The sequence below is a fragment of the Pseudodesulfovibrio portus genome (assembly GCF_026000375.1).
In the GTDB taxonomy this organism is placed as follows: domain Bacteria; phylum Desulfobacterota; class Desulfovibrionia; order Desulfovibrionales; family Desulfovibrionaceae; genus Pseudodesulfovibrio; species Pseudodesulfovibrio portus.
This window is the reverse complement of the sequence record NZ_AP026708.1, coordinates 570,311-626,158: the sequence shown is the minus strand read 5'-3', so window position 1 is coordinate 626,158 and position 55,848 is coordinate 570,311. Positions and strand designations below refer to the sequence as shown.

The following is a 55,848-nucleotide window of genomic DNA, read 5'->3' as shown; positions in this document are numbered from 1 at the left end:
ACGCCGGAAGAGGAAGCGGCCATGAAGGCCGCCGAGGAAGCAGGGGAAAAGGTCAAGAAGCCCAAGGCCCCCAAGAATCCGGCCAAGTTCAAGTACGACTACACCTTGTGTTCGCTGTGCGGCACATGCATCGACAACTGCCCGGCAAAGTCGCTCAAGTTCTCTAATAATGTGTATTGGGTCGCGACTTCCCGGAAGGAGATGAAAATCGATCTTCTCGCCCGGCTCAAGGAGCAGGCCAATGAAATGCCTGCGGCTGCTCCGGCGCCCAAACCCGAGGCCCCGGCCGCGGCGGAGAAGGAGGCGTAATATGGAAGTCATGGCAAAAGTGGCATTTGGCGTTTACACCCTCGTCATTCTCGGCGGGGCCATACTCGCCGTATCGAGTTCCAGCCTGGTCCGCGCCCTGGTCGGCCTGATCACGACGCTGGTCGGCGTGGCCGGGATGTACCTGCTGCTGGCAACGCCGTTTATGGCCTTCATGCAGCTGCTCATCTACGTGGGCGCGGTCTCCGTCCTGATCTTCTTCGCGGTCATGCTGACCCGCGCGGAGAAGGGCGGCGACGAATCCGGCAAGGCCCCCATGAAGACCTATGTATACGGTCTGGCGGCGACCCTCGCCCCGGCGGCCCTTCTGGGCTGGCTGGTCATGAAGAAGCCGGTCGACTCCGTGGCCGTTCCCGTCGAGGTGACCATCAAGCAGCTCGGCGACGGCCTTTTGGGATCGTACTTCCTGCCCTTTGAGCTGATCTCGGTCATCCTCATGGTAGCCATGTCCGGAGCCGTGCTCCTGACCTGGGAAAAGAGGGGGAAGAAATAGATGAGTGCTCTGACCCTGTATCAAATCGTATCTTTGCTGCTCCTGTGCGCGGGCCTGTTCGGCCTCACGCAGCGCCGGAGCCTTGTCGGCATGCTGATCTCGGTGGAACTGATGCTCAACGGCGCGGGGCTGTCCATGGTGGCGGCCGCGCAGCTCACGGACTTCAGTGCGGTCCTCGGCCAGCTCGGCACCCTGTTCGTCATGGGGCTCGCCGCAGCCGAGGCCACGCTGGTCCTGGCCATGATCGTCGTCGTCGCACGGCGATTCAAATCCGCCAAAACCAGTGACATCACTACTTTGAAGGAATAGCTATGGAAGGCGTAACTATAAATAGTCAAATTCTTCTGCCGGTGGTGATCACTCTGCTCGTGCCGCTCTTCATCTACCTCGGAAGGGGAGAGGAGAACCGGCGCGAGGCGTTCAGCTTCATCGGCGCGTTTCTGGCATTCGGTTCCGTCGCCGCGATGATCCCGAAAGTCCTCGCCGGCCAGGTCCTGTATTACAAAGTAACCACCATTCTCCCCGGCATCACGATAGCCTTTGCGGCGGACGGGCTGGCCATGGTCTTCGCCCTGATCGCCACGTTCCTCTGGTTCCTCGTGACCAGCTACAACATCGGCTACATGCGGGGACTCAACGAACATGCGCAGACCCGGTACTACATCTGCTTCGCGGTGGCCATTTTCGGCGCCGTGGGTGTGGCCCTGTCCGCCAACGTGTTCACGCTGTACCTCTTCTACGAGGTCATCACCGTGTTCACGTACCCGCTGGTCTATCACCACGAGGACCAGGAAGCCAAGGTGGGGGCACGCAAGTACATCGTCTACCTGATGGGTACTTCCAAGCTCTTCCTCCTTCCGGCCATGGTGTTGACCTACGTGCTGGTCGGCCACCTGGACTTCAATCTCGTGGACATCCAGAACGGCATGTTCCCGCCCGACGTCATCGCCGAACACCCCAGGCTGGTCGCCATGACCTACTGGCTGTTCATCCTCGGCATCGGCAAGGCGGCGCTCATGCCCTTCCACAACTGGCTGCCTTCGGCCATGGTCGCGCCCACTCCGGTCTCGGCCTTGCTGCACGCGGTGGCCGTTGTTAAGGCGGGCGTGTTCTGTGTCAGCCGCATCGTGCTTTCCGCCTTCGGCACCAAGACCGCTGCGGCCCTGACCATGAGCCAGGTCTACATCGGTTCGCCGGGCTCCTGGCTCGGAGACCTGTCCGTCGGCCTGGGCACGGCCTACATAGCGGCCTTCACCCTGACCGTGGCCTCGTTCATCGCCCTGACCAAGGACGACATCAAGGCCCGGCTGGCCTATTCGACCGTGGCCCAGCTCTCATACGTCGTCATCGGCGTGACCATGCTGGTGGATTCGGCGGTACAGGGCGGCATCATGCATATCGCCCACCACGCCTTCTCCAAGATCACACTCTTTATGGCCGCAGGCGCCATTTATGTCGCCTGCCACCTGAAGAAGATCAGCCTCATGGACGGCCTGGGACGGAGGATGCCGCTGACATTCGCTGCCTTCGGTATCGCTTCGCTGTCCATGATCGGCATGCCGCCGGTCTGCGGCTTCGTCTCGAAATGGTATCTGGTCAACGGCACGCTCGACGCGCACCAGTGGCCGCTTCTGGTGGCGCTGCTGCTGTCCACCGCGCTCAACGCCGGCTACTTCGTGCCGATCACCTACCGCGCCTTCTTCAAGAAGCCCGCGCCGGAGGCGAACATCGGCCAGTTCAACGAGCCGTCCCTGACCATGGTCATACCGCTGTGCATCACGGCGTTCATCTCGGTGTTCTTGGGTCTGTATCCGCAGACTTTCCTGAACTTCGTCAACGTCTTCGGCAAGTTCTAGGGGGAATATATGAGTCAAAATGGATTGGGCGAGCTGCTCGCCAAATGGAGAGACAACTGGAAGACATGGCGAATCATCTTTTTCGTCGTGCTCGGAGTGCTCCTGGTGCTCAATGTTCCATTTGTCACGCATCATCCGCACTTCGGTCTCGATAAGTACCCCGGGTTCTTTGCCGGATTCGGTCTTATCGTGGGGCTGGGCATGGTCATCATCATGAAGAAGGTCATCCAGCCGTTCATTGCCCGCAAGGAGGACTACTATGGAGACTAGCGTGTTCTACCATCCCTCCATGGCCTTCCTTGCCTTTGCCCTGCTGGTGCCGTTCGTCCCCACACAGTTGTGGATGAACAAGGCATTCAGGGGCGCGTTGGCCCTCATCGCGCCGCTCGTGGCCCTGTACTCGATCTTCACGGTCGTGCCGGGCAACTACGGGGCCATCGAATACCTCGATCAATCCCTGCTCCTGGGGCGCGTGGACGCTTTGTCCATCGTCTTCGGTCAGGTCTTCGCCATCATCGCCTTCATCGGCGCAATATACGGTATGCATGTCGAGGACAGGGGACACTTCGTCTGCGGATCGCTCTACGTGGCAGGCGGCTTCGGCTGCGTGTTCGCTGGGGATTTGCTGACGGTCTTCCTGTTCTGGGAACTCATGTCCATCGGTTCGACCTTCCTCATCTGGCAGGCGCGGACCAAGGAGTCGGTGGGGGCCGGTTTCCGGTACTTCCTCTACCACACCGTGGGCGGCCTGTTCCTGCTCGGCGGCCTGCTGCTCAAGTACAAGGCCACCGGCAGCTTCGCCTTCAACGCGGTTGACCCTGCCGGCGCGCACCTCTACGACTGGCTGATCCTGGCCGGATTCTGCGTCAACGCCGCCGTGGTGCCCCTGCATGCATGGCTGCCCGACGCATACCCCCGGGCTTCGGTTGCCGGTGCGGTGTACATGTGCGCCTTCACCACCAAGACGGCGGTCTACGTCCTGGCGCGCGGCTTCGCGGGCTGGGAGGTCCTGGCCATCGCCGGTACCTGCATGGCCGTCTTCGGCGTGCTCTACGCGTGCATCGAGAACAACGCCCGGCGCATCCTGTCCTACCACATCGTTTCCCAGGTCGGTTACATGGTCGCGGGCATCGGCATCGGCACAGCCATGACGCTCAACGGCGCCGTGGCCCACGCCTATGCCCATATCCTCTATAAGGGGCTGCTCTTCATGGGCACCGGCGCGATCCTGTACTCGGTGGGCACTGCCAAGCTCGACAAGCTCGGCGGCCTGGCCACCAAACTCCCCTGGGTCATGGTCTGGTACATGGTTGCGGCCCTGTCGATCTCCGGCATGCCGCTGTTCAACGGATTCATCTCCAAGACCATGACCATTGCCGGTGCGGCGGAACATCACCGCACCATCCTGGCCCTGTGCCTGGAAATCGCCGCCGTAGGTACGTTCATCTCGGTGGGCATCAAGCTCCCGTACTTCGCGTTCTGGGGCGGAAAAAAGGAATACACGGGCGAGATCAAGCCCATCCCGGTCAACATGTACGTGGGCATGGCCATCTGCGGCCTGCTCTGCATCGCGCAGGGCGTCTATCCCCACATGCTCTACCAGTACCTGCCGTTCCCGGTCGAGGGACATCACTTCGTTCCCTGGACCGTCGACAAGGTCATCAACTCGGGTCTGTTGCTCGGCTTCTCCGGCCTGGCCTTCTACCTGACCCGCGAGATCATCACCCCGCACGCGAAACTCAACCTGGACTTCGACTGGTTCTACCGCCTCATCGGCAAGGTGACCATGAAGGCGGTCTGCTGGCCGGTGTCCAAGGTGGACGACGTCTGGACCGAGGTCTACCGGACCGTGGGCCTGCGTTCGCTCATCGGCATGGGTGACGGCACTTCCTGGTTCGACAAGAAGGGCATCGACACGGTGGTGGACGGATCCGCCTACACCGTCAGGAACATCGGCAGGCTCGGGGCAAAGGCCCAGACAGCGAACCTGCAGGATTACCTGGCGTGGGCAGCCGTTCTTGGCTTGGGCATCTTCGCCCTGGTATGGTACTTCGGCTAAGCCGGACAATCTAAGGAGAGCAAGTTTTGGACTTCGGATATCCGGTACTCACAATATTGATTGCATTCCCGTTGATTGCGGCGTGCGGACTCTTCTTCCTGCGGGCTCCGCAGGTGGTGAGGTACTACACCATGGCGGCCTCGCTCATCGAGTGCCTGCTGGCCATTCCGCTGATCAACTTCCAGTTAAACGCTGATTTCCAGTTCGTCGAGCAAATCGACTGGGTCCACAAATGGGGACTCCAGTACTACCTCGGCGTGGACGGCATCAGCATACTCATGGTCCTTTTGACCATCGCGGTCCTGCCGCTGTGCGTCATGTGTTCCTGGACCTACATCGGCAAGCGCGAGAAGGAATTCCACTTCTGTCTGCTGTTCATGACCTCGGCAGTGCTCGGCGTGTTCTGCGCACTGGACCTGGTCCTGTTCTACGTGTTCTGGGAAGCCATGCTCATCCCCATGTACCTGCTGATCGCGGTCTGGGGCGGCGACGAGCGCAAGTACGCTTCGCTCAAGTTCTTCCTGTACACCCTGGCGGGCTCGACCCTGCTGCTGGCGGCCATCGTGGCCTTCCGCATCACGGGCGGCACCTTCTCCATTCCGGAACTCATGGAAATGAACTTCAGCTTCCGCTTCCAGTTCTGGGCCTTCCTGGCCATGGCCCTCGCCTTTGCCATCAAGGTCCCCATGTTCCCGTTCCACACCTGGCTGCCCGCAGCGCACGTCCAGGCGCCTTCTGCCGGTTCCGTCATCCTGGCGGCGGTCCTGCTGAAGATGGGAACCTACGGTTTCCTGCGCTTCTGCCTGCCGCTGACCCCGGCGGCCAGCGAGTACTTCGCCCCCATGATGATCGCGATCTCCATCGTGTCCATCCTGTACGGCGGAGCCATTGCGCTCGGCCAATCCGACATCAAGAAGCTGGTCGCCTACTCCTCGGTGGGCCACATGGGCTTCGTGACGCTCGGCATCTTCCTGTTCAACCAGCGCGGCGTCGAAGGCGCGCTCTTCCAGATGCTCAACCACGGCATCGTCACGGGCGCGCTCTTCATGATGATCGGCTGCGTCTACGAGCGGAGCCACAGCCGCGACATCTCCAAGAATATGGGATTGGGCAAATACCTGCCCGCCTTCATGTTCTTCTGGGGCCTGATGGCGCTGGCGTCCTTCGGTTTCCCCGGAACCAACGGGTTCGTGGGTGAAATCCTGGTCTTCGTGGGTGCGTTCCAGCACTCCACCATCATCGGCATGCTCTGCGTGCCCGGTGCGCTCCTGGCGGCAGCATACATGTTCCGCGTTTCCCTGAAGATGGCCTGGGGCAAGCCCAGTACGGCCGCAGGGTGGCGGGATCTCAACGCCCGCGAGTGGGTCTACCTGACCATTCCCGCGGTGTTCGTCTTCTGGATCGGCCTGGCACCCACGCCGTTCTTCAAGGTCATCGATCCCTCCGTGGACAAGCTGCTGAATGACTTTGACAAGCGCAAGGTCGCGGTTGTCGAATCCGAGCAACCGCTGCAAACCGCTGCCGCGGACGTGTTGAACGTCCTGGCAGGAAAGAAATAGGGGGCATCCGTCGTGAACTTCAATCTCACAGCACTTGTCCCGGAACTGTTCTTCCTGACCCTGGTACTGGTTCTCATGATCCAGTCCCTGGGCGACAGGAACTGGCAACCGCCGGTCGAGAAATGGCTTCCGTTCGGAGCGGGACTCGCGTTCTTCGTCTCCATAACGGGGTTCGGCCTGCACGGCACCATGTTCTGGGACGTTTACAAAGTGGACCTGATGTCCCAGTTCTTCAAGATCGTCATGGCGTTCGGCTTCTACGTGGTCGTGCTCAACGCATCGCGCCAGCCGACCCTTGCTGAAGGAAAACGGGCGGACTACTACATGCTGCTCGGCTTCTCCACGCTCGGCCTGATGCTGCTCGCCTCCGCAGTCGAGCTGATCACCATCTACCTGGCATTGGAACTGGCATCCTATTCCATGTACGCCATCATCCCGCTGCGCGCCAAAGACAAGGGCGCTGCCGAAGCGGGCATCAAGTACATCCTGTTCGGCGCGGTGGCAACGGCCCTAGCCCTGTACGGCTTGTCCTACATCATGGCCGCCCAGCACACCACGCACATCGCCGAGCTGATGGACAAGTCCTGGGCGTTCGCCGAGAACCCCATGGCCGTTGTCGGCCTCTCCCTGTTCCTGGCCGGCATGTTCTTCAAGCTGGCCCTGTTCCCGTTCCACTTCTGGTGCCCCGACGTGTACCAGGGAGCGAGCAACGAGACCGCCGCGTTCGTGGCCACCATGCCCAAGCTGGGCGCCATCGTGGTCCTGTGCCGCCTCGCCGTGCTCCTGAAGCCCGGCCTGGAGATCACCACCATCCTGGCGGTGCTCGGTGCATGTTCCATGACCTTCGGCAACCTGTCGGCCCTGGCGCAGACGGACCTGAAACGCCTTCTCGGCTTCTCGTCCGTGGCCCATGCGGGTTACATCATGGTCGGCCTGGTCTCCGGCACCCCCGAGGGCATCGGCGCAGCCGCTTTCTACGGCCTGGCCTACCTGCTCATGAACCTGCTCGTGTTCTGGATCGTCAGCCGCGTGGCCTCGGACGGCCGCAACCTGAAGCTGGCCGACCTGAACGGGCTCTATAAAAAGGCCCCGGTGCTGGCGTTCTCGCTGGCCGCCGGTGCTTTCGCCCTTGTCGGCCTGCCGCCGACCATGGGCTTCATGGGCAAGTTCTTCCTGATCACCTCCGCCTGGGATCACGGATACAACTGGCTGGTCATCACCCTGGTGCTGAACTCGGCCATCGCCATCTACTACTACCTGTCCCTGTTCCGGCACGCCTTCACTGAAGAGAAGGTTCCCGGCAAGGTCGCGGCCCCGGACAACGGCTGGTTCGCTTCCGCAGGCGCGGGCATGCTGGCCGCTGCGGTGCTGCTCATCGGCATCCTCCCGGCCCCCCTGTTCAACTTCGCCATCCGCGCGGGCGAGTCCCTTTACGGCATCGTCCACGCCGTGGGCGGCGCAGGCCACTAGGCCCATCGCGCAACCGATAAACCAGCCCGGTTCGGCCTACGCCGAACCGGGCTTTTCGTTTGTGGCGTCGCGACTTTCCATGCCGTACCGGGGCGAATTGTACCATAAAATCAACACGAAGCATTGTTCAGCCGAAATATTGCCGACACGATACGGTTCTGATTGCCTTTCTCGTTTTGTGCCGATACCGTTGTTATGGAGCAATTTTGACAAGGGTTGGTAGCTGATCATGGGTAAAAGGGAAAAGGCATCGTTGACCAGGGTCACCCTGCGGGGAGTGGGGAGCAAGCTGTGGGGATCCGCAAAGGATCTCCTGCCCATCGTCCTGGTGATAGCGTTCTTTCAGTTGGTGGTCCTCAGGCAGCCGTTGCCCGATCTGGGCGAAGTCCTGTTGGGCACCGTGCTGGTCGTGGTCGGGCTGACCCTTTTCATCCAGGGGCTGGAGATGGGTTTGTTTCCCATCGGCGAGGCCATGGCCCACGCGCTGGCCCGAAAGGGCAGTCTTTTCTGGCTGTTGACCTTCGCCTTTGCCCTCGGTTTTTCGACCACCGTGGCCGAACCGGCGCTTATCGCCGTGTCTGCCGAGGCGGCCAGCATCGCGGCGGACGGGAACCTGATCGCCTCGACCCAGAAGGCCATGGGGCAGTATGCCCTCGGCCTGCGCCTGTCCGTGGCCGTGTCCGTGGGCGTGGCCATCCTGGTGGGCGTGCTCCGCATCCTGCGCGGCTGGCCGGTCCAGTATCTCATCATCGGCGGGTACGTGGTGGTCATGCTTCTGACCCTGATCGCTCCCGAGGAAATAATCGGCATCGCCTACGACGCAGGCGGGGTGACCACGTCCACGGTGACCGTGCCGCTGGTGGCGGCCCTGGGCGTCGGTCTGGCCTCGATCATCAAGGGGCGCAGCCCGCTCCTGGACGGCTTCGGGCTGATCGCATTTGCTTCACTTTTGCCCATGATCTTTGTCATGGGATACGGTCTGGTAGTATTCGGGTAGGCGGAACACGAAATGTCCTTCATCATGCCATTTGTCGACACCTTTCTGATCACGTTGCGAGACATCCTTCCGATTCTCGGATTGATCGTCTGCTTCCAGTTGTTTGTCCTGCGTCAGCCCATCCCGCATCTGCGTCGCCTCATCGTCGGCGGCGTGTACGTGGTGCTGGGGCTGAGCCTGTTCCTCATCGGGCTGGAAAAGGCATTGTTTCCCGTGGGCCGGATCATGGCCGCCCAGTTGTCGAGCCCTTCCTTCGTGGCTCCGGACGGGGACGTGGCCGCCTTGTCCCATTGGTCATCCTACGCCTGGGTATACGTGTTCGCCGCCATGATCGGTTTTTCCACGACCATTGCCGAGCCGTCGCTTCTGGCTGTGGCCCTCAAGGCCAGCGAGGTGTCGGGCGGCGTCATCACCCAATGGGGGCTGCGCATCACCGTGGCCGTGGGCGTGGCCGTCGGCATCGCTCTGGGGACGTTTCGCATCGTTTCCGGGACGCCGCTGTACATCTATATCCTCGTCGGGTACGTCATCGTCGTCATCCAGACCTTTTTCACGCCAAAGACGATCATCCCCCTGGCCTACGATTCCGGGGGCGTGACCACGTCCACGGTGACCGTACCGCTGGTGGCGGCCCTCGGGCTCGGCCTTTCCGAGGCGGTGCCGGGGAGGAATCCCGCCCTGGACGGCTTCGGGCTGATCGCCTTTGCCAGCCTCTTTCCGATCATAACCGTTATGGGGTATGCTCAGTACACGCATTGGGCTGCCCGTCGAAAGAAGAAACAAGACGCCAGGAGAAGCGCATGAGATTCAAACTCATCATCGCATCGGTCAAGCCGCACATCACGGACCCGGTCGTGGATGCCGCCAAGGCGGCCGGAGCCACCGGGGCCACCATTATCACGGGCCGCGGAACCGGCATCCGCGAGGCGCATACGTTTTTCGGCCTGACCCTGGAGGATCAGACCGACCTCATCTACTTCCTGCTTGAGGAACACCTGGTCGCCCCTGTGCTGGAGGCCGTCAGGACCGCCGGGAAGTTCGACCAGCCGGGCACGGGCATTGCCTATGTCCTGCCTGTGGAAAATGCCGTCGGCCTGGAGAGCCAGATCGAGCACTTCAAGGAAGGAATTCGCGATCTGTAACCCAAGTTTTCCGGAGGTGACGTATGTGGGCCTTTTTTTCGGCGCTTCAGGCGGCGTTGGACCTGCTTCGGGAATGCCCGAAGTGCGGCCATCGGCAGAAAGTGCGGCTGGCTGACAAGGGAAAGACGGTCAGCTGCGCCAAGTGCGCGGCCAAGCTGCCGCCGAGCAAGTACAAGGCGTGAGCCCGGTCCTGTCGAGCGGCTACAACATGCTTTGGAAAAACGGACGGAAGACGTCCTTGATGGCCAGTGCGCCATCCACGCTGACGTGATTGGGGTCCCGGTACATGAAAAGATTGTTCCTGATCGGCCTGAGGCGGTTCCCGTCCAGGAGGAGGGGCACGGGGTTAAGGATGTGAATACCCGCCGCCTCGGGATCGGTGAACGTGTCCGCCAGGAAATTCCTTATTTTCTCGGGTGAATATTCCTCAGAATACTGGTCGTCGAGGACCCTGACGATGAGGATGGGGTCCTTGGTGAATTGCGGGACCTGATCCATGATCCAGATTTGCCTGCCTTCCCTGATGAATTCGTTGACCACCGCGCGCAGGTCGTTGCGCAGGTTCTCCTCGGTGACGGGCTTGTTGTCCGTGTAGGCCAGGGTATCCGTTTTGTAGAGGCGATTCCATTTGGCCACCATCAGGATGTGCCTGATGTCGTGCTTTCGCACGTAGTTGAACCATTCCAGGACATAGGGCGGCGCGTCCACGCGATTGTCCCGGCGGAGGCCGGGGAGCGGGTAGGTCGCGCCCCGCGTGGCCCCGATGCCCGCAATACCGTATTCGTCGGCCAGTTCAAGCAGGGCCGGGGCGACTGCGTTGCCGTGGCTGTCGCCCATGAGTATGAACTTCGGCTCCTGATCGGCCGGGCCGAGGCGCGGATAGATGCCGCGTACGGTGTCGTCATAGGACGAGTCCGCATATTTCCCGAAGGTGTTCAGCCGGATGGTGCTGGCGTCGTTGCCCATGAGGGTCAGCCCGATCATGGCCAGGGCGGCCACGGTTCCGGCCATGGGGAGGAGCGGCTTGAGGCAGCCCCGCCAGGAGCGCTTTTTCCTGAAGGGGGTCTCGATGAATTTCCAGGACAGGGTGGCGGCTGCGGCGGCCGCCAGGAGGATGGACAGGTTCAGCGCCGGGGATGGCTGGATTGATCCCTTGAATATCTCGACGTTCCTCCAGACGATGAGCGGCCAATGCCAGAGATAGAGCGAGTAGGATATCTTGCCGATGAACCGGACCGGCGCCAGGCTGAGCAACCGGCCTGCCGTGGTGGTCTCGTTGACCGTGATGATGAAGAACACGGTGGTCAGGCACATGAACAGGGATTTTTCGGCGAAGGTGTAGTGGAATCCGAATTGGTAGAGAAAGAACAGGATCAGTGCCAGGCCGGTGGCGCTGCCGATTTCGTTGACCCATTTATTCGAGCGGATGGCCGGCCAGGACAGGGTGGCAAGGGCCGTGAAGGTGCCCAGCGCCAACTCCCACATGCGGGTGGGCAGCATGTAGAATTTGAAGTCCTGGTCCACCAGCGTGCCGTAGCGGCACAGAAGAAAGGAGGCCACGGTCAGTCCGAAGATGGACAGCCAGACGAGCTTTCGCCTGCTTGAGTCGAGCACGCCCAGGAGCAGGAAGACCATGGGAATGAAAATATAGAATTGTTCTTCCACGCCCAGGGTCCAGGTGTGGAGCAGCGGGACGAATTCGGACCCCACGGCATTGTAGCCGGAATGGAGCCAGAAGAAGATGTTGGCCCCGGAGACCAGGGCGGCCAGCGACGACTGGTTGTATTGGTCGAAGAAGAACGTTCGCGAAAAGAGCATCCCGATGGGAAAGGTGCAGATCAGGCAGGTGAGCAGAGCGGGCATGATCCGCCGGGCGCGGCGCAGGTAGAAGTCGGATATGGAGATGCTGCCTTTGGTCCACAGTTCCTTGAGCAGCAGGGAGGAAATCAGATAGCCCGAGAGGACGAAAAAGACGTCCACGCCCAGCCAGCCGCCCTTGGCCGGTTCCCAGTCAAGGTGAAAGAAGAAGACGCCGAGCACGGCAATGGCCCTTAGGCCGTCTATTTCAGGTCTGTATTTGATCATGTGTTGTTCGAGTTCTGTGTGGGGAAGGCGTCGGCCTCACCGGGGTTTCTCATTTATCAGATGGATCCTCCAGTTGGCAAATGAAACGTCGCTGAGCGGCATCGGTATGGCAGCCGTTGCCCGGGCTCAGCTCCGGCGTTTCGCCTCGGCAAGGACGTGGCGGGCCATGGAGTGGATGACCAGGTGGTGAAAGGGACGGATGACGTTGAAGTAGATTCGGGCCTGCCGGCGCAGGTAGGTGGCCGTGGTGATCAGGTGGAAACGGTTGAAGCCGTCCTTTCCCGGTTCGCAGACGAATCCCAGGCACCCGGCGATCATGTCGTCGCGGGCTTCGCCCAGCCAGAACCGGTCTTCCTCTCCGGCCACGACGGTGAAGAACGATCCGAGGTCGCCGGGTCTGAAGGAGAGCTCGTTCGGGGCGATGGCCTCTTTGCCCGGCATGTCCTCCTGCCTGGTCCCGAGCAGCATGACGAAATACTCCCTGACACGGTAGAGCAGGCGCATCCAGCCCGGCATGTAGGACAGGCTCGTTGCAGCGAATTCACGCAGGGACTGCCGCGACTCCACGGTCTTTACGTGCAGGTAGTTCACGGCGGACAGGTGGTCGGCCAGGGCCGGAATGGCTTCAAGGGGTGCGAAGTCGGACATGATATTCTCCATGAGTTGAATTGTTTTGTGGCGTGGGTTGACCTTAATGTATAATTGCTATACATAAAGAGCAAGAAAAATGATTTTAATAGATAGCAATTGAAGAGGTGGCCATGAAAATCAGCACGAAGCAAAAGATGGAGAACCGGCGGGCCATTCTGGACGCCGCAGTGGATCTGATGATCGAGAAGGGGTTCCGGGCCATGAGCATGCGGGCCGTGGCCCGGAAGGCCGGGATCGGGGATGCGACCATATACAACTACTTCCCCACCAAGGAGTCCCTTATCCACGGCTACTACCTTGAGGCCCTGGAGACGGCGGCAGATTCCCTGGAACGGGTGGAGGACTACGACAGCTTCACCCTGCGCGAGCGGCTGCAGGTCCTGTTCGAGACCATGCTCGAAGGATATCTCGCAGACCGGGAGTTCGTGGACGAGACCTTTTCCTCGGTCTTTTTCCGCCCAGTCCCTGCGGGCAAGGGAATGCGCGCCATCCGCGCCCGTTTCCTCGAAATCGTCAAGGAGCAGTTCGAGGCGGCCGTGGAATCCGGCGAATTGCCCGACATGATGCTCAAGGAGCTGGTCTATCATTGCATCTGGGACTACTTCGTGGCCGTGACCCTCTATTGGCTCAGGGACGACTCCGAGCAGTTCTCCAACACGACCGTCTTCATAGATAAGAGTCTGGATCTGGGGTATGCCATGCTCAAGGCCGGTGTGTTGGACAAGGTCACCGGCCTGGCCTCGTTCCTGTTCAAATCGCACGTTCTGAGCCGCATCGAGGTGCTCATGGACGAGCGGGACACGTTCTCCAAGCTCAAAGAGGAGTTCATGGGTCATGCCGCAGAGCGATAAGACACCTGAAGGGCGGCTGGCCCGGGGGCTCGCCTTCGGCGGCACAGCTGCGCGAATGGGCGGCGCTTACCTGAAGTACGCCGCCCGCAAGCCCTTTGTCCGGGCCGAGGACAGGGAGCGGGAGCGACGGTCCATGAGCGAAAAAAGCGCCGAAGTCCTGTTCGGCGGCCTGTGTCGGCTCAAGGGCACGGCGCTCAAGATCGCCCAGATGTTGAGCCTCGAACTGGATATTTTTCCGCCGGAGATTCGTTGCGAATTGGAAAAGTCCTACACCGACGTACCGCCCATGAACCGGGCCATGGCCCGCAAGGTGCTGGTCAACGCCTACGGGGAACGGCCCGAGGATGTCTTCGCCTCATTCGACTCCCAGGCCTTTGCCGCCGCCAGCCTGGGGCAGGTGCACCGGGCCGTGGGCCATGACGGCGGACAATACGCCTTGAAAATCCAGTATCCGACCATTCGGCGAACCATCACCGACGACATCCGGCTGTTGCGGGGGCTGTTGCGTCCCTTTGCCGAGCGCAAGGCGCTGGAGCCGACCATCGTCGAGATCGAGACCCGGTTCATGGAGGAGACGGACTACCTGGCCGAGGCGGGGAACGCCCGCTTTTTCCGGGACAACCTGAATCTGGACAATGTCCGGACCCCGTTGGTTTACGAGGATTTGTGCACGGACCGCGTTTTGTGCATGTCCTTCATGGAAGGGAAGACCCTGAACCATTGGCTGGAGGATGATCCGTCCCAGGAGGCCCGGGACACGGTGGCCCGACGGCTCGACGATATCTTTTTGAAGAGCTTTTACGGGTTGCACTGCATCCACGCCGACCCGAATCCGGGGAACTACATCGTCGCGGACGACCTCACCGTCGGATTGGTGGACTTCGGTTGCGTGAAGCGTTTTACCCCCGAATTCGTGGCCTGCTACCAGCGTTTGCCGCAGATCATCACCCAGGGCGACAAGGAGGAATACTTCGACGCCCTTCGGAGCATGGACCTGGTGAACAGTGATCTCGATCAGGCGACGAAGGAGTCGATTTACGAGTGCGCCTATGCCTTTGGCGTGTGGCTGGGGCGGCTGTTTGATGACGAGTATTTCGATTTCGGCAGGGAGACCGGATATATCGGAGAGGGCAAGGAAATCATGCGGGCCATGTTCCGCCACCGTAAGCATTTCACCATGAATCCGGACTTGGTCTTTCTGGATCGGACACGCTATGGCCTGATGCGCATATACGAACAGCTCAAGTGCCGCATATCGCTTCGCAATCCCTATGAGTGCCCGGGGATTTCCCCCGGCACAAAGGAGTAGATTCACCATGACCGACAGCAAGTTCGACGCACCATGCGGCACGATCCGCACGTTCAGCCTCGGTGAAAAAATGCTCATCCGGTTGAGCTTCTATCTGTCTGTCCTTGTCGGCGGGTACGGGATGTGGCCCGCCTCTCCCTGGCTGGCACTGGGCTATGCGATGTTTGTCGGGGTGTCGTACACCCTGCTCATGCGGTTTTCGGTCTGTGCGCGCTGCCCGCATGTCTTCGTTGCCGGGGACTGTCTCTTTGTGCCCGCGCCCCTGGTGAAGCTTTTTGTCGAGCCGAGGCAGGGACGCCTCAAGGGGTGGGAAGGCGGCGCGGCCATGGTCGCCGTTGTCGGGACCATCGCAATTCCCGTCTATTGGCTTGTTGCCGATCCGGTACTCCTGATCGCGTTTCTGGCGCTGACCTTCGGCTATCTGGTCGGCCTGGTCGGTCATATCTGCAAGAAGTGCCAGGTGGAAGTCTGTCCGCTCAACCGCAACGCGGACATTGTTCGGGCGCCCCGATAGGGGAGATGGGTCTCTGTCCTTCAGGAATTCGAGACGATCTTTTGCCGTGAACACGAGTTGGCGTATTGTGTTTTGAATTTCTGTCCTATATGTACGCATGAACGATTGATCATATTTGGCGGTGTAGGGCTGAGTCCCAGCCGTTGATAGCCGTGCCCGGTGACTTGCAGCGATGATCCGGCTGCACGGGGCAAAGTACAGGAGTTCCTATGGACAGCGCTATCGTGAACAATCTGCGACCGGAGTTCGCGCCCGTGGCGGTTGTCTGGAGCGACACCGTTCCCTCGGATGCCTTTCAGTTCAAGAAAGGACGATTCGGTTGTACCCTGTTTCTTTTTTCCGAAGCGTCGCGGCGGGGCAGGGTGGCAGCAGGCAGCCGTGAGAGCGTCATGTGCCCGGGCGGCCGGGCCGCTTTGGGATTTGGCGTCGATTTCGACTCCTCCGAGGCGATGCTCGACCAGCACGCGGCTTTGTTCAGCAGGGGGCTTCCCTCGGCAAGGGACAAGGCGGCTTACGAAAAGATAATGGAGGATGCGCCTTCCAACTGGCATGACATGTACGCCCATGGGGAACGAATGCACAGCAGCGGCGATATGGCCAGGGAGTGGATTCTGCATGAATTGCCACGGTACGATATCCCGCACGAATACGTTTTGTTCAAGCCGTTGAGCCTCACGGAAGCCGACGATAATGTCCGGGCGGTCATTTTTCCTGTCACTCCCGTCGAGCTGGCCGGACTGATCACCCTTGCCGGGTCCGTCATGGCCGGAACCGATCCGGTGCAGGTCCCGAAGGGGGCGGACTGCATGAGCCTGACTGCTTTCGCCTATGCTCAGGGGGATGCATCCGCACCACGGGCGGTCCTGGGCATGACCGGTCTCGACGGTCGGGAGATGATGCGGAAGCGGTTTCGGGATGACGCCATGACCCTGACGCTCCCCATGCCGCTTTTCAAGTCCATGGAAGCCGAGGCAGGGGAGAGCATATTCCAGCTTTCGTCCTGGCAAACGCTGCTCGGACATTGAGGAAGTTGTCGGGATTCCCGGCCTGTGCGGACGATTTTACTCCCCTCACTTGCTTCCGGCGAGGAGGGGAGTTATTTTATGGATAATAAGGAAGTGATTTGATGCACGAAACCAGTCTGGGCGGCACGCTCCGCGACTACCTGACCGGCGAGGAAATCGACGAGACCACCTTTGAGGAGTTCCGTCAGCTTCTCGCCCGTCTTCTGGTGGAAGAGAAGGGCTACCCCAGGGACCGGCTCAAGGCCAAGGTCCCGCTGACCTATTGCGTGGACGGCGAGGAATTCGAACGGTCCGTAGACTTCGTGCTCTACGGCGAGGCGGGCAAGCCCATCTTCATCATCATGTTTTGCGCGGGCGACGTGGGCACTTTCGAGCGCGAGACCGTGTGCGCAGCCCGGCTTATCGAGGGCGGCCCGGTGCCCTATGCCCTGGTCACGGATACCATGGACGCCACCCTGCTGGACGTGAAGACCGGCGACACGGTTGCCCGGTCCATGAACGCGGTGCCGGAGTATGAGAAGCTTCTTGAAATGGTGGAGCAGGCGGACATGAAGCCGCTCACCGACGAGCAGCGCGAGAAGCAGACCCGCGTCTTTCACACCTACTGCGGCTTCGTGTGCGGCGATCACTGCGAGGTTTCGCTGCCGCCCATGCCGGGGAAGAAATGACCCTCGTGGCGGATCGGGTGGAAGAGATCGTCATTGAGAACAGAAATCGGGCCACTTCGATTGTCCTGTGTTTGTTTGGACTGGTTCTTGTCGGTAGTTTCCTCTCCCTGCTAATCTATGGATTTGCCACCAAGTTCACCGTTTTTTTCTCTTTCGAGAGCTTCGTCATGTTGGTTCTCGGTTTGGCTTTCCTGTCGCTGCTGCTCTGGGCATTATATAGCTTGACCCGCAATTCAAAGTATCTTGAGACACAGCCGGAGGGAATTGTCTTCGGCGGTAGGGTGCGGTGTTTCTGCACCTGGGACAATATCAAGGATATTCAGTTGGTCCCGTATGAGTTGTACTCTCGCGGGGGGCGTGTCGGAATGTTTTACGCAGTGACTATCGATTTCCACTCCTCTGACGAGTTGTATTTCGACAGCGCTATCGATCGGATGTTGGCCAGAAAGGCAATCTCTGACGATCAGCTCAAGCTCTATCTTCGGAACGTGACCTCTCTTTCCCCGGAACAGGTATGCAGCCGCCTACGGGAACGTTGGAAGCAGGCGAGTCCTGCCTCCAGGGCGATAGCATCAATTCCTGTCGTTGAGGATTCCAAGGCAGAACTTCCAGATGAAATCAGAGTGACACGAAATGACGGGAAAATGAAAATCCTCCTTTTGTGCCTGCTTGTTCTTTTTGCTGTCGTGGTGAAAATGGCTCTGACGCATCCAGATGGGGTGAACTGGGGGATGTTGCTTATTTGCCTGTTCGGTATGGGTACTGCATTTTGGACGTTGGCAATCATCCTTCCCGGAAAACCGCTCCTGGAGACCAGCCCTGTTGGCGTTGCGCTATGTGGGGAAACCGGCCGGTGCTTTGTGCCATGGAACAATATCAAGGGGATCACGAGTGTAGCCGACAGATGGCAGCGGTACACCACGTTTCCATCCAGGTTTCCGGACCGGCGGATCAAGTTTGAATTCTATGATAAACAGACCGTCCATTACGACAATTTGATCTATCGCATGGTTGGGAAACTGTTGGGGTCCAGTTTTACCATCAATCCGATTGGCGGGGAGGCCAATGTCTCCACGGGGTTGATTGAGGCCTTGGAGGCGCGTCTTGAGCGAGCACGGTCCATTCTCAATTCTGAACACCCAAAAGAATCTCTATAATAAGCTTGTTCAGCCACAGTCCAATATATGAAAAAGCCGGGCATAAGCCCGGCCTTTTCGTTTAAAAATTCCGTTTCGAAATTAACAATCCACAAAGACGATGCAGTCCTCTGGGCAGGCGTTCATGATGTCCCTGACCTCGTCTTCGGTGACCTTGGATCGGCAGACATAGGGCATGTCCAGAACCTCGTCCCACTCGAAAACATCGGGGTTCAGGTCGATGCAGCCCTGGCAGGAACGGCAATCGCCCAACTCGATGGCGACCTCACGGTACTTGGTGCATGTGTTCGTGTTGTTCATGAGTATAGTAATAATTCCTATTAGCGTATAAGGCAAGAAAAAACCGCCCGGAGAGGGCGGTTTTTTTCCTGATATGGATATGCAGCGGCTAGACGTTGAACCGGAATTCGATGATGTCGCCGTCCCGGACAACGTATTCCTTGCCTTCCAGCCGGGCCTTGCCCGCGTCCTTGACCTTCTTGAAGTCGCCGAACTCGAGGAAGTCCCCGTAGCCGATGACCTCGGCGCGGATGAAGCCTTTTTCAAAGTCCGTATGGATGACTCCGGCAGCCTGGGGCGCGGTGGAGCCCACCCGAACGGGCCAGGCGCGGCATTCGTCTTCGCCCGCCGTCAGGAAGGAAATCAGGCCGAGCAGCTCGTAGGTCTTGGCGATGACCTTGTCCAAGGCCGACTCGGTGATGCCGAGGTCGGTCAGGAACATGGCCTTTTCCTCGGGGTCGTCGATTTCGGCCAGCTCGCGTTCCAGCTTGGCGGAAACCGCGATGTGGGACATGCCGGGCGCGTCGGCGGGCAGTTCCACGTCTGCCTCTTCGCCCTCGGGGCAGTTCCAGGCATAGAGTACCGGGCGCATGGACAGAAACTTGTAGCCCTTGAGTTCGGGCATGGCGGACAGCTCATCGCTTTCCCGCAGCGGCTTTTCCTCTTCGAGCAGGGCCAGGGCGCGCTTGAGGGCCTCCTGCTCCTTGGGGTCGACCAGGGCCTTGTTCTTCTTGCCGTCGACCTCCAGCTTCTCAAGGCGCTTTTCGATGACGGCCATGTCCGAGACCATCATGTCCGCCTCGATGGCTTGCCACTGCTGCTTGGGATCGTTCATGCCGGAGAAGCCGTCCAGCACGCCGATGAAGCAGTCGTAGGGGCGCACCTCGTTGAGCACGCGTTCGCCGAGTCCGGTTCCCTTGCCCCCGCCGCCGGGGATGTCCAGGTACTCGATCTCGCTGTACACGACCTTTTTCGGGTTGAAGAGGGCGATAAGCGGGTCCAGGCGCGCATCCGGCACCTTGACCATGGCCCGGTTGCCCGCCGCGGCGGCCTCGGGGCCTGCCAGGGCAGCGAACAGATCGGTCTTGCCGCAGCCGGAGAAACCGAAGATGGCAGTTTTCATATATGTCTCCTCGAATTGGTATCGTTGGGATGGGCGGAAGGTATCAACATTCACACGGATTGCAAATGATATGTGGCGGGGGCAAAGGATTGAAGCCGAAGCGGTTTTACACTACGGTCCCCCAATGGACTTGAAGCGAAACATCTTTCTCATCGGGCCGCGCGCCTGCGGTAAGACCAGCGTGGGCCGCCGACTGGCCGAGGGCCTTGGCCGCGAGTTCGTGGACACCGACCACTCCCTGGTCGCCTCCGTGGGCATGGAGATAGCCGAGTACGTCGAACGGAACGGCTGGGACGCCTTCCGCGACAGAGAGGCCGAGACGTTGGCCCGTGAGGCGGCTCCAGGCGGCCGGGTCATCGGCTGCGGCGGCGGCATCGTGCTGCGCGAGGAGAACAGGGCCGTGCTCAAGACGGGCGTCACCCTCTATCTCAAGGCCGGGCCGGACGAGCTGGCCCGGCGGCTCGAAGCCGATCCAAATGAGGCCCAGCGGCCTTCCCTGACCGGCCGGTCCATAGCCGACGAGGTCCGGGAAGTGCTGGCCGAGCGCGCGCCGCTTTATGAGGGGTGCGCCGACGCGGTGGTCGCCGGGACCAGTGTGGATGCGGTGGTGCAGGCAGCCCTGGAAGAGCTTGAAACCATTGTCTAGGTTTTTTGACAGGATGCGCCGACAGGCCTATACGGTAACAGTCTATGCGCGATAAATTGCTTTCACCGTACTGGCTGCCGGTCTGGTTCTTTGCCGGGGCCATCCTGACCGGGACCGTCCTCCTGTATCTGGACGCCAGTCATCCCGGCGGTCCGCTGTCCTTTGTGGACGCCCTGTTCACGGCCACTTCGGCCATGTGCGTCACCGGCCTGGTCGTGGTGGACACGGGCACCTATTTCTCGACCTTCGGCCAGGACGTGATCCTGGCGCTCATACAGGCGGGCGGCCTGGGCATCATGACCTTCACCACGCTGATCATTCACCTGCTGGGCAAGCACGTGTCGCTCAACGACCGCATCGCAGTGGGCCAGTCCCTGCTGCGCGATCCGAGCTTCAGCCTGCCCAAATTCCTGTTCCGGGTGGTGGTTTGGACGTTCGCCCTCGAGGGACTCGGCGCGTTGATCCTGTGGGCCATGGACCCGGTGGGGTTCTCGCCCTATTCGGCGGTCTTCCATTCCGTGTCCGCCTTCTGCAACGCCGGGTTCTCGCTCTACTCCGACAGCCTGACCCAATGGGCGGGCCACGGCGGCGTCAACACGGTGTTCATGGTGCTCATCATTGCCGGCGGGCTGGGCTTCTTCGTACTCAACGAATGCGGCACGCTGTTTTGGGCGGTCCTGTTCCGCGAGAACAAAAAGCGCACCCCGCTTCGTTTGAGCTGGCATTCGCGCATCGTGCTGGAGACCTCGTTCTTCCTGGTCGTGATCGGGGCCGTGGTCATCTTTTTCGCCGAAGGGGCGGCCGGAAACGCGAATCACGGTTTCTGGCATCACTTCTGGACCTCGCTGTTCCAGTCGGTGACCAGCCGGACGGCCGGGTTCAACACCGTGGAGATCGGGTCCATGACCAACGTGTCCCTGGCCTTCATGTTGCTGCTCATGATCGTGGGCGGTTCGCCGGGGTCCTGCGCGGGCGGCATCAAGACCACTACCTTCCGTGCCCTGTGCGGCTTTATTTGGGCGCAGTTCAGGGGATGGCGGCAGGTCCGCATAGGCCGGTTCGCCCTGGACCAGCACGCCCTGAACACGGTGGTTTCGTTGGTCACGATGTCATTTTTGCTGGTGGGGATGGGAACCATGATCCTGGCGGCCCTGGACAGCGGCACCGGGCCGTACCTGATGGCCCGGGACGAGTTCCTGGCCGACGTCTTCGAGACCGTTTCCGCATTTGCCACGGTCGGGCTGTCCACGGGGCTGACCCCCTCGCTGGGCGACGCCGAGAAGGTGACGGTCATCATTCTCATGTTCGTCGGGCGCTTGGGGCCTGTCTGGCTGCTGTCGGCCTTGCAGAGCTGGCAGTCCGAGAGGCGGTTCAGGGTGCCCACGGCCAACCTCCCGTTCGGATAGACCGTCTGTTCGAATAGATTTAAGGAGAAGACATGATCAAGAACAAGGAAGTCGGCGTCATCGGGCTGGGCAAGTTCGGCCTGTCCCTGGCCACGGCCCTGACGGACCTGGGCATCAAGGTGGTCGGCGTGGACATCAATCCCGAATACATCCGCAGGGCGCAGGATATCCTTGCCCAGACTTTCGAGGCCGACGCCACGGATGAGAAGGCCCTCGCCCAGATAGGTTTCAAGGACCTGGAGCGGGTCATCGTGTCCACCGGCGATTCCATGGAGGCGTCCATCCTGGTGGTGCTCAACCTGCAATCCATCGGCGTGAAGAACATCTGGGTCAAGGCGGTCAGCGAGGCCCACGAGCGGGTGCTGTACAAGCTCGGCGTGCCCTTTGTCGTTTTCCCGGAGGCCTTTGTGGCCTTCCAGTTGGCCCATCGGCTGGCCGCGCCGGGGCTGCACGAGTATTTCGGCCTGGGCAAGGACGTGGCCACCCGCGAGATCGTCGTGGACCAGTGGGCCGGGAAGACGCTGCGCGAGCTCAACCTGACCAACTCGTATCAGGTCCAGGTGATCGCTTTCAGGCAGAGCGGGGAGTCGGAGTTTCATTTCGTTCCCCAGGCGGACAGGCAATTGGTGGACGGCGACGTGCTGGTACTTCTCGGCAAGACCGAGGATGTCATCAAAGTCAAGACCTACTAGGGAGCATACATGAGCGGCAACACCTTTGGCGATCTTTTCAAGTTGACCACCTTCGGCGAGTCCCACGGTCCCGGTCTGGGCGGAGTGGTGGACGGCTGCCCGGCAGGGATTCCCCTGGACGAGGCCATGATTCAGCTCGAGCTGGACAAGCGCAGGCCCGGGCAGGGCGGACTGGCCTCCACGGCGCGCAAGGAAGCGGACCGGGTGAAGATCCTGTCCGGCGTATTCGAAGGGAGAACCACGGGCACGCCCATCGGGTTCTACATCGAGAACAGCGATCAGCGGTCCAAGGATTATTCCAAGATCAAGGACGTGTTCCGGCCCGGTCATGCCGATTATTCCTTCAATGCCAAGTTCGGCTTTCGTGATTATAGGGGCGGCGGACGTTCCTCCGGGCGCGAGACCGTATCCCGTGTGGCGGGTGGAGCCATCGCCCAGGAGCTGCTGCGGGCCGAGGGAATAGCGGTTTACGCCTATACCGTGGAGCTGGGCGGCATCCCGGCCAACGACTTTGATTTCGAGTCCGCGCAGGACCGCCCCTATTTCAGCCCGGATGCGGACATCATCACCGCCTGGGAAGAACGCATCAAGGACGTGAAGTCCCAGGGCGACACCTTGGGCGGCGTGGTCGAGGTCCGGGCCACCTCCGTGCCTGCCGGGCTCGGCGAACCGGTCTTCGACAAGCTGGACGCCCGCCTGGCCTACGCGCTCATGTCCGTTGGCGCGGTCAAGGGCGTGGAGATCGGCTCGGGCATGAACGCCTCCTGCTCCCTGGGCAGCCTGAACAACGACCCCATCGGACCCGACGGGTTCCTGTCCAACAACGCAGGCGGCGTCCTCGGCGGCATTTCCTCGGGCCAGGACATCGTGGCCCGCGCCTACGTCAAGCCCATCCCGTCCATCGCGCAGGAACAATCCACCGTCACCACCACGGGCGAACCCACGGCCATCACCATTGGCGGCAGGCACGACATCGCGGCCATCCCGCGCATCAATCCGGTGCTCAAGGCCATGGTCTGCCTGACACTGGCCGACATGCTGCTCATGGACCGCAGGCTTGGGGTGCGTGATTAGGAGAGTGCTCGCCGCAGGGCGTCTCCGACGGGCAGGGCTCCGCCCTGCACCCACCAGGGAGCAGACCCCCATGGCCGCCTTCGGCGGTGTGCCATCCGAACGGAAAACAGGCTCGACATGTAAGCATGTCGAGCCTGTTTTCCGTTCGGATGACGTGTGTTTTTTTACTTAACCGCTTTCGAGGCCACTAGTCTCGATAACGCACACCCGCGCGGATGCGCCGACAAAAAGTTTAGGAGGGGAGAGGGGATGGGGGTCTGGGGGAAGGGGAGAGGGGGACCCTTTCCAAAGGGTCCCCCTCTCCCCTTCCCCCAGCCGCCGGAGGCGCCTACTTGACCTTCTTCATGCGTACGGCGGTGCCGTAGCAGGAGTAGTATTTGTCGCCCTCGGGGTGAAAGGCCACGGATTCGCGGTAGCCGATGATGGCGTCCGCGTTGACGTCCACGGCCTGGGCCATGAGGCCGTAGAAGGCGTTGTCGAAGACGTAGCTGCGGCAGACGATGAGGCCGAAGGCGGACTGGATTTCGCGTCCGGGGATGGTCTCGGTGGACATGATCTTGAGCTTCCCGGCCAGGTACATCTCCTTGGCCAGGTGCAGCCGCCGGTCATTTTTTATGTCGTCCTTGTCCGCAGCCTTCTTGGGCGAGCCGAAAATGAGCGCCATGTCCGTCCTCTCTATAGTTTTTCTAGACCTTGTTGAAGCTATATAGCGCACCGTGCGGACATGGGCAAGTGGCAAAGAAAAAGGCCGGACATTGCGGTCCGGCCTATTTCTCAGCCTACGGTGTGACGGTCATGATGTACGCCTTGTCCGGCGTCATGAATTGCCTGACCAGGTTTTGCAATTCCTCCGGGGTGACGGACTTGGCCCGTTCGATGAGCTTGTCGTCGTAGTCGCGGTCAAAGCCTCGCGTGACCAGGGACGCGGCCTGACGGGACCGGGAGATGAGGGACTGGTGGTTCTGGTAGTATTCGCCGGACAGGATGTTGCGGGCGCGGGCCAGCTCCTCATCGGGAAGCGGGGTGGCGGCCAGTTCGCCCAGCACCTTCCTGAAGCCGTCCAGGGATTTGTCCACGGTGTCCGGGCTGGTGCCGATATACAGGGTGATGAAACCGGTGTTGGTGCTCTGCCAGAGCATGGACGTGACCGTGTAGGCCAGCCCCTGCTTGTCCCGCAGGTCGCGGAAGAGCAGACCGGACTGGCCGGACAGGATGGCGTTGAGCATGGACAGTTCGGCCGAAGCGTCCAGGTCGGTCTTGCCCGTAACCGGGAAGGTCATCAGGATGTGCGATTGCTTTCTGTCGGCCAGCTTGAGGTTCATCTCCCGTTCCTGGCCCCACTCGGGCGTGGTGAACTCGTATTCGCTCACCGGCGCGGTCAGGGTTCGGGCGATGTCCTTGGCGAACTTGGTGATGGCGGCCCTGTCGAACTGGCCGCATACGGCCAGGGTGAAGGGCTGCATGGATTGCCGATTCCAGAAGCGGATGATGTCCGCGTTGGTGAATCCTTCCACTCCCTCAGGGGTTCCCTGGCGCAGGAGGGCGTACGGCCCGGTCTTGTACAGGAAGGGGAACAGGTGGCGGAAGGCCAGTCCCAGGGGCTGGTCCTCGCTTCGTTTGATGGACGCGATCTGGTCCTGCTTGGCGCGGGCCACCTCGGTCTTGTCAAAGGCGGGCGAGGTCAGGGTCTCGGTGATCAGCGGCAGGAGGTCGTCGGTGAACCGGGTGGGGAATTTCGTTTCCAGGGCAAAGACGTTGCGGCCGGAGGTGGAACTCAGGGCGGCCGCATGGTCGGACAGAAAGTCCTGCACCTCGGTGGCGGACATGCGCATGGTGCCGCGCGTCAGCGCGGTGGCCGTCAGCGCGGCCAATCCCTGCTGATCCGGGGTCAGTTCCCCGTCGCCGCCTACCCAATACAGGCTCATGGCCGTGTAGGGCAGGGTGCTGTCGGGCAGGAGCACGAGCTTGCTGCCGCCGGGCAGCGCCATCTCCTCCGGCGCGGCGTCCTGCGTGACCACGGCTTCGGCCTGGGCGGCGTCCTTGACCGGCCACACCTCGTTGGTGATGGCCGTGAGCTTGTCCTCATGCACGCCGTTGCCCTCGGGAACGAGTACGGCCACGGCCAGTTGGTCGGGCCGGACGTATTTATGATACAGCTCGTCCATTTCCTTACGGGTGACCTGTCGCAGGTCGTGGAGGTAGTTCTTTTCGGCCTGCTCGCCGTCCTCGAAGAATTCCATGTAGCCGAGCTTGCTGGCCAGGCCGGACAGGGTCTCCTTGGACAGGAAGAGCGAACTTTCCAGGTTCAGCTTGGCGCGGTCCAGCTCCTGATCCGTGAAGTCAAGGGGGGTGAATGCGGACAGTTCGGTGTTCAGTCCGGTCCAGAATTCATCCACCTTGTCCGCGTCCAGGGTGGCGGAGATATAGAAGATGCCGCCCCGCTCCAGGGGAATGGTGGTGGCCGAGATGTCGTCCACCAGCTGCCTGTCGTACTTGAAGGTCCGGTAGAGCCGGGAGGTGTCGTCGCCGCCCATGATGTGGGACAGGACCTCCAGGCCGGTGTTTTCCACCGAGCCGCTGTGCGGGATGGGGAAGGCGGCGGCCAGGTAGACCTTGTTCCACTTGCCTTCCATCTTGACCACGCGCGGGCCCTGGCCGATCTGCGGGACCTCGATGATTTCAGGCGGGGTCAGGGGCTGGGTGTTCCGGAGGTGACCGAAAAGGCGTTCGGCCTCGGCCAGCACTTCGTCCGGGTCGATCTTGCCGACCACGGTCAGAAGCATGGACTGGGGCTGGTAGTTTTCGGCGATATACTGCTTTATGGTCGCCCGGGTGATCCCCAGGACGGTTTCATGGTAGCCGATGACCGGCCATTCGTAGCTGGTGCCCTTCCAGATCATGGATTGCAGGGTCTTGAACAGCCTGCGGTTCGGGCTGTCCTCGCCGCGTTCCAGCTCTTCGATGACCACCTTCTTTTCACTCTCCAGCTCATTGGGATCGATGAGGGAGTGGAAGGCCATGTCCGTAATGGTGTCGAGCCCGAGCCGCCACTGGTCGGCGGGCACGTCCACGTAATAGACGGTGTAGTCGAAGCTGGTGCCTGCGTTGAGGTTGCCGCCCACGGATTCGATGTCCATGGCCACTTTGCCCATGGCGCGTTTCTCCGTGCCCTTGAAGACCATGTGCTCCAGGAGGTGGCTTATGCCCGCGATGTCCGGGGTCTCGTAGCCGGAACCGGCATGGACCCAGAGCTTGACGCTGGCAAGCGGGAACCGGTCGTCTTCCTTGATCAGTATGCGAAGGCCGTTTTTGAGCGTGATCACGTGCGTTTCACCGCCCGCGGCTCCGGCCAGGGATGGGAGGACTGCGTCCGGTTGCTTTTTTGCCGTATCGGTTTGTTTCATATGCGTGGCCTGGCAGCCGGTTGCGAGCACAAGGGCGCCGACCAGCAATAATAATGTTCGGAACATGGGAAATCTCCGTATGTGTCGGTCATGTTCGGCAGATATTACTCTATAGTTAGGACAGTGAGCCTGTCGGATTGAAGATAAGGATGAAAAACCGGCTGGCAAGGTGCAGCCGACGGTTGCAGTCAGGGCAGGGCGAAACCCTACCCGAGGCCCGGACAAATGAAAACCCCCGGGACTGAAAAGACGTGAATTGGCGGATCAAAACGTCGATTTGAGCATTTTCCGGCGGAGTCCGGGGGAAAATCGGTTTTTTTCGAAAAAAAGTTTCTCCCCTTGCCGAGGTGTTGTTTGACCAAGCAATCAATGGGTTTTACGTCCTTTTCAACCCGCGCGGGACAACGGTTTCAACGGTTGGGAGAGACTTGGAGATATTGACAAATTTCTCTTGGCTTGCATAGGTTTATACCTTGATTGTCAAGGGAGCTTCCGTGTTCAACCAAATGGAGGGAATGAATGTCCATCTCGTACGCACCGGCGGGCAAATCCGGCAAGTGGGATGGCGCTCTGGACTGGCTTCAAATGCTGTCCGGCGTCAGCCTGATTTTGTTCATGTGGTGCCACATGCTACTGGTTTCCAGTGTCGTCATCAGCCCTGATGTCATGAACGCCATCGCCTGGTTTTTCGAGGCGACCGGCATGGCTCAGGTCGGCGGCCCGCTTATTTTTCTCGTATTCCTGATGCACTTCGTGCTGGCTGCCCGGAAGATACCCTTCCGCATGGACGGCCAGAAGACCATCTGGCAGCACGCCAGGATGATGCGTCACGGCGACACCTGGCTGTGGGTTGTCCAGGCCGTCTCCGCCATGCTCATTCTGGTCATGGGTTCCATCCACATGTGGGTGGTCCTGACCGACCTGCCCATCACCGCCGCCAAGTCCGCCGCCCGCATCCAGGGCGGGTTCTGGGCCGTGTTCTACCTTTTCCTCCTGCCCCTGGCCGAGTTGCACGTGGGCATCGGTTTCTACCGCATCGGGGTCAAGTGGGGGTTCGTCAAGGACAAGGATCGCTCCCGGTTCAAGCGGGGTGAGAATATCCTCACCTTGATATTCATCGGCATCGGCCTGATCACACTGGTCCGGTTCCTTTTCCTGGCCGTCAACTAACGGAGAAATTGCCATGCAGACTATCTACACCGATTTTCTTGTTGTCGGCGCGGGTCTGGCGGGCGAGCGCGCTGCCGTTCAGGCGGCCGACGCCGGTTTCTCCGCCATTTGCCTGAGCCTGGTCCCGGCTCGCCGGTCCCATTCCTCCGCAGCACAGGGCGGCATGCAGGCTTCCCTGGGCAACTCGGTCATGGGCGAGGGCGACTGTCCCGACGTCCATTTCGCGGATACGGTCAAGGGCTCCGACTGGGGCTGCGACCAGGAGGTCGCCCGGCTGTTCGCCGACACGGCCCCCATCGAGATGCGCCGCCTGGCCCACTGGGGCGTGCCGTGGAACCGCGTGGTTCCGGGCAAGTCCATCTACTACAAGGGCGGCAAGCAGTTCGAGAAGGTCGAGGCCGAGGACAAGGAAGGGCTTATCATGGCCCGCTCCTTCGGCGGCACGGCCAAGTGGCGCACCTGCTACACCTCGGACGGCACCGGCCACGCGGTCATGTGCACCATGGACAACCGGTGCGCCGAGAAGGGCGTCGAGGTCCATGACAAGACCGAGGCCATCGCCCTGATCCAGGACGGCGAGACCTGCTTCGGCGTGGTCGCCCGTTGCCTGCGCACCGGCGAGCTGCGCGTCTACCTGTCCAAGGCGACCATGATCGCTGCGGGCGGCTTCGGGCGCATCTACCCCAACACCACCAACGCCGTCATCTGCGACGGCGGCGCGCACACCATGTGCCTCAATACCGGCGTGGTCCCCATGGGCAACATGGAGGCGGTCCAGTTTCATCCCACCGGCATCGTGCCCACGGACATCCTCGTCACCGAGGGCTGCCGCGGCGACGGCGGGACCCTCCTGGATGTCAACGAGAAGCGGTTCATGCACGAATACGAGCCGGACAAGGCCGAGCTGGCCTCCCGCGACGTGGTTTCACGCTGGATGACCCATCACATGCGCGAAGGCCACGGCGTCAAGTCGCCCTACGGCGAGCACCTGTGGCTCGACATCCGCCATCTGGGCGAGGAGCACATCACCGGCAAGCTCAGGGAAGTGTACGAGATCTGTACGTCCTTCCTGGGCGTCGATCCCATTCACCAGCTCATCCCGGTGCGTCCGACCCAGCACTATTCCATGGGCGGCGTGCGCACCAACAAGGACGGTGCTGCATACGGCCTCAAGGGGCTGTTCGCAGCGGGCGAGGCCGCCTGCTGGGATATGCACGGCTTCAACCGGCTGGGCGGCAACTCCCTGGCCGAGACCGTGGTCGCGGGCGGCATCATCGGTCGCAAGATCGCGGAATACCTCGAAGGCAGCGAGACCGAGTTCAAGACTTCGCTGATCAACGACGAGGTCAGGAAGCAGCAGTCCCGCATCGATGCCCTGGTCAATTGCACCAACGGTTCCGAGAACGTCTACAAGGTCCGCAAGGCCATGCAGGACGCTCTGCATAAAGGCGCAAACATCTTCCGCAACCAGCAGGGTCTTGAAGCCTGCGTCGCCGAGTTGCAGGAGGCGCTCATCCGTTCCAAGAACGTGGGCCTGCGCTCCGACGGCAAGGGCGTGAACCCGGAACTGGCGTCCGCCCTGAAGCTCGAAGGCCAGGTCAAGATGGCGCTCATGGTCGCCTACGGCGCGTTGCAGCGCACCGAGTCGCGCGGCTCCCACAACCGCGAGGACTTCACCGCGCGGAACGACCGCGACTGGCTCAACCGCACACTGGCCTACTGGAAGAACACGGATGACACGTTGCCGACGCTCGAATACGAACCGGCCACCGAGGTCGTGGAGATTCCTCCGGGAGACCGTGGATACGGCAAGTCCGAAATCATCAGCGCCGACACCCCGAAGGGCAAGGGAAAGAAGGGTAAATAAATGTCCAGATTACTGAAATTCAATATATTCCGGTATAATCCCGAGGACACCCAGTCCGAACCGCACATGCAGGAGTTCGTGCTGGAAGAGACCGACTCCATGACCCTGTTCATCGCCCTGAACCGCATCAGGGAAGAGCAGGACCCGTCCCTGCAGTTCGATTTCTGCTGCCGCGCGGGCATCTGCGGCTCCTGCGGCATGGTCATCAACGGCCGACCCGGCCTGGCCTGCCACACCAAGACCAGGGACCTGCCCGGCGAGATCACGCTGCTGCCCCTGCCTGTCTTCAAGCTGGTGGGCGACCTGTCCGTGGACACCGGTTCCTGGTTCCGCGAGATGTACACCGCCACCGAGTCCTGGATCCACACCGACAAGGAGTTCGATCCGACAGCCCTTGAGGAGCGCATGGACAACAAGGACGCCGTGGCCATCTACGAGCTGGAGCGGTGCGTGGAGTGCGGTTGCTGCATCTCCGCCTGCGGCACGGCCCGGCTGCGCGACGACTTCATCGGCGCTGCCGCCCTCAACCGCGTTGCCCGGTTCCTCATCGACCCGCGCGACCAGCGTTCTGAAAACGACTACTACGAGATCATCGGCAACGACATGGGCATCTTCGGCTGCATGGGGTTGCTGGCCTGCGAAGACGTCTGCCCGAAACACCTGCCGTTGCAGAACCAGCTCGGCTTCCTGAGAAGGAAGATGGGCATCACGTCCCTGAAGCGGATATTCAAGAAATAGCTTTGACGAACCGGGGAGGGCGTGTGCCCTTCCCGGTTTTTTCATACCAACTTATATGAGAAGGGTGCTGATGCCGCACCCCCTGCCCGGTAAACCCGGGTGTGAGGAGTTGTCATGAGAGACATTCAATATTCGGACGTCGTGGAAGCCGTCGCCGCCATGTGCATCAAGGCGAACACCGAGCTTCCCGCAGATGTCCGCAACAAGTTCGAGCAGGCCATGGCCGAGGAGACGTCTCCGTCGGCCAAGGAAGTCCTGCGCCAGTTGTTGGAGAACGCCGACCTGTCCCTGGAGACCAAGCTGCCCCTGTGTCAGGACTGCGGCCTGGCCGTCTACTTCGTGGAAGTGGGCGACGACTGCAGGGTGGTGGGCGGCAACTTGCGCGAGGCCATCGACGAGGGGACGCGCAAGGGATACGCCGACGGCTACCTGCGCAAGTCCGCGTGTGATCCGCTGACCCGCGCCAACACGGGCGACGGCACCCCGGCCATCGTGCATTTCGACATGGTTCCCGGCGACAAGCTCAAGATCGCCTACATGGCCAAGGGCGGCGGGGCCGAGAACATGTCCCGCGTGACCATGCTGGCACCGGCCCAGGGCTGGGAGGGCATCAAGAAGTTCGTGGTCAACCGCGTGGCCGAGGCCGGGCCCAACCCGTGCCCGCCCACCGTCATCGGCGTGGGCATCGGCGGCACCTTCGAGCACGCCGCCAAGATCGCCAAGCGGGGACTTTTGCGCACCCTTGACGATACCCATCCCGATCCGGAAATCGCGGCCAAGGAAAAGGAACTCGAAGAGGCCATCAACGCGCTGGGCATCGGCCCCATGGGGCTCGGCGGCAAGACCACCGTGCTCGGCGTCAAGATAACCATGGAACCGTGCCACCTGGCGTCCCTGCCGCTGGCCGTCAACGTCCAGTGCCACTCCCAGCGTCACGAGGAGGTCGAACTCTAATGGCCGAATACAAGCTGAACACCCCCCTGACGGATGCGGACATCGAGCAGCTCAAGGCCGGTGACGTGGTCTTTTTGACCGGCACCATTCACTCCGCGCGCGACGCGGCCCACAAAAAGCTGTTTGAACTGCTGGACGCGGGCAAGGAATTGCCGTTCGAGCTCGAGGGTTCCGCCATCTATTACGTGGGTCCCTCCCCGGCCCCTCCGGGCCGTCCCATCGGGTCGGCCGGTCCCACCACCAGCTACCGCATGGACACGTATGCCCCCCGCCTGCACGCGCTCGGCATGAAGGCGTCCATCGGCAAGGGCAAGCGCAACGACGAGGTCAAGGCGGCCATGAAGGAACACAAGGGCGTGTACTTCGGCGCCACCGGCGGCGCCGGCGCGCTCCTGTCCAATTCCATAGTGGAATCCACGGTCATCGCCTTCGAGGAGTTGGGGCCGGAGGCAATCCGCGCAATGAAAGTGAAGGATTTTCCGCTGTTGGTCATCAATGACTGTCATGGCGGGGAATTGTACGTCAAACCCAAGCTTGACACCGCTGAATAATTGAGACAAGCAGGGGTTGGGCGCTTTGGAGCCCGACCCCTGAATTTTCTTCCTTCAGGGGGAAGGAAAAGATAGCAATATCAGAGGATTGTCATGGAAAAAGCCTATTTCGAAAATGTTGATTCGCATGAGAACGAGAAGAAGGACGAGAAGACCTTCACGCCGTTCCCGGGTGCTGACGAGAAGTACGACGACGGTTCCGACTGGCGTCTGTACAACCCGGACAAATACCGCGATCCCAACTGGTCTCCTGACAAAGAATAAGTAAAGGGACCGCGAGGTCCCTTTTTTTAAGATCGATTGCATGAATCGGTCGCACTTGAGTGCGGCCGGTTTTTTATTTCATGGACAAGGCGTTGGCCGACATCGTCAGGCCGAACCGGCTCTGACCGGCGCCGTTTTTTGATTTGAATTCTTCAAGGGCTTTGTTCAAACGGGAGATGAGCCTGTCGTCGGTGTCCCGGCTGAAGGCGAAATAGAGCGGCTCTTCTTCATAGACATGGTAGATCACGAATTCGTCGAGGGCCATGCCCAGCCCTTCGAAGAGGGAAGGGGCCCCGCGTTCGTTGGTCGCGAACAGGTCCACTTCACCGTTGCCGAGCATTCGCAGGGACTTGACGTGGGTCGGTGTCCTTTTCAGCTCCGTCTTGGCGAATCCGCCCTCGAGCAGGGCCTTTTCCGGGCGGCTCCAGCGCACTGCGGCGATGCGGTACTTCTTGAGGTCGGATTTGAACGGAATGACCAGGTTGTCTTTCCTGCGCCCGATGAGCACGATCTTCGAGTTCATGACCGGCCCGACCCATTTGTAGAGCGGCTCGGTCACGGGCGTGCGTTTGGCGTTGACGATGATCTGCCTGGGCGTGCGCGCCGCGCATTCGTATGCATACGCCCACGGGGTGAGCTTGTATGAGCGATCGGATAGCGGCGTGCCGCACATTTCCATGATGGCGTTCAGGGCCGCAACCGACACGCCTTTGACGGTCAGCCCCTTGCTGACGCTGTAGGGCGGATAGGGTGCGGCCAGGGCAGTGAAGCTGTCCGCGCTGGCTGTCGTGGCGAGAAACGTGAAGAGCAGTGTGAAAATCAGGGCTGTCGTGGTGCGCATTAATAGTCCTGTCAAGTTTTCGTCTTTTAGCAACACTTGGGCTCACAATGCAATACCTGTTCCAGGTAAAAACCGGAATTCCTTTCTTTTCGGCAGGTGCCGTGTCGAATAAAACTGGTTGACAAAAATGCGGCAATAGTTACTATAAACATAGTTATCCGAGTTAACCGGTGCAGACGTTGTCGGAACGACTGACGCCGGAGCCGTTAACAGCATCAGCATGCATTCTCCTCTTCTTGCCCCGGGGATCGGCCGTCTGCCGATCCCCATTTCCTTATTGATATACGCCGTCATAATTGTGCGCCATGCAATCAGTCAGGCTCTTGCAAGGTCAGGGTTTTCAGAGTATCTCAACTTCCTGAGATAAGGAGTAGAACATGCCTGACAAATTCGCCCGGAGAATGAGCACCGTGCATCGGTCGTTCATCCGGGAAATCCTGAAAGTCACCGCCGACCCGGAGATCATCTCCTTTGCGGGCGGCCTCCCCAACCCTGAATTGTTTCCCGTCGACGCCATGGACAAGGCCTCCCGGCAGGTTTTTGCCGACATCGGCGCCTCGGCGTTGCAGTATTCCACCACCGAGGGCGACGCCGGTCTGCGGGCCATCATCGCCAAGCGGTATGCGGATCGCGGCCTGACCGTGGACCCGGATTCCATTCTGGTCACTACCGGCTCCCAGCAGATTCTGGACATCTGCGCCAAGGTCTTTCTGGACAGGGGGGACAAGGTGGTCATCGAGCGGCCCGGTTATCTCGGAGCCATCCAGGCCTTTTCCATCTTCGAGCCGGAGTTCGTGACCGTGTCCCTGGAGGACGACGGCCCGAATCTCGAAGAACTGGAAGCCGCCTTCAAGGATGGGGCCAAGTGCTTTTATGCCGTGCCCAATTTCCAGAATCCGTCGGGCGTCAGCTATTCCCTTGAAAAGCGCAAGGCCGTGGCCGAGTTGACGGATCGGTACGGTGTCCTTTTTGTCGAGGATGATCCCTACGGCGAGCTGCGTTTCCTGGGCGAGCACCTGCCGAGCGTCTACGCCTTCTGCAAGACCCCCGGCATCCTGTGCGGCTCCTTCTCCAAGATCGCGGCCCCCGGTTTCCGCATCGGCTGGGTCGTGGCTGGAAAGGAAACCTACGACAAGCTGGTCATCGCCAAGCAGGCGGCCGATCTGCATACTTCCACCGTGTCCCAGGCCATCATGCGCCGCTATCTCGAGACCAACGACATCGAGGCGCACGTGGCGCTCATCAAGGAGCGGTACGGTCGCCAGCGCGAATGCATGGTGGAGATGATCGGCAAGTATTTCCCCGCCGAGGTGACCATCACCCGTCCCGAGGGCGGCATGTTCCTCTGGGCGACCTTGCCCGGGTACATGTCTTCCATGGACCTGTTCGACGCGGCCATCAAGGAGAAGGTGGCGTTCGTTCCCGGACGGCCGTTCTATGTGGACGGCACCGGCGAAAACACCCTGCGCCTCAATTTCTCCAATGCCGACGAAGCGCGCATCGAAGAGGGCGTCAGCCGACTCGGCAGGGCCATCAAGGCGTTCATGAAATAACGTTTCCGGCCATGAGGGATGGCCGGGGCAGAACATATCCAGGTGTATTCAATGTCCCAACATATTGTTGTCATCGGCGGCGTGGCCCTCGGGCCGAAGGCCGCCTGTCGTTTCAAGCGGCTGGAGCCCGGTTCCACCGTGACCATGATCGACCAGAGTTCCATGATTTCCTATGGCGGCTGCGGCATTCCGTACTACGTCTCCGGTGACGTGTCCGACGCGGTGCAGCTCTGCCAGACCAGCTTTCACATGACCCGCGATCCCCAGTTCTTCAAGGACGTCAAGGGGGTGGACGTCCAGGTGCTGACCCGCGCCACCCGCATCGATCGCGACAACAAGCGCGTCGAGGTGGAAAACGTCGAGACCGGCGAGAAGGCGTCCATCGACTACGACAAGCTGGTCATCGCCACGGGCGCGGCCCCGCGCAAGCTCGGCCTGCCGGGCGAGGACCTCGAAGGCGTCAACTACGTCGCCAACCCCGGCGACGCGACCTGCATCCGCGAGTCCATTTCCAAGGGGCAGGTGGGCAAGGCCGTGATCATCGGCGCGGGCTTCATCGGCCTGGAAATGGCCGAGGCCTACGCCGACATGTGGGGGGTCGAGACTTCCGTGGTCGAGATCATGGACCAGATCATGCCCCGCCTGGTCAGCCCGGCCCTGGCCACCATGGGCCAGAAGCACATGGAAGAGAACGGCGTGAACTTCTACTTCGGCGAGACCGTCGAGCGCATCGAGGGCAAGGACGGCCGCGTCACCCGCGTGGTCACCAGCAAGCGCACCCTCGACGCCGACGCCGTGATCATCTCCGCAGGCGTGGTGCCCAACTCCGATATCGCCAAGGAGGCCGGGCTGTACGTGCACGAGCGCGGCGGCGTCTACGTGGACGAGTTCATGCGCACCAACGACCCGGACATCTACGCGGGCGGCGACTGCTGCATCGTCAAGAACCTGGTCACCGGCGCGGACGCCTTCCTGCCGCTGGGCTCCATGGCCAACCGCCAGGGGCGCGTCATCGGCACCAACCTGGCCGGGGGCAACGCCCGGTTCGACGGCGTGGTCGGCTCCTTCGTGGTCAAGCTTTTCGAAACCTCCATGGCCGGAACCGGGCTCAGCCTGGAATCCGCCAAGCAGTCCGGTTTCGACGCCATGTCTGTGCTGCTCATACAGCAGGACCGCGCCCATTTCTATCCCACCAAGGAACTGATGACCCTGGAGATGGTGGTCAACAAGGCCAACCGCCGCGTGCTCGGCGTGCAGGGTTTCGGTTCCTCCGGGGACGCCATGGTCGGCCGCATCAACGCCGTGGCCGCCATCCTCAAGTCCGGCCCCACCATCGACGATATCTCCAACATGGAGCTGGCCTATTCCCCGCCGTTCGCCGCAGCCATGGACATCCTCAACACCCTGGCCAACCTGGCGGACAACGCCCTGCTCGGCATCAATCGCGGGGTCGGCCCCGACGGCTTCAAGGAGTTGTGGGACAAGCGCGACCAGGATGCCTGCTTCTTCCTGGACTGCCGCGAGAACGCGGACGCCGTTCCCTACATGGAGCGCAACCCGGAGTTCTGGCACAACGTGCCCCAGGGCGAAATCTACAACCGGCTGGACGAAATTCCCACGGACAAGCCCATCGTGCTCGTCTGCAACACCGGCGCACGGTCCTATGAGGCCCAGATCATGCTCACCGAAAAGGGCTACAAGGACGTGACCAACATCCACGGCGGCATGGCCTCCATCAAAAAATACGGGGTGGATTTGTAGAATGGTCTAGGGATGCCTCCGGCGGCTGCTCGCCGCAGGGGCGTCTCCGACAGGCAGGGCGCTGCCCTGCACCCGCCAGGGAGCAAAGCCCCCTGGACCCCCATCGTCGCCTCCGGCGAGGGCGTATCGACAAGGCCCGCCGTAGCGGGTTGGCGATTCGGGCAAGTAAAAACGAGAAACGCCGTGCCATGTTCAAACATGGTGCGGCGTTTTTTCTTGCCCGAATCGCGGGGTGTTTTTTGGAGAATGGGGCGGAGGGAGAGGAGAGGATTTGAACCTCCGATGGAGTTCCCCCTGTACACGCTTTCCAGGCGTGCTCCTTAAGCCGGACTCGGTTTCTTCCGCTGATTCAGGCACTTATCCAAGTGCAACTGGAGTCAAAAGAAACTGTCCGAGGGTCTGTTTTTCAGCAATTCACCGCAGCAACTGCTGGCTGTGATGTAGCAAGTTGATGTAGCAAAAATCAAGAGAGTTCCGCGATTTCTTCCTTGATCATTCTGATTTCTTTGTACACAAGGTTCAACGTTTCTTTGTTCTTTTTATATTTTTTCCTGTAATCAAACATGTACCATGCAAGGCCGATGGCAAGTATGAGGCTTGCACCACCCGTAATGCCGATCGTTCCAAGGGATATGAGTAAGCCGAGAAGAGCTAGTTCATTGATTGACGATTTGGTTTCTTCCTCAAGTCGTCCAGCATGACGTTGAAGGTCTTCGATCTCTTGATGTAGCTCATTAATTCTATCCGCACTCATAACGTCTCCATTGCGTTTGCCTTACTCAGCAAATTTAAAATAAGGAAGGTCTATTTTCAAGATATGATTAAAATTTATGAGTCCAGCATCTATTGTGTCTTTTAGTTTAAAAAAATATTCAACTCCTAGCGGTGTGTTAATATATTCTCTTCCACCCCTAATAGCCATTCCCAAGCCTACAAGCTCTCCCATATGATCATACACCCCAGATTGGAACTTATAGTTTAAATCTTTTTTACAATTATTGTCACAACCATCAACTTGAAATGCAATATTAGACATTGCTTTTAATGCTTTGCAATAATCCGTGTACTTATCAGACACTTCATAGAGATAATCAAGCTCATCATACTCCTTAGAAGGCCTACTTAACATTTCTCTTCTATCTGAAATTTTTTTATATAATTCATACGCTTTTTTATATTCTATTTGGCTTGCAGATTTCATTTTCACCATATCAATTTGATCATTACCCCAGCAAATTCCGGCAAATACAAAAATGAATAGAAGTACAAGGACAACCTGTTTCATCTGTTACCACCTTGTTCTGTTTGCCATTCTATATCACTAGTCCCCGGCCATGAAAAGAGACTGCAGCTTTTAGGTCACATCCCCAGAGTCTTCCTCAGCCGCACCATCAGCCTCTTCACGTTCCTCGTGTGCCATCTGCATCCACGGGCGGTCTTGATCTTCTGGCTTTTCCGTTTCAGTGCGATTCAGGCCAGTCCATCTTGGGTATACCCTAGATCGACACCGCATTCCTGCATGTTGAATGTCCATCTAGAATTCGAAAAGGCCTTGATTGACATATTGTCAATCAAGGCCTTTTTGAAAATGAACACTGATAATCCATCCCCCCGGAATGCGGCATATCCTTTCCAACCAGCATCACCCTCGCCGGAGGCGCACTAAAAAGCTTTGGAAAAGAAAGGGGATGGGGGTCTGGGGGAAGGGGAAGGAAAGAACCTTTCACGAAAGGTTTTTCCTTCCCCTTCCCCCAGCCGCCGGAGGCATCTTAAATCCGTCCTTCCTCCACGCCGTGGCAGGCGACGACAGTGCCGTTGGCCAGGGTGCGCTGCTGGGGGATTTCCTGGACGCAACGGTCGTTGGCGTGCGGACATCGACCGTGGAACACGCAGCCGGTGGGCAGGTTGATGGGGGTGGGCACGTCGCCTGAGAGGCGGATGTGGCCGCCCGCCTGGCCGCCGAGTTTGGGGATGGCCGAGAGCAGGGCCTGGGTGTACGGGTGCTGCGGGTTGGAGAACAGCTCCTTGGCCGTGGCCAGTTCGCAGACGCAGCCGAGGTACATGACGGCCACGCGGTTGGAGATGTGCTCGACCACGGACAGGTCGTGGGAGATGAACAGGTAGGTCAGGCCGCGTTGTTCCTGGGCGTCCATGAGCAGGTTCAGGATCTGGGCCTGGATGGAAACGTCCAGCGCGGCGATGGGCTCGTCCGCGGCGATGAATTCCGGGTCCACGACCAGGGCGCGGGCAATGGAGATGCGTTGGCGCTGGCCGCCGGAGAACTCGTGCGGGTAGTTGGTGGCCCAGACCGGGTCCACGCCCACCTGGGTCATGACCTCGGCCACCTGGTCGCGCACCTCGGCCCGGGTCAGGTCCGGGTTGTGGAAGCGGACAGGCTCCTCAAGAATCTGGCGGACCGTCATGCGCGGGTTGAGGGAGGCGTACGGGTCCTGGAAGACCATCTGCATCTTGGTGCGGTATGGGCGCATCCTGGCGGAGCTCAGGTTGTCGATGCGCTCGCCGCGATAGTGGATTTCGCCCTTGTTGGGCCGGTACATGCGCATGACCGTGCGGGCCAGGGTGGACTTGCCGCAGCCGGATTCGCCGACCACGGCCAGGGTCTCGCCGGGCTGCACGTCCAGGGTGACGTTGTTCACGGCCTTGACCACGGTCTTCTTGCGGACGATCTTGCCGCCCGAGAGCCGGAGCTGGTCGATGAAGGAGCCGGAGATGTCGAAGTGTTTGTCCACATCGCGGATTTCAAGGATGGCGGTCATGATTATTTGCCTCCTTCGCACGCGAAGCAGGCTGCTTGCGTTCCGTTTTCAACATCGGCGAGAACCGGAATCTCCGTCTTGCACCGCTCCAGGCGGACGGTACACCGAGGCTCGAATGGGCAGCCTTGGGGCATGTCCAGGAGCGACGGCATCATGCCGGGAATCTGGTTGAGCCGTTTTTTGCCGCCCGCCATCTGCGGCAGGGCGGCGATCAGCCCCTTGGTGTAGGGGTGGCGCGGGTTCTTGATGATTTCCTGGGCCGGGCCGAGTTCCACCACCTTGCCCGCGTAGAGCACGGCGATGCGCTGGGTGACCTCGGAGACCACGGCCAGGTCGTGGGTGATCAGGATCAGCCCCATGTTCTCGGTTTCGCAGAGTTCGAGCAGCAGGTCCATGATCTCGGCCTGGATGGTCACGTCTAGCGCGGTGGTCGGCTCGTCCGCGATGATCAGCTTGGGGCTGGTCAACAGCGAGATGGCGATGACGATGCGCTGGCGCATGCCGCCGGAGAATTCGTGCGGGTATTGCTTGAGGCGCTTCTCCGGTGAGGGGATGTACACCTTTCTGAGCTTGTCCAGGCAGATGGCCTCGGCTTCCTTTTCGGATACGTCCATGTGGGCCAGGATGGTTTCCTTCATCTGGGTGCCGATGGTCAGCACCGGATTGAGGGTCATCATGGGGTCCTGGAAGATCATGGAGATGTGATGGCCCCGGATGTCGCGCATCTGATCGGCGGAGTACTTGGAGATGTCCGTGCCGTCGAAGATGATCTCGCCGCCGGTGATCTTGCCGGGCTTGGAGATGAGCTTGATGAGCGAGAAGCCGAGCACGGATTTGCCCGCGCCGGATTCGCCGACAATGCCGAGGCGTTCGCCCTTGTTGATGACCAGGTTGACGTCGCGCACGGCCCGGACCGTTCCGGAGCGCAGGGCGAAGTCCACGCGGAGATTCTTTATTTCAATGAGTTTTTCCACGGATTACCCCTTGTAGAGTTTGGGGTTGAGGAAGTCCCGCACCCAGTCGCCGAGCAGGTTGATGACCAGGATCAGGGTGACGAGCAGGATGCCGGGGAAGATGGTGATCCACCAGGAGCCGGAGAAGATGTACTCGAATCCGGCGGTGATGAGCGAGCCGAGCGACGGCTTGGTCACGGGCATGCCCAGTCCCAGGAAGGAGAGGGCGGCTTCGCTCATGATGGCGTTGGCAACCTGGACCGTGGAAATGACCAGCACCGGGGAGAGGGTGTTGGGCAGGATGTGCCGCCACATGATGCGTGTCTTGGAAAGGCCGATGACGCGGGCGGCTTCGACGTATTCCTTGCCTCGTTCGGCCAGCACCGAGGCGCGAACGGTTCGGGCGTACTGGGGCCATTCGGCCAGCCCGATGATGACGATGATCAGCGGGACGGCCACCTTGTCGTATCCGGCCACGCCGAACGCGGTCTGGACGATGGCCCCGATGAAGATGGCGACCATGTAGGTGGAAAACGAGAGCTGCACGTCGGCGATGCGCATGAGGATGTTGTCCAGCCTCTTGATGTATCCGGAGAGCAGCCCGACCACGATGCCGAGGAAGGCCTGGAGACAGACCGCGCCGACGCCGATGAGGATGGACACGCGCATGCCGTAGAGCATGGTGGAGAGCATGTCGCGGCCCTGTGCGTCGGTGCCGAGCAGGAACTTGGCGTCCCCGCCGGGAGACCAGGAGGGCGGCACCTGGGCGTCCATGATGTCGATGGTGGTCGAGTCGTAGGGATCGTGCGGCGCGATGACCGGAGCGGCAAAGGCCGAGAACACGAGCACGGCCAGGATAACGAAGCAGGTCATCGCCACGCGGTCGTGGAGGAAGCTGTGCAGCATGTAGGAGTCTTTGAAGCGTTGCCAGCGGGTTCTCATGCTATTGCCTCCCCGCCACGCGGACCGTGGGATTGACCAGGCCGTAGATGATGTCCACGAGGGTATTGACGAGCACGAAGACGATGCCCACGAACACGAGGTAGGCGACCATCAGCGAGGTGTCGGAGCGCTCCACGGACTCGATGAACATGGACCCCATGCCCTGCCACTGGAAGACCGTCTCGGTCAGGATGGTGAAGGCCACCATGATGCCGAGCTGAACGCCGCCCACGGTGATGACCGGGAGCAGGGTGTTCTTGAAGGCGTGGACCAGCCAGACGCGGCGGGGCTTGAGGCCCTTGGCCCAGGCGTATTTGACGTATTCGCTTTCCAGCACTTCCATCATCTCGGATCGGATCAGGCGGATGAACAGCGGGAGCATGATGGAGGAGAGCGCGATGGACGGCATGATCAGGTGCTTGAGACCGTCGAGGGTCACCAGCCCGGAATCCCACCAGCCGAACAGCTGGACGGTTTCGCCCCGGCCGTAGGATGGCAGCCAGTGCAGTTCCACCGAGAAAATATATATAAGGAGAATGGCCGTCAGGAAGACGGGCATGGACACCCCGACGATGGACCCGCCCATGACGAACCGCGACAACAGGCTTTTTGGCTTGATGGCGGCGTGGATGCCCAGCGGGACGGACAGGACCACGATGATCATGGCGGCGCAGAAGACCAGCTCGATGGTGGCGGGAGCTTTCTTGACGATGACTTCGGCGGCGGGCTTCTTGAAGAAATAGCTCTGGCCGAGATCGCCCTGGATGGCATCGCCCAGGAAGCGGACGTACTGGACCATGAACGGGTCGTTGAGCCCGAGGCGTTCTCTGATCTGGGCCCGCTCCGCAGGGGTGACGCGCTGGCCCACGAGATCGCGGATCGGGTCGCCGAAATTGTGCTTGATGGCGAATCCGATGAAGCTGATGATCAGCATGACGATCACGGCCTGTATGATTCGCTTTACGGTGAATGCAAACATGTTGACTCGTTGACGCTTGTGTTTCCCGGGCACGGGATTGTGGCCGGTATTGGTTTTACTGGTCTTTTTTAATCAGGCACCAGTAGACGCCTGTCAGGTGAAAGGGGAACCCAGGCCGAGGCCGGGGTTCCCCTTTATTGTTATTTTTCCGTCAAGGCAAGTGGTGATTGTCCCTACTTGATGACCAGGTCTCCGAAGTACGGGAAGTTCATGACATTCACGATTTCTTCGGTGTTCATGCCGGACTTGGAGGCCCAGGACAGATTCTGCCAGTGCAGCGGAATGAAGCCGGCTTCGTCGTACTGAATCTTTTCCACTTCCTGGCAATCGGCTGCGCGCTTGGCCGGGTCGGTCTCGGTCTGGGCGGCCAGGGTCAGTTCGTCGACTCTTGCGTTGCAGTAGTTGCCGGAGTTGTACTGGCCGTAGCCGGTCTCGGCGTTGCGACACATGGACAGGAACTCGTAGAAGTTGCCGGAGTCCTCGGTGTCGGAGTGCCAGCCGATCATCTGGATGTCGGCGGCCTGGGCGTCGAACTCATCCCAGTACTGGGCCTTGGGCATGGTCTTCAGCGAGATCTTGATGCCGATCTTGGACATCATGGAGACGAAGGCCTCGGCGATCTTCTCGTCGTTCACGTAGCGGTTGTTCGGGGCGATCATGGTGGCCTCGAAGCCATCGGGGTAGCCGGATTCGGCCATCAGGGCCTTGGCTTTTTCGAGGTCGAAGCGCAGGGGCAGGTTCTCGTTGTGGCCGACGTAGCCCTTGGGGGACATCTGGCTGGCAGCGGTTGCGAAGCCCTTCATGATCTTTTCGACAACGCCGTTGTTGTCATAGGCATAGGCCATGGCCTGGCGGACCTTGGCGTCGGCCAGGGCCGGGTTGCGCTGCTGGTTGAGCTGGAAGGTGATGATGCGGGAACCGGACATGGTGATCAGCTTCAAGCCGTCGGTGGACTTGATGCGGTCCAGGTCCTGAGGCGGCACGGGCATGATGAAGTCGACATCACCGGACAGCAGGGCTGCCACGCGGGTGGCGTCGTTCTTGATCGGGGAGAGGACGATTTCCTCGATGTTGCCGTTCTTGTCCCAGTAGTCGGCAAAGCGGGTGAAGACGGTCTTCACGCCCTGCTCACGCTGGGTGACGACGAACGGGCCGGTGCCGGATTCGTTCTCGTTGGCAAAGGAGTAGTCGGTCTTGATGATCAGGTCCTTGGCTTTGCCCTTGTCGTCGGTGCCGGAGTAGAACATCTTGTCCATGGGGAAGACGTAGGTGGCCATGTTGAGCACCAGGCCGTAAGGCTTCTTGGTGACCAGGTCCACGGTGTGGGTATCCACGACGGTCGCGCCGACGAAGGGTTCGAACAGACCTTTGTAGTCGTCGGATTTCTTCAGGCGGTCGATGGTGAAGACCACGTCTTCGGCGGTGAAGTCGTTGCCGGAGTGGAACTTGACGCCCTTGCGCAGGTAAAAGCGCATGGTCAGGTCGTCGATGCGTTCCCACTTTTCAGCAAGGCGCGGCACGAAATTCATGTCCTGGTCGTAGCGCACCAGGGAGTCGAAAACCATGTGGGAGTACTGCAGCATGCCGCCGGACAGCTGGACATGGGGGTCCAGGGAGACGGGATCGGCATCCATGGCGAGTTTCAGGGTGACTTTGGCAGGGGCCTCCGGAGCCGGAGCGGCTTTTTCGGCTTCTTTTTTCTCTTCGCCACCGCAACCGACCAGCATCAGAGCCACGATCAGGGTGAGCAACAGCAGAGAGAATTTGCCGGCGGACTTGAACGTCGACAGTTTCATATTGATTCCTCCATAAATTTAACCAGTTACGCCAACAGTGGCGCTTTCCATACCTCTCCTCCGTCCATGGGACGGATATGCCCGCCCGGTCTTGCTCATCCGGGGTTGCTTGAACCCCGGAACAGGGCGTAAGAAGGAGCGGACAAAATCACGCTATGCATACACTTTTCATTTTGTTTTAACAATAGTGGAATGGGATATGCCTTAACGTCTTTAAGGATGAATTATGTTCATGAAAGTTTGCAGATTTATCATTTTGGCGACTTTTATTCTAACTTTGCCCGGTTGTTTTGGTGGATATTCCGACGACGTCGGTTTGGAGGTGGCGGACGTCGTTTTCCTCGATGACGACTATGAGGCCGAAATCGCAGTGGAAAAGGGCGAGGCGTTCGGGGTGGACGTACCGTACCCGGTCGACGGCGTCTACGTCCTCACGGGTGCTTCATTTGATCCGGCGTTGTTTCGCATGGAGCGGTATCTTGAATACGAGGATGGCGGCGAGCCGCGCGTGCGTTACCTGTTCACCGGCCTGGCCGACGGGGCGGGCGACGTGAACGTGAAGATGCGCCCGGCAGCCGGTGGGCCGGAGGACGTCTACCGCACGGTGCGGGTCCTGGTGGGCGGGAGCTCGGGCATCCTTTTCTGATCGCATCTAAACCGAATCCGGAATTGTGACGATGAGGAGGGAAACCTTCGCAACCCGAATCCGGAGCATCAATGGCCTCTCCCCTGCTTTTCCTGCACATCCCCAAGACCGCCGGGACCACGCTGAATGCTGTCCTGGACGCCAATTTCGCCCCGGGGTCCGTCCTCGATCTGTACACTGCGGAACAGCACCGGGCCATCCGGGACATAACCTACGACGGACTGGCGGAGTACGATCTGATCCGCGGGCACATCTTTGTCCAGGATTACGACGAACTGCTCGACGGCCCTGTGCCCGTGCGCATGTTCACCTTCCTGCGCGACCCCGTGCAGCGGGTGATCTCGGAGTATTTCTTCCTCAAGCGGTGGCCCAAGAGCCATCTCCACAAATATCTCAACGAGAACAACGTGTCGCTGATCGATTACGTCACCTCCGACATCGGGGTGCTCAGGCGGCGCGGCTCCAACAACATGACCAATTCCCTGTCGGGCACCAAGTCCCATTCCCCCGGCGAAAGGCTGAGGACTGCCTGGCACCATCTCTCCGAGCGGTTCGCCTGTTTCGGCATCCTGGAGCGGTTCGACGAGAGCCTGCTCATGCTGGCAGCAACGGCTGGATTCAGCGAGACCTTCTACGAGCGGCAAAACGTGCGGGCCGTCGATGCGGATCGGATCGTCACCCCGGCCGAACTGGACGTCATAGCCGAATACAACCGGCTGGATGTGCGGCTCTATGAGATGGCGGTTCTGGAGTTCGACCGCAGGGTGCAGGCAATGGGAAGCGGATTCCAGTCCGATCTGCGCCTGTTCACCAAGGTCAACGAGCGGTTCCAGCATGTGGCCGAAATGGTCAACCTGCAGGCCGGTCTCGAGCAGGGGGCCATCGTCAACGCCAAGTAGCCATCGGAAATCGTTCTTTCGGGAAAAAGGCAGAAGCCGCCGCGTATCGGGAATGCGCGGCGGCTTTTTCTTGCGGGATCGGTGTCCGGGGTCGGATCAGAACCGCTGGGCGGTCTTGGTCAGGGCGAAGTCCAGGAGGGTTGCCCCGGGCATGACGTGCCGGCAGAGCGTCAGCGGGCTCATGTATTGCTCCCGCCAGTCCAGGGTCAGGACCAGGCCGTCGTCGGATTCGGCCATTTCCTTGACCATGGGCCGGATGTTCACCTGCTTGAGTTTGCCTTTCTTGGTTTTCTTTTCGATGAGGAATTCGTCCTTTTCCATGAACGATTTCCACTGGTCGCGCCAGGTCTCCTCATCTTTGGCCGGGCGGAGTTCGAAGACCTCCTCCACGGACTGTGGCTGCTTCTTGCCCATGGACAGCCGGTCCGCCTTGAACGGGCGCAACCCCTCGGGCATGGTCGCCGCCAGCCTGTGGACCACCTCGGCGGGGTCGAAATCCTCGCGGAAGAAAACGTTTATCCATTCGGCCCGGCTCTCCACGCCCACGGGCAGGGCCTTGCCGAAGGAGAGCCTCGGCATGGGGTGGAACCCGGCGGAAAAGGCCAGGGGCAGCCTGGCCCGGCGGAAAGCGCGTTCGAACACGGCCTGGAGCTCCAGTTGGCTCAGGTAGGCGGCCGGGCCGGTCTTTTCGAACCACAGCCGGAAGTGGGACCCCTTCACCGTCAGGTCCGGCTTCTTCACGGAATAGGGCGGCTGTTCGCCTTCCTGGTCCCGCTGTGGAAAGACCAGCTTGGGCCGGATGTCCTTGACGTCCTTCTGGGCCTCCAGGGTGGACACGTGGCCGTCGAATTCGCACACCCCGCAATTGCGGCAGGCCCCGTACCGGCAGTCGTCCGTGATCTTGCCGCCCAGGGCGCGTTCCCGTTCCGTGAGCAGGAATTTCTTGGTCAGCCCGCAGGAGAGATGGTCCCAGGGCAGGGAGGCGTCCACGTCGCGCGGGCCGGTGAATTCGTCCCAGGACAGCCTGGCCTCGTCCATGGCCTTGCGGTAGGGTTCCAGCCGCAGGTGGTCTTTCCATGAGGAGAAGAGCGCACCCTTGGCGTAGGCCCGTTCCACCACGTCGGCCAGCCGCCGGTCGCCACGGGAGAATACGCCCTCCAGGGAGGTCATCTCCGGCTCGTGGTACTTGACGTTGACCCGTTTGTGCTGGCGGAACCGGTCGCGCAGGTAGTGGACCCGGCGCAGGATTTCCTCATAGCTGATCTGCGGCTCCCACTGGAACGGGGTCTGGGGCTTGGGCACGAAGGGGGACACCGCCGCCGAGACCTGGAGCCGTTTTATGTGCGGCCCGGCCACGTCGCGCACTTTCAGGCAGAGATCCAGGATGGCGTCCAGGTCCTCATCGGTCTCGGTGGGCAGGCCGATCATGAAATAGAGCTTCACGCCCTGCCAGCCGTTGTCGAACAGCAGCTTGACGTGTTTCAGCAAGCCTTCCTCGGTCACGCCCTTGTTGATCACGTCGCGCATGCGCTGGCTGCCCGCTTCCGGGGCCAGGGTTGCGCCGGTGCGGCGGATGGACGAGATGCGCTCCATGATGGGCGCGGACAGGGATCCCACGCGCAGGGAGGGCAGGGAGATGGAAATCTGTTCGCTGGCACATTTGTCGAAGCTGCGGGTGAAGAGCGTGTCCAGGCCGGAGAAATCGCCGGTCGAGAGCGACAGCATGGACGTCTCCTCGTACCCGGTCTGCTCCAGCCCTTCGGACAGGATGCGGTCCAACTCATCCAGGGAGCGTTCGCGCACCGGGCGGTAGATCATGCCCGCCTGGCAGAAACGGCAGCCGCGCGTGCAGCCGCGAGCGATCTCCATGGTCAGCCGGTCGTGGACCGCGCCGAAGGGGATGGGCTGGTTTGTGGGGAAGGGAGTCCGGTTGAGGTCGTCAACCACGGCCTTTTCCACGGTCTCGTAGCCCGGTTTCAGCGGCTTGTACGGCTGGCCCGGTCCCTGGTCCTCGAAGAGCGAGGGGATGTACACGCCGGGGATGGCGGTCAGGCTGTCGAGGAGATCGCTGCGGGAAATATCGTCTTTTTTGGCCTGCTCGACGGCTTCGAGGATGGCGGGCAGGGATTCCTCGCCGTCGCCGATGACCATGGCGTCGAAGAACGGGGCCATGGGCTCGGCGTTGAAGGTCACGCCGCCGCCCGCGATGATCAGCGGATGGCTTGCGTCCCGGTCGACCGCCCGGAAGGGGATGTGCGCCAGGTCGAGCAGGTACAGGACGTTGGTGTAGCAGAGTTCATGGGTCAGGCTGAAGGCCACGGCGTCCATGTCGGAAAGCGGCGTGTCGGACTCCAGGGTGGCCAGGGATGCGCCGTGCTCGCGCAGGATGGCGGCGGTCTCACGGCAGGGGGTGAACACCCGCTCGGCCCAGAACCGGGGGGTGACGTTGACCGCCCTGTAGAGGATCTTCTGACCCAGATAGGACATGCCCACCTCGTACATGTCCGGGAAGGCCAGCGCGCAGCGCACGGTGACCGTTGCCGGGTCCTTGATGGTGGTGCCCCATTCGCTGCCCAGGTAGCGGGTGGGTCGGGGGAGGATCGGGAGGAGTTCTTTCATCTGCTTTGTGTCTCGCAAAAAAACGGGGTTGGCTCCTGTGAACCAGCCCCGTTTGAATATCAGTTTTCGCGGATCGATACTAGCCGAGGTCCAGGCCGCCACCGCCCATGGAGCCCTGGCCGGACAGGTCGAGGCCGCCGGAGGACATGGAGATGTTGGTCAGGGCTTCTATGTACTTGGTCTTCAGCTCTTCGGGGCAGTTTTTGTATTCGAAGATGACGTGGTCCAGGGAGATCTGGCCGTGCATGTCCTGGTCGAACGGGTAGCCGAAGGGCAGCAGGACCATCTGGGTGCCCTGCTGGGTGGGCATGGCCTGGATGGTGGCCGGGTCGTCGTATTTGCGTCCTTCGCCGTCGTACTTGCCGACGATCATCTCGCCGCTGACCAGCTTTGCCAGCCGGATATCATAGCTCATGTGGTTGTCTCCTTGGGGGTTGAAGTGGCCCATTAAGTATGTACGGAGGCCCGGACTGTCAAGCCGGGCGGCGGGATTTCGCCAAAAAGGGGCGGAGAATCCACCCCCTTTCCGGCGTTGCGTCCGGGGCTATTTGTCGACCGCCCCCGAAGACGGTGGAGACAGTCGTTTGGAGATGGCCTTGATCCCCGTGAGCTCGTGCTCCTGCGCGTTCAGCGCGTTGCAGTGCCAGGTCAGGACCGCGCCCACCAGGCAGAGTACGCCGCAGGTGGTAAAGGCCATGGGGAAGTTGCCCATGTCGCCCAGGAAGCCGCCGAGGATGGGGCCGCCGATGCCGCCCGCGCCGTAGGCCAGGAAGACGAATGGATAGTTCTGCCCCACGTTTTTCGCGCCGAAGATGTCGGCGGTCATGGTCGGGAACAGGGCGAAGTTGCCGCCGAAGTTGAAGCCGATGAAGGCCGCGCCCACGTAGAGGACGAGTTCGCTCTGGGCCATGGTCGGGAAGGCGATGACGCAGAGCCCCTGTGTGGCGGTCATGATGATGATGGATGCCTTGCGCCCCATGAGGTCGGACATCATGCCCCAGGCGATGCGGCCCACGCCGTTGGCCAGGCTGAAGAATACGGCCATGGCCGTGCCGGAGATGGCGCTGGCCTCGGCGGCGGAGTATCCCGCTCCCTGGAGCGCTTCCATGGGGTAGAGCTTCATCAGGCCGATGGACATGAGCCCCGCGCCCGCGCTGAACACGAAGGTCAGGAAGATGAGCTTGAACTGGTAGGTCCGGAGTATCCCGACGCCCGAAACGCCCACGGCCTCGTCGCTGCCTGCGGTCCCGGCGACGGGTGGGGTGTATCCTTCCGGCAGCCAGCCTTCGGGCGGGAAGACCATGAAAAAGCCGCCGGTGACGACCAGGGCGGCGAAGGCGATGCCGTAGATGATGAAGGTGGTGGACAATCCGAGGTCGGCGATGAGGTGGCCCCAGGAACCGGCCAGCTTGACCCAGCCCATGGCGCCGAAGCCGAATCCGGCCACGGCCAGGCCGGTGATCAGCCCCTTCTTGTCCGGGAACCATCGCATGCCCACGGCGATGGGCACCACGTAGCCGATGCCGATGCCCGCGCCGCCGACCACGCCGATCAGGAGGAGCAGGGACCAGAAATTCGTTCCCCCCGTCAGTCCGGCCAGGGCGTACCCAGCGCCGAGGACCAGGCCGCTTGCGATGGTCAGCTTTCGCGGCCCCCAGCTCCCCAGCTTTTTCCCGGCCCAGACCATGACCACGGCGAATACGGCCAGGCCCACGGCGAACACTATCTGCGTTTCCATCTTGGTCCAGCCCGCATCCTTGAGGGCCGGGGTGAAAACGCTCCACGCATAGATCGCGCCAAGGCAGAGCTGGATGAGGATCGCCCCCGGGACCACCAGCCAGCGGTTCATTGTTTTTTCGTTCGTCATGCCGTTCTCCTTTTCAACCTCGATGTGTGCATTATTTGAGTTTCATACGCTGAACGCGGCAAAACGCCCACCGTTTGCACGACGGTGGCCGTTTTATCCGCTTGAAGCAGAGTTCGATCGCGGCCTGTTGCCGCTTGAGTGCTGGTGTGGTTTCCGGTTGTGCTCCTTGCGTCCTGGTTCGAGGGACGGGGCTTGCGGGAAGCCCCGTCCCTCTCATGTGGAGAGGAAGGTTGTCTTGTTTATGCCTTTTCAGGCCCGTGCAGGACGGCCATGACTTCGGCCGTGTCCTTGGGCAGGGCGTCTTCGCCCTTGGCTGCGTATTCCATCTTCGAGACCGCATAAATGGCGATGAAGGTCAGGATCATGACGAACCCGCCGGGGTTCTTGAACTGCAGGAAGAAGGGCAGCAGGTCCTTGGCCAGGATCATGAAGAAGGAGCCGACGATGCCGGTGATCAGGCCGGCGCAGGCGCCGTTCTTGGTCATCTTGGGCCACCACACGCCCATGACGAGCACGGGGAAGAAGGTGGAGGCCGCGATGGCGAACGCCAGGCCGACAAGGATGGCGATCTGCATGGATTCGGCCCAGAAGCCGAGCGGGATGCCGAGCAGGCCGACGAAGACCGAGGCGATGCGGGCGACCTTGACGCGGGAGCGTTCAGGCATGTCGGGGTTGAAGACGTTGACCACGAGGTCGTGGCCGATGGCCCCGGCGCAGGCGATGATCAGTCCGGCCACCGTGGACAGGATGGCGGCGAACGCCCCGGCCACCACGATGCCGAGCAGGATCTGGCCGCCGAAGTAGGAACCGGCGACCGGCACGGCCAGGTTCTTGCCGTTGTCGGCCAGCCAGCCCAGGAGGTGCGGGGACACGCCCAGGGCCTCGCCCTGGAGGTAGACGTAGCGGACAACGTGGCCCACGTACGGGCTCATGATGTAGAACATGCCGATCAGGAAGAGCACGTAGATGACGGTCCGGCGGGCGGCCTTGCCGTCCGGGGCGGTGTAGAACCGCACCAGGATGTGGGGCAGGCCCGCGGTGCCGAACATGAGGGCCAGCAGCAGGGAAATGGTGTCCTTCAGGTTGGTCAGCCAGTAGGCGGGCGAGATGTAGGCCGCGCCGTCGAATTCCTTGCCCGTGACCGGCTGCGCACCCTTGAAGTCACCGATGAACTTGACCACGTCGGTGTAGGTGTATCCCTTGATCATGAAGGGGATGAAGGCCAGCAGGAACATGGCGCCGAACAGGACCCAGAACTGGACCAGCTGGTTGACGGTGGTGGCCTTCATGCCGCCCACGGTGACGTAGAAGGTGATGATGCAGGCGATGATGATGATGGAGGTCTCGTACTCCAGGTTCAGGAGCAGCCCCATGACCTTGCCCGCGCCGAGCATCTGCGGGGCCATGTAGAAGAGCGAGACGAACAGGACGCCGATCACGCCGAGCACGCGGGCCCGTTTCGAGTGGAATCGCTCCGAGACGAAGTCGGGCACGGTATAGCGCCCGAATTTGCGCAGGGGGCTGGCCAGGAAGAGGAGCAGGGCGATGTAGCCCACGAAGAATCCCAGTGCGTAGATGATGCCGTCGAAACCGAACAGGAAGGCGACACCGGCGACACCCAGGAAGGATGCGGCGGAAAGGTAGTCCGAGGAAATGGCCGAGGCGTTGATGAAGGAATTGACCTTGCGTCCGGCCAGGTAGTAGTCGGCAGAGGTTTTCTGCCTGCGGAACATGAACGTGGTGACGACCGTGAAGGCCAGCATGCACCCGATCAGGAACAGGGCGGTGACGGGTATTTGATATCCGGCTTCCATTTTATTCCCCTCCGACCGTTTCGGCTATTTCATCTTCCATGGCGTTGGCCTTGCCCACGTACCAGATGAAGAGTGCCCAGGTAATGGGATAGATGGCGATGGCCACCAGCCAGTAGTGGAGCGGGAATCCCATGATCGAGATGGCGCTCACCGTTGCGCTTGCCAGGTAAACCAGCAGAAAGATGCCGATGACGAAGGCGAAGTAAGGAATGCCGACGCGCAGGGCAAAGGCCAGTTGTCGTTTTCTGATTCGTTCGATTTGGTCCATGATTGATCCCCCTTCATGGTTGTGAGTTTGCCGTTGCAGTCCTTTTACAGTAGAGAAAATGAAGGAAGCATTGTATTTCCGGTCAACGGTCAAACTCGGGCGGTCATAGGCCGGGCTTGTTTGAAACACGCGGCAAACGGACAAATTCCATCGGTCAACGGATACGAGAACATCTTTGGGAGAGCGTATTGGGCAGCAGCCATGAAACCGAGCCGCCGGTAAACGGCGAATTCGGCCTCCCGTACGGTCTGGACGGCGAATTGCTGACCATGGCCCGCGAGGGCAAACTGGCCGGTATCCGCCGGACCCGGTTGGACCTGGTCCAGGATTGGCTCGACCAGGAGCTCTCCGCCGAGGAGATTTGCAAGCGGCTGACGCGGTTCAACCGCGACGTGATCATGGCCGTGCTCGAGGCCCATGCCGAGGAGTATCCGTGGCTTGAGCGCTGCACCTTCCTGGAGTTCGGTTCCGGCGGGCGCGAGGAGCAGGTCATCGGTTCGGACCAGGACAACGGGCTGCTCATGGAAGTCGACCCCGACGAGTTGGAGCTGGACGACTGCACCCAGTCCATCGTCATCGCCCTGGACGGCGCTGGGCTTGCCCTGTGCGAGGGCGGGGTCATGGTCAGCAACGAGGAGTGGCGGGGCGATTTCGATTCCTGGCTCAACCGGCTGACGAGCTGGCTCTCCAACCCGGCGGAGAAGGGCCCATGGCAATCGGGCCTCATCCTCGATTTCAAGGCGGTGTTCGGCAGCGAGGAGCCGGTCCGGCTTTTGCGCGACCGGTTGTGGGAATACGTCCGCACCAAACCCATCGCCGTGTCCCTGCTTATCCGGGAACTGACCGACTATCGCCTGCCCCTGACGTTTTACGGCGCGTTCGTCACCGAAAAGGACGGGCCGTGGCAGGGGTATCTCAATATAAAGAACAGCGTGCTGGCCCACCTGACCAACAGCGCGCGCATCCTGGCGCTCAAATACAATCTGTCCGAGGCCAACACCTGCGAGCGCATTCGCGGCCTGGCAAACGACGGGCACGTGTCGCAGAAGCACGGTGAACAGTTGCTGGACGCCTGGGAATATCTCCAGCGCAAACGTCTCATGATCGGCCTGGACTGCGACTGCGAGGGAGCGCCGCCGCACAATTACGTCAATCCCATTGCCCTGAAGCCGGAAGAAAGAAAGCGGCTCAAGACGGCCATCCAGGCGGTCGAGAAGCTGGTCCGGCTCGTTCAGGCCGGGATCGGGCTCTGATCCGGCTTCAATCTTGCAATCCCCCTCCCAGTCCGGCGGATTATCGACGGACCATTTCATCTGAAGGATGCGGTTCGTGAACGTTCTGATCATCAACCTGACCCGTTTCGGCGACCTGATCCAGACGCAGCCCGTCATTTCCGGCTTCAAGAGCCGGGGCGACCGGGTTGGCCTGGTTTGTCTGGAGAATTTCGCCTCCGCCGCCACCCTCCTCGAGGGGGTGGACAGGGTGTTTCCCTTTCCCGGCGCAGGGCTGCTCTCGGCCCTGGACGAGGATTGGCGGCTTGCCGTGCGCGATGCGGTGCAGTTCAAGGCGTCCGTCCTGGCCGGTTTCGCGCCGGATACGACCGTCAACCTGACGCCGTCCGTGGCCTCGCGGATGCTGGCCTATGACCTGACCCCGCCGGAGGACGTGACCGTGGGCTTTTCCGTGGACGAACTGGGCTTCAACGCCGACACCTCGTCCTGGGCCGCTTTTCTGCAGATGGCCGGGGCCAACCGGGGGGCGAGCCCGTTCAACGTCTGCGACATCTTTCGGCGCACCGCCGGGCTGGACCGGGAGGGCAACTCCCTGCAACTGGCCGCGCCGGGCGGTGAAGCGCTTGAAGCCGCCGATTCGCTGCTTTCCACGGTTCGTGGTGACGGCTGCGTGGCCCTGCAGATGGGCGCCAGCGAGGACCGGCGGCGCTGGCCCGTGGATCACTTCGTGTCCGTGGCCCGCATGCTGCGTGAGCGGGAAGGGCTTGTCCCCGTCCTGCTCGGCACCAAGGCGGAGGCACCCCTTGGCGAGCGGTTTGCGGCGGCGGTGGATTTCCCCCTGGTCAATCTCATCGGTCGGACCTCCCTGACCGGTCTGGCGGGCGTGCTCGTCCGCTGCCGGGCGCTCGTCACCAACGACACGGGCACCATGCATCTGGCCGCCGGGCTGGGCGTGCCGACCTGCGCGGTCTTCCTGGCCACGGCACAGCCGTGGGACACCGGGCCGTACCGGGCGGGCAACATCTGTCTGGAACCGGACATGGCCTGCCACCCCTGCGAGTTCGGCAAGGTGTGCCCGAACGGCGAGGCGTGCCGAAACTCCGTGACGCCGGAGGCCATGACCGCGTACGTGACCGCTTTGCTCTCGGGCGGACAGCCCGACCCCGTTGCCGGGACCCGGGCGTGGCGCACCCTGACCGGGGAGGACGGATTCATGACCCTTGCTCCCCTGTCCGGTCACGACGGAACGGACAGGGCCGCCTGGATCAATGTGCAGCGGGTCCATTTCAGGCGTTTTCTCGACGGAGGCGCCATGGGCGAGCCCACCGGCCTGGGCCGGAACATGGGCAGGGACGTCCGCGAGGACATATCCAAAACTTTGACGAGCGCCCATGACATGCTTTTCCTGCTCATCCAGCAGGGGGTGTTGCTGACCAAGAATCCGCGCCCTGCGGCAAAGACCAAGTTCCTGGCCTCCTGGCAGCGACTGCAGACCATCCTTGAGGCCAATCAACACTTGAATATTCTTGGTTTATTGTGGATGTTCGAGAGCCAGCGCCACGGCGACGACCTCCGGTCTCTCCTGGTCCTGGCCGAGCGTTACAGGGAACTCTTTGCCGTGCTTCGCGGCGAACTCGTCTAGTCGGCATGGATTTTGAATATTTCCCCTTTGACCACCTGCGGGCGGCAAAATTTATCATACCTTATTGGAGGAGGAGACCCCAATGATCATCATCGACGGCAAGCAATATGACATCGGAGCCAAGAATTTCGAAAACCTGGAGCAGGTTTTTACCAAGGTGGTCGCGGACGGCCATCTGGAGGACCGCATCGTCACCGACGTCAAGGTCAACGAGGAGCCGTTCACCGAAATCTATCCCCACCAGGCGGAAGACATCGCCATGTCCGAAGTCGAATCCGTGGAGATCGTGACCATGGCCACCGACGACATGGCCGTGGAAATCACCCTGGAACTGTACAAGGTGGTCAACCTGATGTCCGAGGGCGGCAAGCGCGTGGCCGCGCTGTTCCGTCAGGCCGATGACGCCGAGGCCCTGGAAACCTACCAGGATCTCATCGACGTCATCCGCAACTTCCTGAACATGGTCGGCGTGCTGCGTGACGAATACTCCCTCAAGGATCATCCCGAGTACATCAGCGGCGCCGAGGAATTGAACACCATGTTCACCGAGATGAATTCCGTGCTCGAGAACGAGGACTGGATTCTCCTGGCCGACCTGCTCGAATACGAATTCCTGCCCGCGGTGGAAAAATGGAAAAAGGTCATCAAGAGCCTGCGCGACGACATCCGCAAGAACAAGAAGTAGATATGGCGACTCGAAGCCGAATGCTGGACGAAGCCCTGGATGTGGCCAGGCGTGAGCTGACCTGTCTGGTCGAGGGCGACGTGTTCGGGGCGGAAAAGCTGTCCCGCGACCGTGATCGCATCCTTGACGAGGCCCTGGGCGGTCTTTCCAGGGACAGCCTGCGGAAACTGGCCGACAAGCTGGTGGCGATGAAGGACCTTCAGGATGAGATCACCGGCAAGGCCAGGGAGCTGCATGCGTCGC

General features: G+C 60.8%; 56 protein-coding genes and 1 tRNA gene (2 of these 57 only partly in view). 36 read left to right on the top strand and 21 right to left on the bottom strand.

The window, feature by feature from the left end; translation table 11 throughout:
- The 12 genes from OO730_RS03165 to OO730_RS03110 all read left to right on the top strand — a co-directional run.
- A protein-coding gene (locus OO730_RS03165; protein WP_264983131.1) for a 4Fe-4S binding protein crosses the window boundary here: on the top strand, positions 1 to 309 show its 3' portion. It extends 282 nt beyond the left edge of the window; only the last 309 of its 591 coding nucleotides appear in the window; its start codon lies off the left edge, out of view; its stop codon occupies positions 307 to 309.
- A 1-nt stretch (position 310) separates the two neighbouring features.
- Positions 311 to 820, top strand: a complete 510-nt coding sequence (locus OO730_RS03160; protein WP_264983130.1) for an NADH-quinone oxidoreductase subunit J family protein — start codon at positions 311 to 313, stop codon at positions 818 to 820.
- Complete coding sequence (gene nuoK / locus OO730_RS03155; RefSeq protein WP_264983129.1) at positions 821 to 1,129, top strand: NADH-quinone oxidoreductase subunit NuoK; 309 nt, start codon at positions 821 to 823, stop codon at positions 1,127 to 1,129.
- A gap of 2 nt (positions 1,130 to 1,131) precedes the next feature.
- Complete coding sequence (locus OO730_RS03150) at positions 1,132 to 2,676, top strand: monovalent cation/H+ antiporter subunit D family protein (protein ID WP_264983128.1); 1,545 nt, start codon at positions 1,132 to 1,134, stop codon at positions 2,674 to 2,676.
- 9 nt (positions 2,677 to 2,685) lie between these two features.
- Complete coding sequence (locus OO730_RS03145; RefSeq protein WP_264983127.1) at positions 2,686 to 2,946, top strand: hypothetical protein; 261 nt, start codon at positions 2,686 to 2,688, stop codon at positions 2,944 to 2,946.
- A complete protein-coding gene (locus tag OO730_RS03140) occupies positions 2,936 to 4,735 on the top strand; it encodes a Na(+)/H(+) antiporter subunit D (RefSeq protein WP_264983126.1) in 1,800 nt (599 codons plus the stop codon). Before OO730_RS03145 ends, OO730_RS03140 begins: the two co-directional genes overlap by 11 nt.
- A gap of 26 nt (positions 4,736 to 4,761) precedes the next feature.
- A complete protein-coding gene (locus OO730_RS03135) occupies positions 4,762 to 6,294 on the top strand; it encodes a complex I subunit 4 family protein (RefSeq protein ID WP_264983125.1) in 1,533 nt (510 codons plus the stop codon).
- Between the two features lie 12 nt (positions 6,295 to 6,306).
- The gene (locus OO730_RS03130) at positions 6,307 to 7,764 is read left to right on the top strand and encodes an NADH-quinone oxidoreductase subunit N (RefSeq protein WP_264983124.1); all 1,458 of its coding nucleotides are present in this window, start codon (positions 6,307 to 6,309) and stop codon (positions 7,762 to 7,764) included.
- Positions 7,765 to 7,993: 229 nt separating this feature from the next.
- Positions 7,994 to 8,761 carry a DUF1538 domain-containing protein gene (locus tag OO730_RS03125; protein WP_264983123.1) on the top strand — a complete coding sequence of 256 codons (768 nt, stop codon included), beginning with the start codon at positions 7,994 to 7,996 and terminating at the stop codon, positions 8,759 to 8,761.
- Between the two features lie 12 nt (positions 8,762 to 8,773).
- Positions 8,774 to 9,565, top strand: a complete 792-nt coding sequence (locus OO730_RS03120) for a DUF1538 domain-containing protein (RefSeq protein WP_264983122.1) — start codon at positions 8,774 to 8,776, stop codon at positions 9,563 to 9,565.
- On the top strand, positions 9,562 to 9,903 hold the full coding sequence (locus tag OO730_RS03115; RefSeq protein ID WP_264983121.1) for a P-II family nitrogen regulator: 342 nt from the start codon (positions 9,562 to 9,564) through the stop codon (positions 9,901 to 9,903). The genes OO730_RS03120 and OO730_RS03115 overlap by 4 nt, the downstream gene beginning before the upstream one ends.
- A 23-nt stretch (positions 9,904 to 9,926) precedes the next feature.
- The gene (locus OO730_RS03110) at positions 9,927 to 10,085 is read left to right on the top strand and encodes a zinc ribbon domain-containing protein (protein WP_264983120.1); all 159 of its coding nucleotides are present in this window, start codon (positions 9,927 to 9,929) and stop codon (positions 10,083 to 10,085) included.
- Between the two features lie 19 nt (positions 10,086 to 10,104).
- Here OO730_RS03110 and OO730_RS03105 read toward each other — a convergent pair whose 3' ends face one another.
- Both OO730_RS03105 and OO730_RS03100 read right to left on the bottom strand, forming a co-directional pair.
- The gene (locus tag OO730_RS03105) at positions 10,105 to 11,988 is read right to left on the bottom strand and encodes an acyltransferase family protein (RefSeq protein ID WP_264983119.1); all 1,884 of its coding nucleotides are present in this window, start codon (positions 11,986 to 11,988) and stop codon (positions 10,105 to 10,107) included.
- Positions 11,989 to 12,114: 126 nt separating this feature from the next.
- The gene (locus OO730_RS03100) at positions 12,115 to 12,636 is read right to left on the bottom strand and encodes a DUF2867 domain-containing protein (protein ID WP_264983118.1); all 522 of its coding nucleotides are present in this window, start codon (positions 12,634 to 12,636) and stop codon (positions 12,115 to 12,117) included.
- A 113-nt stretch (positions 12,637 to 12,749) separates the two neighbouring features.
- Between OO730_RS03100 and OO730_RS03095 the strand changes: the two genes are divergently transcribed.
- The 6 genes from OO730_RS03095 to OO730_RS03070 all read left to right on the top strand — a co-directional run bounded on the left by OO730_RS03095 (position 12,750) and on the right by OO730_RS03070 (position 18,163).
- Entirely contained in the window at positions 12,750 to 13,490 is a 741-nt protein-coding gene (locus tag OO730_RS03095) for a TetR/AcrR family transcriptional regulator (RefSeq protein ID WP_264983117.1), read from the top strand.
- Complete coding sequence (locus OO730_RS03090) at positions 13,474 to 14,799, top strand: ABC1 kinase family protein (RefSeq protein ID WP_264983116.1); 1,326 nt, start codon at positions 13,474 to 13,476, stop codon at positions 14,797 to 14,799. The genes OO730_RS03095 and OO730_RS03090 overlap by 17 nt, the downstream gene beginning before the upstream one ends.
- A gap of 7 nt (positions 14,800 to 14,806) precedes the next feature.
- Entirely contained in the window at positions 14,807 to 15,313 is a 507-nt protein-coding gene (locus OO730_RS03085) for a hypothetical protein (protein WP_264983115.1), read from the top strand.
- Positions 15,314 to 15,522: 209 nt separating this feature from the next.
- The gene (locus tag OO730_RS03080) at positions 15,523 to 16,338 is read left to right on the top strand and encodes a DUF169 domain-containing protein (RefSeq protein WP_264983114.1); all 816 of its coding nucleotides are present in this window, start codon (positions 15,523 to 15,525) and stop codon (positions 16,336 to 16,338) included.
- A 101-nt stretch (positions 16,339 to 16,439) separates the two neighbouring features.
- On the top strand, positions 16,440 to 17,006 hold the full coding sequence (locus OO730_RS03075; RefSeq protein WP_264983113.1) for a type I restriction enzyme HsdR N-terminal domain-containing protein: 567 nt from the start codon (positions 16,440 to 16,442) through the stop codon (positions 17,004 to 17,006).
- Positions 17,003 to 18,163 (top strand): hypothetical protein, encoded by a 1,161-nt coding sequence (locus tag OO730_RS03070; protein ID WP_264983112.1) that lies wholly within the window; start codon positions 17,003 to 17,005, stop codon positions 18,161 to 18,163. The genes OO730_RS03075 and OO730_RS03070 overlap by 4 nt, the downstream gene beginning before the upstream one ends.
- 81 nt (positions 18,164 to 18,244) lie before the next feature.
- Here the strand turns inward: OO730_RS03070 and OO730_RS03065 are convergent, their stop codons facing one another.
- Together OO730_RS03065 and OO730_RS03060 are read right to left on the bottom strand one after the other, a co-directional pair.
- Complete coding sequence (locus tag OO730_RS03065) at positions 18,245 to 18,463, bottom strand: ferredoxin (RefSeq protein ID WP_264983111.1); 219 nt, start codon at positions 18,461 to 18,463, stop codon at positions 18,245 to 18,247.
- An 88-nt stretch (positions 18,464 to 18,551) separates the two neighbouring features.
- The gene (locus OO730_RS03060; protein WP_264983110.1) at positions 18,552 to 19,565 is read right to left on the bottom strand and encodes a DUF933 domain-containing protein; all 1,014 of its coding nucleotides are present in this window, start codon (positions 19,563 to 19,565) and stop codon (positions 18,552 to 18,554) included.
- A gap of 124 nt (positions 19,566 to 19,689) precedes the next feature.
- Here OO730_RS03060 and aroL point away from each other — a divergent pair, with 124 nt between their 5' ends.
- From aroL to aroC, 4 genes are read left to right on the top strand one after another with little or no spacing between them, the layout of a single operon-like run.
- Positions 19,690 to 20,211, top strand: a complete 522-nt coding sequence (gene aroL / locus OO730_RS03055) for a shikimate kinase AroL (protein ID WP_264983109.1) — start codon at positions 19,690 to 19,692, stop codon at positions 20,209 to 20,211.
- Between the two features lie 44 nt (positions 20,212 to 20,255).
- Positions 20,256 to 21,617 (top strand): TrkH family potassium uptake protein, encoded by a 1,362-nt coding sequence (locus tag OO730_RS03050; protein ID WP_264983108.1) that lies wholly within the window; start codon positions 20,256 to 20,258, stop codon positions 21,615 to 21,617.
- Between the two features lie 32 nt (positions 21,618 to 21,649).
- Positions 21,650 to 22,309: a potassium channel family protein gene (locus OO730_RS03045; protein ID WP_264983107.1), complete on the top strand. Its 660-nt coding sequence runs from the start codon at positions 21,650 to 21,652 to the stop codon at positions 22,307 to 22,309.
- Between the two features lie 9 nt (positions 22,310 to 22,318).
- Positions 22,319 to 23,383, top strand: coding sequence for a chorismate synthase (gene aroC, locus OO730_RS03040; RefSeq protein ID WP_264983106.1), 1,065 nt, complete (start codon positions 22,319 to 22,321; stop codon positions 23,381 to 23,383).
- Positions 23,384 to 23,711: 328 nt separating this feature from the next.
- On the opposite strand, the gene OO730_RS03035 is transcribed toward aroC, so the two are convergent.
- Both OO730_RS03035 and OO730_RS03030 read right to left on the bottom strand, forming a co-directional pair.
- On the bottom strand, positions 23,712 to 24,047 hold the full coding sequence (locus OO730_RS03035; protein WP_264983105.1) for a hypothetical protein: 336 nt from the start codon (positions 24,045 to 24,047) through the stop codon (positions 23,712 to 23,714).
- A 115-nt stretch (positions 24,048 to 24,162) separates the two neighbouring features.
- Positions 24,163 to 26,787: a M16 family metallopeptidase gene (locus tag OO730_RS03030; protein WP_264983104.1), complete on the bottom strand. Its 2,625-nt coding sequence runs from the start codon at positions 26,785 to 26,787 to the stop codon at positions 24,163 to 24,165.
- A 519-nt stretch (positions 26,788 to 27,306) separates the two neighbouring features.
- Between OO730_RS03030 and OO730_RS03025 the strand changes: the two genes are divergently transcribed.
- From OO730_RS03025 to OO730_RS03000, 6 genes are all read left to right on the top strand, one after another.
- Positions 27,307 to 27,957 carry a succinate dehydrogenase/fumarate reductase cytochrome b subunit gene (locus OO730_RS03025; RefSeq protein ID WP_264983103.1) on the top strand — a complete coding sequence of 217 codons (651 nt, stop codon included), beginning with the start codon at positions 27,307 to 27,309 and terminating at the stop codon, positions 27,955 to 27,957.
- Positions 27,958 to 27,970: 13 nt separating this feature from the next.
- The gene (locus tag OO730_RS03020; RefSeq protein WP_264983102.1) at positions 27,971 to 29,824 is read left to right on the top strand and encodes a fumarate reductase flavoprotein subunit; all 1,854 of its coding nucleotides are present in this window, start codon (positions 27,971 to 27,973) and stop codon (positions 29,822 to 29,824) included.
- On the top strand, positions 29,825 to 30,562 hold the full coding sequence (locus OO730_RS03015) for a fumarate reductase iron-sulfur subunit (RefSeq protein WP_264983101.1): 738 nt from the start codon (positions 29,825 to 29,827) through the stop codon (positions 30,560 to 30,562).
- A gap of 114 nt (positions 30,563 to 30,676) precedes the next feature.
- Positions 30,677 to 31,516, top strand: coding sequence for a fumarate hydratase (locus OO730_RS03010; RefSeq protein ID WP_264983100.1), 840 nt, complete (start codon positions 30,677 to 30,679; stop codon positions 31,514 to 31,516).
- On the top strand, positions 31,516 to 32,067 hold the full coding sequence (locus OO730_RS03005) for a Fe-S-containing hydro-lyase (RefSeq protein WP_264983099.1): 552 nt from the start codon (positions 31,516 to 31,518) through the stop codon (positions 32,065 to 32,067). Before OO730_RS03010 ends, OO730_RS03005 begins: the two co-directional genes overlap by 1 nt.
- A 93-nt stretch (positions 32,068 to 32,160) precedes the next feature.
- A complete protein-coding gene (locus OO730_RS03000) occupies positions 32,161 to 32,331 on the top strand; it encodes a hypothetical protein (protein ID WP_264983098.1) in 171 nt (56 codons plus the stop codon).
- A gap of 73 nt (positions 32,332 to 32,404) precedes the next feature.
- On the opposite strand, the gene OO730_RS02995 is transcribed toward OO730_RS03000, so the two are convergent.
- Both OO730_RS02995 and OO730_RS02990 read right to left on the bottom strand, forming a co-directional pair.
- Positions 32,405 to 33,172: a substrate-binding periplasmic protein gene (locus OO730_RS02995; RefSeq protein WP_264983097.1), complete on the bottom strand. Its 768-nt coding sequence runs from the start codon at positions 33,170 to 33,172 to the stop codon at positions 32,405 to 32,407.
- 42 nt (positions 33,173 to 33,214) lie between these two features.
- Entirely contained in the window at positions 33,215 to 33,394 is a 180-nt protein-coding gene (locus tag OO730_RS02990) for a hypothetical protein (RefSeq protein ID WP_264983096.1), read from the bottom strand.
- Between the two features lie 155 nt (positions 33,395 to 33,549).
- Between OO730_RS02990 and OO730_RS02985 the strand changes: the two genes are divergently transcribed.
- Complete coding sequence (locus OO730_RS02985) at positions 33,550 to 34,725, top strand: aminotransferase-like domain-containing protein (protein WP_264983095.1); 1,176 nt, start codon at positions 33,550 to 33,552, stop codon at positions 34,723 to 34,725.
- A gap of 51 nt (positions 34,726 to 34,776) precedes the next feature.
- The gene (locus tag OO730_RS02980) at positions 34,777 to 36,486 is read left to right on the top strand and encodes an FAD-dependent oxidoreductase (protein ID WP_264983094.1); all 1,710 of its coding nucleotides are present in this window, start codon (positions 34,777 to 34,779) and stop codon (positions 36,484 to 36,486) included.
- A gap of 247 nt (positions 36,487 to 36,733) precedes the next feature.
- Here OO730_RS02980 and OO730_RS02975 read toward each other — a convergent pair.
- The 8 genes from OO730_RS02975 to OO730_RS02940 all read right to left on the bottom strand — a co-directional run bounded on the left by OO730_RS02975 (position 36,734) and on the right by OO730_RS02940 (position 43,933).
- Positions 36,734 to 36,831: transfer RNA gene (locus OO730_RS02975), tRNA-Ser, on the bottom strand.
- A 118-nt stretch (positions 36,832 to 36,949) separates the two neighbouring features.
- Positions 36,950 to 37,240, bottom strand: coding sequence for a hypothetical protein (locus OO730_RS02970; RefSeq protein WP_264983093.1), 291 nt, complete (start codon positions 37,238 to 37,240; stop codon positions 36,950 to 36,952).
- Between the two features lie 21 nt (positions 37,241 to 37,261).
- Positions 37,262 to 37,771, bottom strand: a complete 510-nt coding sequence (locus tag OO730_RS02965; protein WP_264983092.1) for a hypothetical protein — start codon at positions 37,769 to 37,771, stop codon at positions 37,262 to 37,264.
- Positions 37,772 to 38,255: 484 nt separating this feature from the next.
- Positions 38,256 to 39,263: an ABC transporter ATP-binding protein gene (locus OO730_RS02960; RefSeq protein ID WP_264983091.1), complete on the bottom strand. Its 1,008-nt coding sequence runs from the start codon at positions 39,261 to 39,263 to the stop codon at positions 38,256 to 38,258.
- 2 nt (positions 39,264 to 39,265) lie between these two features.
- Positions 39,266 to 40,237, bottom strand: a complete 972-nt coding sequence (locus tag OO730_RS02955; RefSeq protein ID WP_264983090.1) for an ABC transporter ATP-binding protein — start codon at positions 40,235 to 40,237, stop codon at positions 39,266 to 39,268.
- A gap of 3 nt (positions 40,238 to 40,240) precedes the next feature.
- On the bottom strand, positions 40,241 to 41,158 hold the full coding sequence (locus OO730_RS02950) for an ABC transporter permease (protein WP_264983089.1): 918 nt from the start codon (positions 41,156 to 41,158) through the stop codon (positions 40,241 to 40,243).
- A 1-nt stretch (position 41,159) separates the two neighbouring features.
- Entirely contained in the window at positions 41,160 to 42,137 is a 978-nt protein-coding gene (locus OO730_RS02945) for an ABC transporter permease (protein ID WP_264983088.1), read from the bottom strand.
- 173 nt (positions 42,138 to 42,310) lie between these two features.
- Positions 42,311 to 43,933, bottom strand: a complete 1,623-nt coding sequence (locus tag OO730_RS02940; RefSeq protein ID WP_264983087.1) for an ABC transporter substrate-binding protein — start codon at positions 43,931 to 43,933, stop codon at positions 42,311 to 42,313.
- Between the two features lie 322 nt (positions 43,934 to 44,255).
- Between OO730_RS02940 and OO730_RS02935 the strand changes: the two genes are divergently transcribed.
- The gene (locus tag OO730_RS02935; protein WP_264983086.1) at positions 44,256 to 44,579 is read left to right on the top strand and encodes a hypothetical protein; all 324 of its coding nucleotides are present in this window, start codon (positions 44,256 to 44,258) and stop codon (positions 44,577 to 44,579) included.
- A 71-nt stretch (positions 44,580 to 44,650) separates the two neighbouring features.
- Positions 44,651 to 45,478, top strand: a complete 828-nt coding sequence (locus OO730_RS02930; protein WP_264983085.1) for a sulfotransferase family protein — start codon at positions 44,651 to 44,653, stop codon at positions 45,476 to 45,478.
- Positions 45,479 to 45,574: 96 nt separating this feature from the next.
- On the opposite strand, the gene OO730_RS02925 is transcribed toward OO730_RS02930, so the two are convergent.
- From OO730_RS02925 to OO730_RS02905, 5 genes are all read right to left on the bottom strand, one after another.
- A complete protein-coding gene (locus OO730_RS02925) occupies positions 45,575 to 48,097 on the bottom strand; it encodes a TIGR03960 family B12-binding radical SAM protein (protein ID WP_264983084.1) in 2,523 nt (840 codons plus the stop codon).
- Between the two features lie 79 nt (positions 48,098 to 48,176).
- Positions 48,177 to 48,512, bottom strand: coding sequence for a hypothetical protein (locus tag OO730_RS02920; protein WP_264983083.1), 336 nt, complete (start codon positions 48,510 to 48,512; stop codon positions 48,177 to 48,179).
- 129 nt (positions 48,513 to 48,641) lie between these two features.
- The gene (locus OO730_RS02915) at positions 48,642 to 49,964 is read right to left on the bottom strand and encodes an L-lactate MFS transporter (protein ID WP_264983082.1); all 1,323 of its coding nucleotides are present in this window, start codon (positions 49,962 to 49,964) and stop codon (positions 48,642 to 48,644) included.
- 239 nt (positions 49,965 to 50,203) lie between these two features.
- Complete coding sequence (locus OO730_RS02910) at positions 50,204 to 51,778, bottom strand: sodium/solute symporter (protein ID WP_264983081.1); 1,575 nt, start codon at positions 51,776 to 51,778, stop codon at positions 50,204 to 50,206.
- 1 nt (position 51,779) lies between these two features.
- Complete coding sequence (locus tag OO730_RS02905) at positions 51,780 to 52,046, bottom strand: DUF485 domain-containing protein (protein WP_264983080.1); 267 nt, start codon at positions 52,044 to 52,046, stop codon at positions 51,780 to 51,782.
- 188 nt (positions 52,047 to 52,234) lie between these two features.
- Between OO730_RS02905 and OO730_RS02900 the strand changes: the two genes are divergently transcribed.
- The 4 genes from OO730_RS02900 to OO730_RS02885 form a co-directional block, all read left to right on the top strand.
- Positions 52,235 to 53,299, top strand: coding sequence for a putative nucleotidyltransferase substrate binding domain-containing protein (locus tag OO730_RS02900; RefSeq protein ID WP_264983079.1), 1,065 nt, complete (start codon positions 52,235 to 52,237; stop codon positions 53,297 to 53,299).
- Positions 53,300 to 53,375: 76 nt separating this feature from the next.
- Positions 53,376 to 54,920 (top strand): glycosyltransferase family 9 protein, encoded by a 1,545-nt coding sequence (locus tag OO730_RS02895; RefSeq protein ID WP_264983078.1) that lies wholly within the window; start codon positions 53,376 to 53,378, stop codon positions 54,918 to 54,920.
- Positions 54,921 to 55,002: 82 nt separating this feature from the next.
- Complete coding sequence (locus OO730_RS02890) at positions 55,003 to 55,605, top strand: hypothetical protein (protein ID WP_264983077.1); 603 nt, start codon at positions 55,003 to 55,005, stop codon at positions 55,603 to 55,605.
- A 2-nt stretch (positions 55,606 to 55,607) separates the two neighbouring features.
- Positions 55,608 to 55,848 carry the 5' portion of a hypothetical protein gene (locus OO730_RS02885; protein ID WP_264983076.1) on the top strand. It continues 116 nt past the right edge of the window, so the window shows 241 of its 357 coding nt (coding positions 1–241); it begins with the start codon at positions 55,608 to 55,610; its stop codon lies beyond the right edge, outside the window.

What these genes read in the sequence shown, in the direction of transcription:
- OO730_RS02960 (WP_264983091.1), bottom strand. Translation starts at nt 39,263, where the DNA reads ATGACCGCCATCCTTGAAATCCGCGATGTGGACAAACACTTCGACATC.
- OO730_RS03065 (WP_264983111.1), bottom strand. Translation starts at nt 18,463, where the DNA reads ATGAACAACACGAACACATGCACCAAGTACCGTGAGGTCGCCATCGAG.
- OO730_RS02925 (WP_264983084.1), bottom strand. Translation starts at nt 48,097, where the DNA reads ATGAAAGAACTCCTCCCGATCCTCCCCCGACCCACCCGCTACCTGGGC.
- OO730_RS02910 (WP_264983081.1), bottom strand. Translation starts at nt 51,778, where the DNA reads ATGGAAGCCGGATATCAAATACCCGTCACCGCCCTGTTCCTGATCGGG.
- OO730_RS02990 (WP_264983096.1), bottom strand. Translation starts at nt 33,394, where the DNA reads ATGCTGATGCTGTTAACGGCTCCGGCGTCAGTCGTTCCGACAACGTCT.
- OO730_RS03140 (WP_264983126.1), top strand. Translation starts at nt 2,936, where the DNA reads ATGGAGACTAGCGTGTTCTACCATCCCTCCATGGCCTTCCTTGCCTTT.
- OO730_RS03030 (WP_264983104.1), bottom strand. Translation starts at nt 26,787, where the DNA reads ATGAAACAAACCGATACGGCAAAAAAGCAACCGGACGCAGTCCTCCCA.
- OO730_RS03020 (WP_264983102.1), top strand. Translation starts at nt 27,971, where the DNA reads ATGCAGACTATCTACACCGATTTTCTTGTTGTCGGCGCGGGTCTGGCG.
- OO730_RS03000 (WP_264983098.1), top strand. Translation starts at nt 32,161, where the DNA reads ATGGAAAAAGCCTATTTCGAAAATGTTGATTCGCATGAGAACGAGAAG.
- OO730_RS03080 (WP_264983114.1), top strand. Translation starts at nt 15,523, where the DNA reads ATGGACAGCGCTATCGTGAACAATCTGCGACCGGAGTTCGCGCCCGTG.
- OO730_RS03120 (WP_264983122.1), top strand. Translation starts at nt 8,774, where the DNA reads ATGTCCTTCATCATGCCATTTGTCGACACCTTTCTGATCACGTTGCGA.
- OO730_RS02920 (WP_264983083.1), bottom strand. Translation starts at nt 48,512, where the DNA reads ATGAGCTATGATATCCGGCTGGCAAAGCTGGTCAGCGGCGAGATGATC.
- OO730_RS02980 (WP_264983094.1), top strand. Translation starts at nt 34,777, where the DNA reads ATGTCCCAACATATTGTTGTCATCGGCGGCGTGGCCCTCGGGCCGAAG.
- OO730_RS03110 (WP_264983120.1), top strand. Translation starts at nt 9,927, where the DNA reads ATGTGGGCCTTTTTTTCGGCGCTTCAGGCGGCGTTGGACCTGCTTCGG.
- OO730_RS02985 (WP_264983095.1), top strand. Translation starts at nt 33,550, where the DNA reads ATGCCTGACAAATTCGCCCGGAGAATGAGCACCGTGCATCGGTCGTTC.
- OO730_RS03025 (WP_264983103.1), top strand. Translation starts at nt 27,307, where the DNA reads ATGTCCATCTCGTACGCACCGGCGGGCAAATCCGGCAAGTGGGATGGC.
- OO730_RS03035 (WP_264983105.1), bottom strand. Translation starts at nt 24,047, where the DNA reads ATGGCGCTCATTTTCGGCTCGCCCAAGAAGGCTGCGGACAAGGACGAC.
- OO730_RS03090 (WP_264983116.1), top strand. Translation starts at nt 13,474, where the DNA reads ATGCCGCAGAGCGATAAGACACCTGAAGGGCGGCTGGCCCGGGGGCTC.
- OO730_RS03115 (WP_264983121.1), top strand. Translation starts at nt 9,562, where the DNA reads ATGAGATTCAAACTCATCATCGCATCGGTCAAGCCGCACATCACGGAC.
- OO730_RS03070 (WP_264983112.1), top strand. Translation starts at nt 17,003, where the DNA reads ATGACCCTCGTGGCGGATCGGGTGGAAGAGATCGTCATTGAGAACAGA.
- OO730_RS03015 (WP_264983101.1), top strand. Translation starts at nt 29,825, where the DNA reads ATGTCCAGATTACTGAAATTCAATATATTCCGGTATAATCCCGAGGAC.
- OO730_RS03100 (WP_264983118.1), bottom strand. Translation starts at nt 12,636, where the DNA reads ATGTCCGACTTCGCACCCCTTGAAGCCATTCCGGCCCTGGCCGACCAC.
- OO730_RS02970 (WP_264983093.1), bottom strand. Translation starts at nt 37,240, where the DNA reads ATGAGTGCGGATAGAATTAATGAGCTACATCAAGAGATCGAAGACCTT.
- aroC (WP_264983106.1), top strand. Translation starts at nt 22,319, where the DNA reads ATGAGCGGCAACACCTTTGGCGATCTTTTCAAGTTGACCACCTTCGGC.
- OO730_RS03160 (WP_264983130.1), top strand. Translation starts at nt 311, where the DNA reads ATGGAAGTCATGGCAAAAGTGGCATTTGGCGTTTACACCCTCGTCATT.
- OO730_RS03105 (WP_264983119.1), bottom strand. Translation starts at nt 11,988, where the DNA reads ATGATCAAATACAGACCTGAAATAGACGGCCTAAGGGCCATTGCCGTG.
- OO730_RS03050 (WP_264983108.1), top strand. Translation starts at nt 20,256, where the DNA reads ATGCGCGATAAATTGCTTTCACCGTACTGGCTGCCGGTCTGGTTCTTT.
- OO730_RS03010 (WP_264983100.1), top strand. Translation starts at nt 30,677, where the DNA reads ATGAGAGACATTCAATATTCGGACGTCGTGGAAGCCGTCGCCGCCATG.
- OO730_RS02940 (WP_264983087.1), bottom strand. Translation starts at nt 43,933, where the DNA reads ATGAAACTGTCGACGTTCAAGTCCGCCGGCAAATTCTCTCTGCTGTTG.
- OO730_RS02905 (WP_264983080.1), bottom strand. Translation starts at nt 52,046, where the DNA reads ATGGACCAAATCGAACGAATCAGAAAACGACAACTGGCCTTTGCCCTG.
- OO730_RS02930 (WP_264983085.1), top strand. Translation starts at nt 44,651, where the DNA reads ATGGCCTCTCCCCTGCTTTTCCTGCACATCCCCAAGACCGCCGGGACC.
- OO730_RS02945 (WP_264983088.1), bottom strand. Translation starts at nt 42,137, where the DNA reads ATGTTTGCATTCACCGTAAAGCGAATCATACAGGCCGTGATCGTCATG.
- OO730_RS02965 (WP_264983092.1), bottom strand. Translation starts at nt 37,771, where the DNA reads ATGAAACAGGTTGTCCTTGTACTTCTATTCATTTTTGTATTTGCCGGA.
- OO730_RS03125 (WP_264983123.1), top strand. Translation starts at nt 7,994, where the DNA reads ATGGGTAAAAGGGAAAAGGCATCGTTGACCAGGGTCACCCTGCGGGGA.
- OO730_RS03085 (WP_264983115.1), top strand. Translation starts at nt 14,807, where the DNA reads ATGACCGACAGCAAGTTCGACGCACCATGCGGCACGATCCGCACGTTC.
- aroL (WP_264983109.1), top strand. Translation starts at nt 19,690, where the DNA reads ATGGACTTGAAGCGAAACATCTTTCTCATCGGGCCGCGCGCCTGCGGT.
- OO730_RS03060 (WP_264983110.1), bottom strand. Translation starts at nt 19,565, where the DNA reads ATGAAAACTGCCATCTTCGGTTTCTCCGGCTGCGGCAAGACCGATCTG.
- OO730_RS03045 (WP_264983107.1), top strand. Translation starts at nt 21,650, where the DNA reads ATGATCAAGAACAAGGAAGTCGGCGTCATCGGGCTGGGCAAGTTCGGC.
- nuoK (WP_264983129.1), top strand. Translation starts at nt 821, where the DNA reads ATGAGTGCTCTGACCCTGTATCAAATCGTATCTTTGCTGCTCCTGTGC.
- OO730_RS02915 (WP_264983082.1), bottom strand. Translation starts at nt 49,964, where the DNA reads ATGACGAACGAAAAAACAATGAACCGCTGGCTGGTGGTCCCGGGGGCG.
- OO730_RS02995 (WP_264983097.1), bottom strand. Translation starts at nt 33,172, where the DNA reads ATGCGCACCACGACAGCCCTGATTTTCACACTGCTCTTCACGTTTCTC.
- OO730_RS03145 (WP_264983127.1), top strand. Translation starts at nt 2,686, where the DNA reads ATGAGTCAAAATGGATTGGGCGAGCTGCTCGCCAAATGGAGAGACAAC.
- OO730_RS02890 (WP_264983077.1), top strand. Translation starts at nt 55,003, where the DNA reads ATGATCATCATCGACGGCAAGCAATATGACATCGGAGCCAAGAATTTC.
- OO730_RS03005 (WP_264983099.1), top strand. Translation starts at nt 31,516, where the DNA reads ATGGCCGAATACAAGCTGAACACCCCCCTGACGGATGCGGACATCGAG.
- OO730_RS03095 (WP_264983117.1), top strand. Translation starts at nt 12,750, where the DNA reads ATGAAAATCAGCACGAAGCAAAAGATGGAGAACCGGCGGGCCATTCTG.
- OO730_RS03150 (WP_264983128.1), top strand. Translation starts at nt 1,132, where the DNA reads ATGGAAGGCGTAACTATAAATAGTCAAATTCTTCTGCCGGTGGTGATC.
- OO730_RS02950 (WP_264983089.1), bottom strand. Translation starts at nt 41,158, where the DNA reads ATGAGAACCCGCTGGCAACGCTTCAAAGACTCCTACATGCTGCACAGC.
- OO730_RS03075 (WP_264983113.1), top strand. Translation starts at nt 16,440, where the DNA reads ATGCACGAAACCAGTCTGGGCGGCACGCTCCGCGACTACCTGACCGGC.